The following is a 56,719-nucleotide window of genomic DNA, read 5'->3' on the forward strand; positions in this document are numbered from 1 at the left end:
TCGCCGGCCGACGACTTCATCGACCGGAGGCCGCACGAGCTCTCCGGCGGCCAGCGGCAGCGGGTCGCCATCGCGCGCGCCCTCGCTCCCGAGCCGAGCGTGCTGATCGCGGACGAGCCGGTGTCGATGCTCGACGTGTCGATCCGCCTCGGGGTGCTGAACCTGTTGGCCCGACTTCAGCGCGAGGAGAATCTCGCCGTCCTGTACATCACCCACGACCTGGCGACCGCTCGGCACTTCTCGGACGAGATCCTGGTCATGTTCCAGGGCGAGGTCGTCGAGCGTGGCCCGGCGGACGACGTGATCCTGCACCCCCGAGCCGATTTCACCAAGCTGCTGGCCAAGGCAGCTCCCGAGCCCGCTCGCAACGAGCGATTCACCTCTGTCGCCGCGAAGTACGCCGATCACGCGTCTCGGGCGACCCCACAAGGAGACGACGAAGAATGAGAAGAACCGATCTGACCGATGGCTGGACGCTCCGGCCGGTGAGCGGGCCGATCCCCGAGGGGATCCCGGGGGCCGTTCCGGCGACGGTCCCGGGCACCGTGCACACCGACCTGCTGGCGGCCGGGTTGATCCCCGATCCGTATCTCGATCGCAACGAGGCCGAGCTCGGCTGGATCGGCGAGAGCGATTTCGCCTACGACGTGCGTTTCGAGAGCGATCTCGCCGAGTTCGAGCGGATCGACCTCGTGGCCGAGGGCCTCGACACGGTCGCCACGATCGATCTCAACGGCGTTCGAGTCGGATCCACCAAGAACCAGCACCGCAGTTACCGGTTCGACGTCACCGAGGCCGTTCGCGCGACGGGCAACGAGCTGACCGTCGGGTTCCAGTCGGCTCTGGCCTTCGCGCGCGGCGCCGAGAAGCGTATCGGAGAGCGGCCCTTCGTGGGCAATGCGCTGCCGTACAACGCCATCCGCAAGATGGCGAGCAACTTCGGCTGGGACTGGGGGCCCGTGCTGGTCACGGCCGGGATCTGGAAGCCGCTCTCGCTGCAGGGCTGGTCGGTCGCCCGACTCGCCCAGGTCCTTCCCGAGGTCCGCGTGGGATCCGACGGGGTCGGCCGGGTCACCGTCCGCGTCGACCTCGAGCGCACCTCGACGACGGCCGTCGACGTCGAGGCCCGACTCACGGGCCCGGGCGGGGTGGACCTCCTCGTGTCGCAGACCGGATCCGAGTCGGGCATCGTGCTCGAACTGGAGGTTCCCGACGCCGCGCTGTGGTGGCCTCGGGGCTACGGCGAGCAGCCGCTGTACGCGCTGGAGGTGCGCGTGTCCCAAGACGGACGGGAACTGGACGCGTGGACGCGGGAGATCGGCTTCCGAACGGTCGAGCTGCGGATGGAGCCCGACGCGTTCGGGACGAGTTTCCGTTTCTTCGTCAACGGCGAGTACGTCTGGATCAAGGGGGCGAACTGGATCCCCGACGACTGCTTCCCGCACCGGGTCGGCCCGGACGACTACGCGCGCGGCGTCGCCGACGCCGTGGACGCCGACATGAACCTGCTCCGGATCTGGGGCGGAGGACTCTTCGAGAGCGACCACCTGTACGAGCGCTGCAACCGCGAGGGGATCCTCGTGTGGCAGGACTTCCTGTTCGCTTGTGCGGCCTACTCCGAGGCGGACGAACTCCGCGACGAGGTCGAGGCCGAGAGCCGCGAGAACATCGTGCGTCTTGCGCCGCACCCCTCGCTGGCGTTCTGGAACGGAAGCAACGAGAACATCGAGGGATACTACGAGTGGGGCTGGCGGGACGCCCTCGGTGAGGGTGTCTCCTGGGGGCGCGGGTACTACGACGAGCTGCTCCCCGCTCTCGTGGCCGAGCTCGATCCGGCGCGGTCGTACACGCCGTCCAGCCCGTTCTCCCCGAAGGACTACTCCGACCCGCGCGACCCCGACAACGGGAGCGTGCACAGCTGGGAGGTCTGGAACCGGAAGGACTACACGGCCTACCGCGACAGCATTCCGCGGTTCGTCGCCGAATTCGGCTTCCAGGGCCCGCCCGCGATGGCGACGATCACCGAGTCCATCCACGACGTGCCGCTCCTGCCCGACTCCCCGGGCATCCTCGCCCATCAGAAGGCGGAGGACGGCAACGGAAAACTCCAGCGGGGCTACCAGCTGCACCTTCCGGAACCCGCCCACTTCGACGACTGGCACTACGCCACGCAGCTCAACCAGGCGCGCGCCATCCAGTTCGGCATCGAGCACTTCCGCTCGCACTCACCGCGAACGGCCGGCACCATCGTCTGGCAGCTCAACGACTGCTGGCCCGTGACGAGCTGGGCGGCCGTCGACAGCCGGCGCCGGCGGAAGCCCCTGTGGTACGCCTTGCGGAACGTGAACGCGCCGCACCTCATCACGCTCCAGCCGCGGCCCGACGGGCTCTCGCTCGTCGCGAGCAACGACTCGGGCGTCGACTGGGCCGCTGAGATCCAGGTGGCTCGGCGGACCCTGGACGGTGCGGCCGTCGTGTCGAGGACGATCCATCTGACCGTCCCGGCCCGCCGCGCCGAGACGATCCTGCTCGACGCCTCCCTCGTCGTCCCCCTCGACGAACGACGCGAGTTCGTCCAGGCCACGACCGCTGAGGCGCGACCCGCGTTCTGGTACTTCGTCGAAGACGTCGAGCTCGACCTCGCCGAGCCGACGCTCTCGGCCGAGGTGCGGGCCGAGGCCGGGGGCGTCGCCGTCGAGCTCCGGGCAGCGACGCTCATCAAGGACATCGTCCTGAACGTCGATCGCCTCGATCCGCGCGCGACAGTCGACGACGCACTCGTCACGCTCCTCCCCGGCGAGAGCCACACCTTCCACATCCGGTCGGACGTCGACCTCGACGGCGAGCGTCTCGTCAGCCACCCCGTCCTCCAGTCGGTCAACGCCCTCGTGGCGAACCGGCTCGTCACCGAAGGAACGAAATGACCACCCTCTCCATCCGCGACTTCGGTGCCACGGGCGACGGCGTCACCAATGACGCTCCCGCCGTCCAGCGAGCGATCGACCAGTGTTCGGCCGACGGCGGCGGAACGGTCCTCGTCCCGTCGGGGGCACGTTCAAGATCGGCTCGATCCTGCTCAAGGCCGGCGTCGAGCTCCACCTCGAGCGCGGCGCCGTCCTCGACGGCAGCGAGGACCCGGCCGACTACACCGAGCGGTTCTCGGTCTCGGCGCTCTCGGGGGCGAGCTGAAGGACGGAACCGACGACACGTTCATCCTGATCGGCGCGAAGGATGCCAAGAACATCGCGATCACCGGCGCGGGCACCATCAAGGGCGGGGGTCGCCACTTCATCGAGTCGGACACCGGCTACATCTACCGGTGCCCCAACGCGCGCCCGTTCACGATCTTCTTCATCCACTGCGAGGACGTCACGCTGCGCGACACGACGTTCACCGACGCGGGCCTCTGGTGCATCCGACTGACCGGCGTCGACCGGGCGCTGATCCACGGGATCCGCGTCGACACCGACCTCAAGTACCCGAACGCGGACGGCATCGACCTCGACCGCTGCCGACAGGTGCGCATCAGCGACTGCGAGATATCCTCGGGCGACGACGCGATCTCCCTCAAGACCTGCGAGGAGTTCCCGGAGTACGGGCCGACCGAAGACATCGTCATCACGAACTGCACGCTGCAGTCGACGTCGAGTGCGATCGTCGTCGGAGTGGACGCGGTCGCAGACATCCGCAACGTCACGGTGTCGAACTGCGTGATCCGCTCGTCGCACCGGGGCCTGTCGGTGAACCTCGGCCAGGAGGGCGACTTCGAGAACATCCTGTTCACCGACTGCATCGTGGAGACGCGTCACTTCGCGGACGACTGGTGGGGCCACGGCGAACCGATCTACGTCACGGCGTTCCCGTGGCACGACAAGGTGGGGAAGATCCGCAACGTCCGATTCCGCAACATCCTGGCCCGCAGCGAGAACGGGGTCTACATCGCCGGTTTCGAGCCGGATCTCGTGAGCGGGGTCGTCCTCGACGGCGTCCGGGTCGAGCTCGATCGCTGGTCGTCGTGGCCCGGCGGTGAATACGATCGGCGGCCGTTCGACCGGGGCGAGGAGATCTACCAGCACGTCACCAGCGGGTTCCACATCGACACCGCGACCGACGTCACCCTGCGGAACTGCGAGGTGGTCTGGGGATCCGTCCAGGACACCTTCGGCGCAGCGCTCGAGGCCATCGACGCCGAGGGTCTCACGATCGACGGTTTCCGAGGCGAGGCGAACCACCCCGAGGTCGACTCGGCGGTCACGACCTCGACGCGCGTCGGTGCGGCAGGATGATGTCGTGACCGTCCCCAGAGAGCGCTCCACCGTCGGGCTGGTCCTCGTGCGGCCGAGCCAGCTCCTCGGATCCGAGCCCTTCTACCAGGAGCTCATCGCCGGAGCAGAGGGAGTGTTCGGGCCGCGCGGCATCACCCTGCTGCTGCAGGTCGTGACCAGCGCCGCCGACGAGGCCGCGACCTACCTGCGGTGGGCCGAAGACGAGACGGTCGCGGGTGTGCTGGTCGTCGACCTCGACCCGCACGACTCCCGCGTCGAGCTCCTCGTGTCGCTCGGTCTGCCGGCGGTCGTCGTGGGCGATCCGGCGACGGCGGGCTCCCTTCCGGCCGTGTGGACGGACGACGCGTCGGCGATGAACCACGCCGTCGGGTCGCTCGTCGAGCTCGGGCACTCGGTCATCGCCCACGTGAGCGGCCCCCAGGGACTCGCGCACAGCCAGATCCGCATCGCCGCCCTGCACGAGGCGGCCGCGGCGTCGGCGGTCGCCGTGCTCGAAGCGAGCGGCGACTACAGCGAAGAGGCCGGGCTTCTCGCGACGCGCGAGCTGCTCAGCGCTCGCACGCCTCCCACGGCCATCGTCTACGACGACGACCTCATGGCGATCGGCGGCCTCCGGGCTGCGCGCGAGAGCGGTCTCAGCGTGCCGGGAGACCTGTCCATCGTCGCGTGGGACGACTCCGCCCTCTGCCAGCTCTCCGAGCCGGCCCTGACGGTGATGGGACACGACGTCCAGGCGATCGGAGAACTGACCGCTTCGGCCCTGCTCGACGTGCTGGCCGGCCGGGCGGCCGAGCAGTACGAGGCTCCGACCGCGACCTTCCTCGCGCGCGAATCGGTGGGCCGGCCGAGCCGACGCTGACACTCGCAGGTCTCCCGGATGGGCGGGGCGGGTTGGCGGAGGTCGGTCGATTTCGAGGAGCCCAGCGGAAGCGGGCACAAGTGCCTCGCGCGAAAGGGCCGGAGACGGCCCATAATCGATCGTGGGGAACGATCACGGCGCGGGGGTGCGCGAGCCAGCGCCTGACCGACCGGCTACGGTCCGACCCCCGGCAGGCCCGCTCCGACGCACCTCGTCGCGCGACGCCGTCGACCCCTCGAACCGCACACACAACCGAAAGTGGATCCCGTGAAGTTCCGTGCTGCAACCGTCGTCCTCGTCTCCGCGGGCATCGTCCTCGCCGCCACCGCCTGCAGTTCAGGCGGGAGCACCGGCGGTTCGGCCGCCCCGGCCAAGACCAAGGCGGCCGCCGCCAAGACCTACACGGCAGCCGACCTGCCGAAGATCCTCACCTCGGCCGAGAAGACCCTCGGCGTCAAGGGCACCGTTCTCGACGACGCGCAGGTGCAGGCCAAGCTCAAGCAGGTGCAGGGCAACGGCGGCATCTCCGCTCTGCTCAACACGTCCGGCGTGACGCTCTCGCCCGCGTCGTGCGGTCAGACCATCAAGGACGCGCTCAACCAGACGCCTCCCGCGGGCAGCGTCAACTCGATCCTCACCTACGGCAGCAACACGGTGACCGTCACGGCGATCTCCGGCAAGAAGCTGCCGACCGCTCTCGCCACCGACGGCTCGACGAAGCTCGACGGCCTCCTGAAGACCTGCAGCACGATGAAGATCTCCGTGACGCAGTCCGGGCAGACCCTCACGATCCCGTTCACCATCAAGAAGTCGAACGTCACGACCGATGCCGACACCACCACCGGTCTCGTCGAGACCGTGACGGTCCCGACCTCGAACGGCGGCTCCAACAAGCCGATCACGGTCGAGGCCGTCAGCGCCGTCGCCGGCAACCTGTACATCTCGGCGCAGGCGTCGTCGACCGCGGTCGCAGCCGCAGCCGTGAAGCCCGCCGCGTCGACGCCGTCCGTGGCCGACGCGATCAACGCGGTGGTCGCGGCCGCGAAGTAGCGCGCGGGGCGGGGCCGGCCGGGCGCGGTCGGCCCCGTTCGGCCCGGCTCAGACCGGGCGGCTGCCGTCTGGCTCGGCCGGCTCCGCGGGTCGGACGACGGCGACCTCGAAGTCGCGACGCGCGACGAAGCCGAGCGACTCGTAGACCGCGCGGGCGGGGTTGCCGTGGGCGACGTGGAGGAAACCTCGAGCGCCGTCGGCGCGAATGCCCCGCAGCACGTCGAGGACGAGCTCGCGGGCGTACCCGCGACCGCGATAGCGAGGGTCGGTGCAGACCGCGCTGATCTCGGTCCAGCCGGGTGGGTTCATCCGGCGTCCGGCCATCGCGACGAGCTCGTCGCCGTCGAAGATGCCGCGATACCCGCCGAACTCGATGGTGTCGACCTCGAAGGGGCCGGGCTTCGTCGCCGCCGTCAATCGGAGCATCTCGGGGACGTCGTCGCGAGACAGCGCTCGCGACCGACCAGCCGGCGGGAGCGCTTCGAGGTCGACCTCGTCGTCGGTCAGCTGCGCCAGCCCGACTCCGCCGACGCGCCCACCCGGGGGCGTCCGGAACCCTGGGAACGGGAAGAGGGCGACCGTCCCGTCGGGGACGAGCGCGCGGAGCGCGGCCCAGGCGTCGGCAGACGGCTCGAGGCCGACGGAGGCGAACGGGGCGATCTCGGGTCGATAGCGGACGGCGGCGCCGGACGGCGACCGCAGGGAGAGCGATTCGTGGGCGCCCCGGAGGCCGCCGTCGATCGCGTCGTCGAGCACGTGAGTCACGAGAGTCACGCTTTCCATGCCCGGGCGAGCAGCTCGGACGGCCGAACGCACTGGAGGAGCACGGCTACGCGCTCAGCCGCGGGTAGTCGTTGTACCCCTCGGGCCCGTTGCCGTAGAGGCTCGCCGGGTCGAGAGGGTTCTCGGGGTGGTCGCCCTCCCAGCGTTCGACGAGGTCGGGGTTCGCGATGATCGCGCGGCCGACGGCGACGGCGTCCGCGAAGCCGTCGGCGATGAACGCGATCGCCTCGTCGCGGGTGGTGATGTGGCCGAAGCCGCTGTTGGCGATGAAGCCGCCACCGAAGCGGGCGCGCAGACCCTGGACGAACTCGCCGGCCGGCTCGGCGTGCAGGATGCTCAGGTACGACATGCCGATCGGCGCCAGGGCGTCGACCAGGATCTCGTAGGTCGCGCGCGTCTCGTCGGCGTCGGTCTCGAGTGCGTCCTGGATGTTGTGCGACGGCGACAGGCGGATGCCGACCCTGCCGGCCCCGATCGCGTCGGCGACGGCCTGCACGACCTCGACGACGAAGCGGGTGCGAGCCGCGGGTGAGCCGCCGTACCCGTCGGTGCGCTGGTTGGACGCCGGTGACAGGAACTGGTGCAGGAGGTAGCCGTTGGCCGAGTGGATCTCGACGCCGTCGAGCCCGGCGCGGACGGCCCTCACCGACGCCTCGACGAACTCGTCGCGGACGGTCGCCAGCTCGGCCGTCGTGAGCTCGTGCGGGACCGGGAACGGCTTCTTGCCGGTGGGCACGTGGACCTCGCCCTGGATGGCGATCGCGCTCGGGCCGACGATGCGGGAGGTGCCGGTGATGTCGGTGTGCGAGACCCGGCCGCCGTTCATGACCTGCAGGACGAGCTTCCCGCCCGCGGCGTGGACGCCGTCGGCCACGCGCTTCCAGCCGGCCTCCTGCTCGTCGTCGACGATGCCCGGCTGGCCCGGGTACGACCGCGACTCGCGGCTGGGGTAGGTGCCCTCCGTGATGATCAGACCCGCGCTGGCCCGCTGCGTGTAGTGCTCGACGTTGAGGTCGTTCGGTACGCCCGACTCGCCGGAGCGGGTGCGGGTGAGCGGAGCCATGACGAGGCGGTTTGCGAGGGTGATGCCGCCGAGCGTGAGCGGGGAGAAGAGATCCACGGTGTCCTTTCGAGAGGGCGCGAGTACGCCGTGACCCCCAACACCCGACGGTCGACAACCCTTCCCGACGTCGTGGAGGCGCGGTGTCGGCGGCATCAGACATACTGGTCGGCAGTCAGCGACCCCGGGAGGACACCATGCACAGCGCCGACAGCCACGATCTGATTCGAGTGCACGGCGCTCGTGTCAACAATCTCCGAGACGTCAGCGTCGTGATCCCCAAGCGCCGCCTCACCGTGTTCACCGGGGTCTCCGGGTCGGGCAAGAGCTCCCTGGTGTTCGGCACGATCGCCGCCGAGTCGCAGCGCATGATCAACGAGACCTACAGCGCTTTCGTCCAGGGCTTCATGCCCACGCTGGCGCGACCGGAGGTCGACGTGCTCGAGGGCCTGACCACTGCGATCATCGTCGATCAGCAGCGGATGGGCGCCGACACCCGCTCCACCGTCGGCACCGCCACCGACGCCAACGCCATGCTGCGCATCCTGTTCAGTCGGCTCGGCGCCCCGCACATCGGCTCTCCCAACGCCTTCTCGTTCAACGTCGCATCGGTCAGCGGCAGCGGTGCCATCACGATCGAGAAGGGTGGCAAGACCGTCGCCGAACGACGCAGCTTCAACCGCACCGGCGGCATGTGCCCACGGTGCGAGGGGCGCGGCTCGGTCTCCGACATCGACCTCACGCAGCTCTACGACGACTCGAAGTCGATCGCCGAGGGGGCCATCACGGTGCCCGGCTACACGGGCGACGGCTGGATGGTGCGGATCATCACCGGCTCGGGCTTCTTCCCGCCCGACAAGCCGATCAACACCTTCACGAAGAAGCAGCTCGACGACTTCCTCCACCACGAGCCGGTCAAGATCAAGGTCGACAGCATCAACCTCACCTACGAGGGGCTCGTCGTGCGCGTCCAGAAGTCGATCCTGTCGAAGGATCGCGACGCCATGCAGCCGCACATCAGGGCGTTCGTCGACCGCGCCGTGACGTTCGCCCCCTGCCCCGACTGCGGGGTTCCCGGCTCAGCGAGTCCGCCCGGTCGTCGAAGATCGAGGGGGTCAGCATCGCCGACGCCTGCGCCCTGCAGATCAGCGACCTCGCCGAGTGGGTCCGGGGCCTGGACGCACCGGCGGTGGCGCCGCTCCTCGCCACTCTCCAGCAGAATCTCGACTCCTTCGTCGAGATCGGCCTCGGCTACCTCTCGCTCGACCGGGCCACCGGCACGCTCTCCGGCGGCGAGGCGCAGCGAGTGAAGATGATCCGGCACCTCGGCTCGTCGCTCACCGACGTCACCTACGTGTTCGACGAGCCGACGACGGGGCTCCACCCGCACGACATCCAGCGCATGAACGACCTCCTCCTGCGCCTGCGCGACAAGGGCAACACGGTGCTCGTCGTCGAACACAAGCCCGAGACGATCCTGATCGCCGATCACGTCGTCGACCTCGGTCCGGGGGCGGGAGCCCAGGGCGGCACCGTCTGCTTCGAGGGCTCGGTCGACGAGCTCCGCACGAGCCACACGATAACGGGGCGCCACTTCGACGATCGCGCGGCGCTCAAGCCCGACGTGCGAAAGCCGACCGGCGCCCTCGAGATCCGTGGCGCGGCGACCCACAACCTCCGCGGGGTCGACGTCGACGTACCGCTCGGCGTGCTGACCGTGGTGACCGGCGTCGCGGGCTCGGGCAAGAGCTCGCTCGTCCACGGTTCGATCCCGAAAGGCGCCGACGTGGTGTCGATCGACCAGAGCGCCATCAAGGGGTCCCGCCGCAGCAATCCGGCGACCTACACCGGCCTGCTCGAACCCATCCGCAAGGCGTTCGCCAAGGCCAACGGCGTCAAGCCCGCGCTGTTCAGCGCCAACTCCGAGGGGGCCTGCCCCACCTGCAACGGCGCCGGGGTGATCTACACCGACCTCGCGATGATGGCCGGCGTCGCCACGACCTGCGAAGACTGCGAGGGCAAGCGCTTCGACGCCTCCGTGCTGGAGTACCGCTTCGGTGGTCGCGACATCAGCGAAGTCCTCGCGATGCCGGTGTCCGAGGCGCTCTCCTTCTTCGAGAGCGGCGAGAGCACGATCCCCGCCGCGCGCGTGATCCTGCAGCGACTCGCCGACGTGGGGCTCGGCTACCTCACGATCGGTCAGCCGCTGACGACGCTCTCCGGCGGGGAACGCCAGCGCCTCAAACTCGCCGTACACATGGGCGAGAAGGGCAGCGTCTACGTGCTCGACGAACCGACCACGGGCCTGCACCTGGCCGATGTCGAGCAGCTGCTCGGCCTGCTCGATCGTCTCGTCGACTCCGGGCTGTCGGTCATCGTGGTCGAGCACCACCAGGCCGTGATGGCTCACGCCGACCACATCATCGACCTCGGCCCCGGCGCCGGACACGACGGCGGGCTCGTCGTGTTCGAGGGGTCGCCCACCGAACTCGTCGCCGACCGCTCGACCCTCACCGGGCAGCACCTCGCGGCCTACGTCGGAGCCTGAGCAGTCCTGAGCCGTCCTGAACGGCGTAGCCGGCCGGGTGGGTAGCGTGCAGGCATGACCACCATCGCCATCATCGGGGCCGGTTCCGGCCTCGGCCTCTCCGTCGCCCGCCGATTCGCCCGCGAGGGTTTCTCCGTCGCCCTGCTCGCCCGAAACCGGGCGCGGGTCGACGAGCTCGCCGCCACCCTCGCGACCGAGGGCTTCACCGCAGAGGGCTTCGTCGCGAACGTCCGCGACCGGGAGTCGCTCCGTGGCGCCCTCGAAGCCGCAGCCGAGCGGCTCGGGCCCATCGAAGTCGTCCAGTACAGTCCTCTGCCCGCCAAGGAGTTCATGCGCCCCGTCCTCGAGACCGTGGCCGACGACCTGGTCGGTCCGGTCGAGTTCTCGATCTACGGTCCGGCCACCGTCGTGCACCAGGTGGTGCCCGGCATGCGCGCCCTGAAGTCGGGCAGCATCCTGTTCGTGAACGGCGCGAGCGCCGTTCGTCCGCGCGGCGCCGTGACGGGCACCTCGATCGCCTTCGCGGGCGAGAGCGCCTACGCCGAGCTGCTCCACGAGGCCCTCGCGCCCGAGAACGTGCACGTCGGCCAGCTGATCATCCCGCGCGGCATCGGCGGGGGCGAGCCGTCGCACGAGCCCGAGGTCCTGGCCGACAAGCTGTGGCGGATGCACTCCGAGCGGGGCGAGTTCCGCGTGTACGCGGCGTCGCTCGACTGAGTGCCGCGCATGGCCTAGTCAGCGGCCCGGTCGCGCCTCGGGACGACGGGGATCGACAGCAGCGGCGCGAGGGCGACGAGCGCGAACGCCAGCGGAAACCCCACCCCGGCGATCAGTGCGCCGATACCGGGCCCGACGGCGGATGCGGCCACGAACTGGCCGGTGTTCTGCACCCCGAGCGCCTTGCCCGACCAGCGGTGTCCGGCAGCCTCGGCGACCGACGTGAACGCCAGCCCGTTGTCGGCGACGCTGATGATCGTCGCGACGACGAACCCGACGGCGGCGACGGCACCCCACGGCGTCGCCGACAGCAGAGCGAGCAGGCCCATCGCCGCGGTGCCGGCCGTGCCCACCCAGCGGAGCAGGCCGACACGGCTGTCGAAACGGTCGCTGAGGGAGCCGATCGCGATTCGTCCCAGGGCGCCGAGGAACTGTGATCCTGCGATCACGAGGCCGGCGATCGCCTCCTTCCAGCCGAAGCCGCTGATCAACCAGACGAGTCCGAACGTCGAGAGCGTGAACTGGGGCAGGACCAGCAGGATCGAGACGGCGTGGATCCGCCAGAGGAACGAGCTGGCGCGGTACGGGTTCTCTGCGGCGGCGCCCGGATGCCGCGAGGCGGCCGGGCGAGGCGGATCGACGAGCAGGATCGCGCACAGCACCGCGAGAACGAGGTTGAGCCCGAGCGGCAGCGCCAGTGCGCCGGCGATCCCGTGCCCTGAGGCGAGCGTCGGGATGGCCAGTGCCGCGATCGTCACGCCGAGCGGCTGCGACATCTGTCGGATGCCCATGGCCACACCGCGCCGGCGCTTCGGGAACCACCCGACGACGACCCGCCCGCTGGCCGCGTTGGTGCTCGCGGCGGAGGCGCCGCCGAGCACGAGGAAGACGGCCAGCGAGACGTAGCCCGGGCTCAGCAGGGCGCACACGGTGAAGAGCGCGGTCAGGCCGAGCCCCGCGGCGATCACCCAGCGCTCGCCGAAGCGGTCGGCCAGCGCGCCCCAGGCCACGAGCGTCAGCACCATGCCGAACGTGGGAGCAGCCGCGAGCAGCCCGGCCTGAGCGAGCGGGAGCCCTCGTTGCACGTGGAGGAGCGGGATCAGGAACGCGGGCGTGCTGACGAGGACGGTGCCGGACGCCTGCGCGAGGACGCCGAGCACGAGCATCCGCCAGGCGAGGGCCGGTGTCGTCTCGGTGGTCGCGAGCGTCGTCATGCTGTCTCCTCTAATCGGTGTGCCGCAATGGTATACCACCACGGGCGACCGGATTTGGGGAGCCTCCTCCTCGCCGAGACGAAGACGTCGGGAGGTCCTCTCCCGCCGAGACGGAGAGACGGAGACGAAGACCTCAGAGCCGCGCGACCAGCGAGCGTCCGACGACTCGGCCGGTGAACAGGCAGCCGCCCAGGAAGGTCCCCTCCAGCGCGTTGTACCCGTGGGCGCCCCCGCCGCCGAAGCCCGCCGCCTCGCCCGCGGCGTAGAGCCCCTCGATCGCCGAGCCGTCCGCGTCGAGCGCCCGGCCGGTGAGGTCGGTCTGGATGCCGCCGAGCGACTTCCGAGTCACGATGCGGAGTCTCACCGCGATGAGGGGACCGGCGGCAGGGTCGAGGATCCGGTGCGGCTTGACGGTGCGGAACAGCCGGTCGCCGAGGAAGCGCCGCGAGTTGCGGATCCCCATCACCTGCAGATCCTTCGTGTACGGGTTCTCGATCTCGGCGTCCCGCTCGAGGACCTGCCTCTCGATGTCGTCGTAGCGCAGGATGCCGTCGCCGATCCGGTTCATCCCGTCGACCAGCGCCCGCAGGTCGTCGGCCACGACGAAGTCCTCCCCGTGCTGTTTGAACGCCTCGACGGGCGGCGGCGCGCCGTTCCCGAGGCGGCCCCGCAGGAGCAGCCCGAGGTCGCGCCCGGTCAGGTCGGGGTTCTGTTCGGAACCCGAGAGGGCGAACTCCTTCTCGATGATCCGCTGGTCGAGCACGAACCAGCTGTAGTCGAACTCGGCGATGTCGGGCGTCGTCCGCAGGTGCTGCAGCGTGCCGAGGGTGTCGTAGCCGGGCAGCGCCGGGAACGGCAGTCTGCGGCCGCGCGCGTCGAGCCACAGCGACGAGGGGCCGGGCAGGATCCGGATGGCGTGGGCCGGCCAGATCGGGTCCCAGTTCGCGATGCCCTCGGTGTAGTGCCACATGCGGTCGCGGTTCACCAGGCGCACGCCGGCGGCGTCGGCGATGTCGAGCATCCGGCCGTCGACGTGCTTCGGGACCCCGGTGATCATCGTCGCGGGCGGCGTCCCGAGGCGTTCGGGCCACCACTCGCGGATCTTCGCGTGGTTGCCGCCGATCCCTCCGGAGGCGATGACGACCGCCTGCGCCCGCAGTGCGAACTCGCCGGTGCTCTCGCGGCTGGAGGAGACACCCCGCGGCGCATCGTCCGGCGCCAGGACGGTGCCGCTCACCCCGACGACGGCGCCGCCCTCGACCAGGAGGTCGTCGACGCGATGGCGGAAGTGGAGGGTGACCAGCCCGTCGGCGGCGGCCGCTCGCACGCGGTCGGCGAAGGGTTCGGAGATGCCGGTGCCGGTGCCCCAGGGGAGGTGGAAGCGCGGCACGCTGTTGCCGTGGCCTCCGGCCCGGCCGTCGCCGCGCTCCGCCCAGCCGACGAGGGGAGTGAACTTCACGCCCTGCTGCTCGAGCCAGCTCCGCTTCTCGGTCGCGGCGAACTCGACGTAGGCGCGGCCCCACAGCGCGGCCCACTCGTCTTCCGGATGCTCCCCTCGAGCCGATCCCACTGGGCGGAGCCCTGCCAGTCCTGCCAGGCGAGGGCGAACGAGTCCTTCACCCCGAGGCGCCGCTGCATCGGGCTGTCGACCAGGAAGATGCCGCCGAACGACCAGAACGCCTGCCCGCCGAGATTCGCCGCGTTCTCCTGCTCGACGATCGCGACACGTTTGCCGGCGGCGACGAGCTCGCAGCAGGCGACCAGGCCGGCCAGCCCGCCGCCGACGATGATGACGTCGGTGTCCATGTCGACCTCGCTCCCGGCCCGCTCCGTCGCGTGCCGCTCTCAGCCTACGATCCCGGGCGAGGTCGTCCCGGCAGCGGGGACCGAGACGGAGCCCAGGAGTCCGAGCAGGCCGGCCGACTCGCTGCCCGCGGCGGCGTGGTAGATCACGAGCAACAGGCCGTCGCCCACCCCGAGCTTCTCGCGACGCAGCGACAGGTCGCCCAGCTGCGGGTGACGCAGGAGGACCGGGGCGCCCTCCCGCGGCCGGACGTCGTGCCTGGCCCAGAGCCGCCGGAAGGTCTCGCTCTCGAGAGACAGCGCGCCGACCAGCTGGACGAAGCGCGGATCCTTGGTGTCGGTGCCGACCGACGCGCGGAAACTGGCGACGAGGCCCGCCGCTGCGCCGTCCCACTCGGGGTACAGGGCCCGCTCGCCGCGGTCGAGGAAGAACGCCCGCATCCGGTTCTGGCCCGGGGCCAGCGCCGGAGACAGGGCCTCCGCGAGCGGGTTCGAGGCGAGCACGTCGAAGTACCGGCCCTCGACGAAGGCCGGCAGACCGATGGTCTCGAGAAGCTGCAGGATCCCGGGAGGCACGACTTCCCGACGCGGCCGGACGACCTTCCGCGGTGCGCTCTGCGCCAGGTCGACCAGGTAGTCGGTTGCGGCGACATCGAGTTGGAGCACCTGCGCGACCGCCTCGAGGACCTGCACGGACGGGTTGCGGTCGCGCCCCTGCTCGAGCCTCAGGTAGTAGTCGGCCGAGATCCCGGCGAGCATCGCGACCTCTTCCCGGCGGAGCCCGGCCACGCGCCGAAGGCCGCCGACCCGGATGCCGACGTCCTGGGGCTGCACCAGCTCGCGCCGGGCCTTCAGGTAGTCGCCCAGCTCGTTCGCGTCGTCCATGCGGCAACGGTAACCCGCCGTCGTCCGATCCGACTGTTCCCCGTGCTCCCAGGAACACGCGGGCACTGGTTCCGCACCGGTTCGCGGGAGCACAGTGGAGCCATGACCACGACCACTCTTCCCGGCGGTACCTTCACGGCCGCCGGCGCCCCCGACCTCACTCTCACTCGCACCGGGTACGGCGCCATGCAGCTCGCCGGCCCCGGCGTCTTCGGACCGCCCGCCGACCGCGCCTCGGCCGTCGCCGTCCTGCGGGAGGTGATCGACCTCGGGATCACCCACATCGACACCTCCGACTTCTACGGCCCGCACGTCACCAACGAGATCATCCGCGAGGCGCTCCACCCCTACCCGCAGGATCTTCACCTGGTCACCAAGGTGGGCGCCGTCCGCGACGAGAAGGGCGGCTGGCCGCACGCGCGCTCGCCGCAGCAGCTTCGCGATGCGGTGCACTCCAACCTGAAGACCCTCGGCCTCGACGCGCTCGACGTCGTGAACCTCCGCTGGGGCGGGCAGGATCGGCCAGAGGCAGGCTCGATCGAGGAGCCCTTCACGACACTGGTCGAGCTGCAGCAGCAGGGGCTGATCAAGCATCTCGGACTCAGCACGGTGAGCGCCGAGCAGATCGCCGAGGCGCAGAAGATCGCGCCGATCGTGACGGTGCAGAACTTCTACAACATCGCGAACCGGGAGGACGACGCTCTGATCGCCTCGCTGGCCGACCAGGGCATCTCGTACGCGCCGTACTTCCCGCTCGGCGGCTTCAACCCGCTGCAGTCGGGTGAACTCGACGCCGTCGCCGCCCGCCTCGGAGCCCGGCCCATGGCGGTGGCCCTGGCCTGGCTGCTCCAGCGGTCGCCGAACATCCTGCTGATCCCGGGGACGTCGTCGGTCGAGCACCTGCGTGACAACGTCGCCGGAGCGGGGCTCGAACTCCCCGCCGACGCGATCGCCGAACTGGACGGCATCGCCGGCTGATTCACCGAATCACGAAACCGCCGCCTCCCGATGGGGAGGCGGCGGTTTCTCATCGCAGGAGAGCGCTACTCCTCGTAGTCGCTGCCCATCAGCGCGATCTGGCTCGTGGCGAGGGCGGTGATGCCGAACGCCAGGCCGTAGCAGAAGTCGAGGGAGAAGTCGGCGAGGTTCGACGAGAAGATGTTTCCGCCGAAGTCGCTGTTGCCGAACAGGATGTCGTACAGCCAGAGCGTCATGAACAGCCCGGCCATACCGGCCATGTAGAGGGTCGCGCCGAGTCGGACGCGCGGGGCGCCGAGCCCGATCAGACCGAACAGGATCCACACGGCGTTGCGCAACACCGACGTCTGGAAGATGTTGAAGATGTGGGCGCCCGAGTACGGCCCGGCGAAGGTGATGTCGCCGAGGTGCGTGGTGACGCCGGGAATGAAGCCCAGGATGCCGGTGAGGAGGAGCAGGAGCGCGACCACGAGCGCTGCGACCTGGGCCGGGCCTTTCGCGTAGCCGTAGCGGACCTTGCTGCCGGGTGCGTAGGTGGTGACGGTGCTCATTGTTCTCCCTCGGATGCTCTGCGCACCCTATTCTTCACCCAACGGGGCACTGCCTGTGACCTCCCGGGCCGGTGGCCCGCGTCAGGGCAGCGGTTCGATCAGCTGCGGGCCGTTGTTGCGGACGCTGTTCGCGTCTTTCGACACCTCGTAGTGGCTCAGCGAGTGCGCCACCTCGACGCTCTCGGCGTCGAGCAGGGCGAGGGCGTCGTCGGGCACCAGGTCGGCGTCGAGCCAGGCGTCGTACGCGTCGGGGGTGAGGCACGCCGGCATGCGGTCGTGGACCTCGCCGGGCGCCACGTGCGAATCGCGAGTGATGATCGCCGTCGAGAGCACCCAGCGATCCGGATCGTCGTCGGCCTTGGACCTGTCGCGCCAGGCGGTGACGATACCGGCCATCGCGAGAGCCGCGTCGGGCTCGAAGATGTAGTGCGGCTGCTTGCCGTTCTCGGTGATGACCCACTCGTAGTAGCCCTGCGCCGGGATGATGCAGCGACCGGAGGCGAAGGCCTTGCGGAACATGCCGCTCGTCGCCACCGTCTCGATGCGGGCGTTGATCGGCTGCGGGCGCTTCTTCAGGTCGGGGTACCAGCCGGGCACGAAGCCCCAGCGGGGAGTGGCGAGCTCGCGTTCGCCCCCGCGCTCGCGCACGGCCGCGATCGGGTCGGTCGGCGCCGTGTTGTAGTTCTCGGCCAGCTCCGGGAAACCCTCGAGCAGGCTCGGGAGAAGATCGGAGGTTGCCCTGGCCACCACAAATCGCCCGCACATATCTCTATTGTCGCTCGGGCCGGGTCGCTCCGCGCCGAGGGGCGCGTCCCGACCCGGCCCGCCCGCACATATCCCTATTGTCGCTCGGAGCAGCCGACAGGAGCAGAATCGCATCATGGCAACCGCAGAAAAGCTCCACGGCCCGGAACACGTCGCCCGCTACCTCGAGACCGACGGGGAGGACGGCTACGAGTGGCGAGAAGGCACGACGATCCTCCTGCTCACCACGACCGGAAGGAAGTCGGGCGAAGACCGCACGAACGCCCTCATCTTCCGCCCCTGGAACGACGCCTATCTGGTCGTCGCCTCCAAGGGCGGTGACGACGCCCCTCCGGCCTGGTTCCTCAACATCGAGTCCGACCCGGCCGTGACGGTGCAGGTGAAGGCGGACCGCTTCGAGGCGAACGCCCGCGTCGCGACGGCGGAGGAGAAGCCCGCGCTCTGGAAGATCATGGCCGAAGCGTGGCCCGCCTACGACGACTACCAGCGGAAGACCGACCGCGAGATCCCCGTCGTCGTTCTCGAGCGCACCGCGGGAGCGGACGCGTGAGCCCGCGCCCGGTCCGGATCGGCGTGCAGATCGCCCCGCAGCACTCGTCCTACGCCACCATCCGCGACACGCTCCGCGAGATCGAAGACCTCGGCGTCGACATCGCCTTCAACTGGGACCACTTCTACCCGCTCTCGGGCGACCCCGACGGCACGCACTTCGAGGGCTGGTCGATGCTGGCGGCCTGGGCCGAGCAGACGAGCAGGATCGAGTTCGGCCCGCTGGTCACCTGCAACAGCTATCGCAACCCCGACCTCCTCGCCGACATGGCCAGGACCGTCGACCACATCAGCGCCAAGGACGGCACGGGCCGCCTCGTGTTCGGCATCGGTTCCGGCTGGTTCGAGCGCGACTACCAGGAGTACGGCTACGAGTTCGGCACCGCCGGTCAGCGGCTCGACGCGCTCAGCGAAGACCTGCCGCGGATCGAGGCCCGCCTCGCCTCGGTCAACCCGGCGCCGACCCGCCACATCCCGGTGCTCATCGGCGGCGGGGGCGAGAAGAAGACGCTCCGGATCGTGGCGCAGCACGCCGACATCTGGCACACGTTCTCCGACGCGGCGACGCTCGAGCACAAGCTGGGCGTGCTCCACGAGTGGTGTGAAAAGGTCGGCCGCGATCCTGCTGCCATCGAGATCTCGACCGGCGTGGACGTCGCCGGTGCCGCCCTCACGGCAGAAGAGGGGGCGAACCTCGACGCGAGTCGGGCACTGGGCGCCAGCCTGTTCACGCTCGGCATCTCGGGGCCCGACATCGACCTCGGTGGGGTGCGCGCGCTCGTGAAGTGGCGCGACGAGCAGAACGGCTAGGGCGAGTCTCTCACTTCGCCGCGAGCCGCAGGGCCTCGCGCACCATCTCGGCGGTGGCCGCGTCGTCCGTCATCCACAGCGGCACGGCCTTCGTCGGGAGCCCCTCCGCGCTGAGCTCTGCGGCGTCTGCGGCGTCTGTGGTGTCGACGAGCCAGGAATCCAGGATCCCGCCGGCAGCCCGCACGCCGTAGTGTCGGGCCACCGCGGCCGCGCTCGCCTCGACCCCCACGGTCGCCAGGCAGGTCTCGGCCATGCCGCGAACCGCCGAGCCGCCGATGATCGGCGAGAGCCCGACGACCGGGGCCGCGGTCTCGGCGAGGGCTTCGCGCAAGCCCGGCAGCGTGAGCATGGTGCCGATCGACACCACCGGATTCGACGGCGCGACGAGCACCACGTCCGCCTCGCCGACGGCCCGGATCGCCGCCGGGCTCGCCGAAGACCCCTCCAGCCCGCGCTGCACGAAACGACGGGTGGGAACCTTCGCGCGGTGCTTCACCCACCACTCCTCGAAGTGGATCGTGTCGATCTCGCCGCCGGGCGTCTCGACCTCGACGAAGGTCTCGACCTCGTCGTCCGTCGCGGGCAGGAGCGTCACGCCGAGGTTCCAGCGAGTGGCGAGGCGCGCGGTGACCTCGGTGAGGGTCAGACCCTCGCGCAGCAGCGAGGTGCGGGCGATGTGGGTCCCGAGGTCGAGATCCCCGAGCGTGAACCACGGCCAGCCGACGCCGTACGCGGTGAGTTCGGCGCTGACGCGCTCCGACTCCTCGGCGCGGCCCCAGCCGCGGACCGGATCGTTCGCACCCCCGAGCGCGTACATGATCGAGTCGAGGTCGGGACAGACCCGGAGCCCGGTGAGCCAGAGGTCGTCGCCGTTGTTGGCGACGACCGTGATGTCGAGGTCGAGCTCCGCGGCGAGCGAGCGCACTCCGGAGGTGAACTTCGCGCCTCCGACGCCGCCGGCCAGGATCGTGATGCGAGTCATCCCCCGATCCTGACAGACGCCGCCGAGGGGGAGCCGCCGTAAGATGGGCGACAGTCATCGTTCGGGCCTGGATTTGGGCTCGGGGAGTTCCGTCGAACTTCCGTCCCGTCACCAATCCGAAGGTCAGCCATGACATCACCCGAGTCCCCCGCCGCTCCGGCGGCAAGCGACCTCGCCGCGGCGCTCACCCGGCTCGAAGCCGGCGCGGACGTCGACCTGAGCGACGCCGAGCTGCTCTTCTCGGCGCGCGGGCCGGCACTCGACCGCCTGCTCGCCGTCGCGTCGCGCCTCCGCGACGAGGGCCTCGCGCGGTCGGGCCGAGCGGGCGTGATCACCTACAGCAAGAAGGTGTTCCTGCCCGTGACGCAGCTCTGCCAGGATCGCTGCCACTACTGCGTCTTCGTCGACACCCCTGGCGGGCTGCTGGCCAGGGGATCCCCACCTACCTGCCGCCCGAGGAGATCCTGCGCATCGCCCGCGAGGGCGCCGCCCTCGGCTGCAAAGAGGCCCTCTTCACCCTCGGCGACCGGCCCGAGAACCGCTGGCCCGCCGCGCGCCGCTGGCTCGACGAGCACGGCTACGCCTCCACGCTCGACTACATCGCCGCCATGGCGAAGCTCGTGCTCGAAGAGACCGGCCTGCTGCCGCACCTCAACCCGGGCGTGATGTCGTTCGCCGAACTCCAGCGGCTGCGGCCGTTCGGCCCGTCCATGGGCATGATGCTCGAGACGACTGCGACGCGCCTCTGGTCGGAGAAGGGCGGCGTGCACTTCGGGTCGCCCGACAAAGATCCGGAGCTACGGATGCGCGTCATCGACGACGCCGGTCGATCCAGGATCCCCTTCACCACCGGTGTCCTGCTCGGCATCGGCGAGAACGACGCCGAGCGAGCCGACGCCCTGTTCGCGATCCGCCGCTCGCACGAGCGCTTCGGACACGTGCAGGAGACCATCGTCCAGAACTTCCGTGCCAAACCCCGCACGGCCATGCAGAACGAGGACGACCTCGCGCTGCAGGAGTACGTGGCGGCCGTGGCCGTCGCGCGCGTCGTGATGGGGCCGGACGCCACGATCCAGGCTCCGCCGAACCTCACCGACCTGACCGAGCTCAGCCTCCTGATCCGCGCGGGCATCGACGACTGGGGTGGCGTGAGCCCGCTCACCGCCGACCACGTCAATCCCGAGCGGCCCTGGCCCGAGCTCGACACGCTGGCGCGACTCACCGCCGAGTCGGGCTTCACGCTGCGCGAGCGGCTCACGGCGCACCCGCAGTACCTCCGCGATGCCGGCACCTGGCTCGACACAGGCCTCCTCGGGCACGTCGACGCGCTGATCGACCCGGCCACGGCGCTCGCCGACGAGGAGGCTCCCGTGCTCGGGCGACCGCTCGCCAGCGGTCCGGCGGCGAGGGCGCAGGATCACGGTCGGTCCGGCGATCGAGACGTCACGTCCGCGCTCGCCCTGGCGTCCGCGGATCCTGCGGGCCTTCCCGACTCGGCGTACGCCGCCCTCCTCCGCGCGGACGGCAGCCAGCTCGACGACCTGGCGGCGCTCGCCGACGACGTCCGGAGGAGCGTCGGGGCCGCCGACCTCACCTATGTCGTCAATCGCAACCTCGACTCGTCCCTGTACGTGCCCGACGACGACGCCCCCGGGCTGTCGCCGGAGCTGATCGGGAGGCTGGTGGCCGAGGCCGTCGCGGAGGGGGCGACCGAGGTGTGCGTGCAGGGCACCCCTGATCCTGCGCTCCCCGGAGAGGCCTATCTCGACATCGTTCGCGCCATCCGCAGGGCCGGCCCCGAGCTGTCGATCCACGCGTTCCGCCCCGCCGAGGCCGCCGATGCGGCTCGACGGCTGCGGGTCCCCCTCGACGAGTTCCTCGCGGCGCTGCGCGACGCGGGCGCGACGAGTGTGCCCGGCACCGCGGCGCGGGTGCTCGACGACGACGTGAGGGCCGTGCTCAGCGGGCGCACCGACCCACCCGCGGCCGAGTGGATCCGCGGCATCGAGGCGGCGCACCGAGCGGGCCTGCCGTCGACCGCCACCCTCGTCTACGGCCACGTCGAGACGCCCGAGCAGACGGTGGCGCACCTGCGACAGCTCGCCGCGATCCAGGACCGCACCGGCGGATTCAGCGAGTTCATCGCGATGCCGCACGTGCCGTGGGACTCCGCCGACGCCGTGCGCGCCGCGGCCGGCGAGGGGCCCGACCGGCGGACGACGCGAGCAGTCCACGCCGTTGCGCGCCTCCTCCTGAGCGGCAGGATCGACCACGTGCAGGCGGCCTGGACCAAGCTCGGTTTCGCGGGAGCGCGCGAGGTGCTCGCGGGCGGGGCCGACGACTTCGGAGGTCTGCTGCTCGACGGGTCGATCTGGCCGAAGGCCGGCGCCGAGGCCCACCGCAGTGCGACCCGCGGCGACGTCGCTCGCATCGCGGCGGCACTCGGCCGACCGGCGCGGGAGCGCTCGACCGGCTACGGGTCACCGTCGCCGGCGCCGTCGCGGGCGGTCGCAGGATGACGCTCGCTTCCCCGCGGGTCGCACCCCTGCGCCTTCTCGAGACGGGGGTGCGTCGCCTCGCCGGATCGGAGGAGGCGCCCGTCGTCGTACTCCCCGACCTGCCGGTCGACGTGCTCGACGCCCTCGCGCCGCTGCTGGCGCGGCGCCGGGACGTGTACGTGCTCGACGAGCAGGCGGCCGGACCGGTGGCCGTTCTCACGGACGCCGTGTCGGTGTGGGCGGGCTCCTCCGCGGTCGTGCTCGTCGGCGGCCCTCTGGCCGCCGAGATCGCGGCGTTGCTGCCGGTCGAGGCGCTGGTGGTCGTGGGGCCCGGGTCGGTCGACGCGGGCGCGACCCGGCCGGTGCTGCTGATCCGCACCGGCGTCGACCCGGGCGACGAGCGCGTCGCAGCGTCGGGTCACCCGGTCGAGACCGCCCACCTCGTCGACGCCTTCCTGCGCGATCCGCACCGGCGTCCCGCACCGGGTCGACCCGGGCGCGCGTGCCCGTGAGCGGGTCGCCGGCTCCGGTCGAGGTCGACACGCTCATCGTCGGTGCCGGGTTCGCCGGCCTCGGGCTCGCGATCCGCCTGCAGCGCGAGAGACGGGGCTCCTACCTGGTGCTGGAGCGCGCGAACGATGTCGGCGGCACCTGGCGGGACAACGTGTATCCGGGGGTCGCCTGCGACATCCCGTCGCACCTGTACTCCTTCTCGTTCCGCCCGAACCCCGACTGGTCGCAGTTCTACTCGCCGGGCGGCGAGATCCTGCGCTATCTCCAGGACGCTGCCCGCGATGAGGGGATCCTGCCCCGGCTCCGGTTCGGAGCCGAGCTCACGGAGGCCCGGTGGGATGCCGACGGCGAGTGCTGGGAGGTCTCGACCACCGCGGGTGCTTTCCGCGGCCGCACACTCGTGGTCGCCACCGGGCGCCTGTCGGAGAAACGCGTGCCCGACATCGAGGGGCTCGGCACCTTCGGCGGGGGCGTGCTCCACTCGTCGGAGTGGCCGGACGAGCTCGAGCTGGCCGGGCGCCGGGTCGGTCTCGTCGGCACAGGAGCCTCGGCGGTGCAGCTCCTGCCGGCGCTCGCCGAACGGGCAGCGGGAGTCGTCGTGTTCCAGCGCAGCGCCCCCTACGTGGTCCCGCGTCGGAACACGATGTTCTCGAGCGCCGATCGAGCGGCCCTCGCCGCCGATCCCGAGGCCGCCCAGGCGCTGCGCCGCACCCTGTTCTGGGAAGCCGAGGCCGGCTTCACCGCCCGGATCCGGGCGACCTCCCCGCTGTCACGCCTCGGCGCCACAGCCGCCGACCACCTGCGCGCCCAGGTGCCCGACGCCCGACTCCGAGAAGCGCTGACGCCCGACTACGAGATCGGCTGCAAGCGGGTTCTGCTCTCGGACGACTACTACCCCTCGCTGTCGCGACCGGGTGTCGAGCTCGAACCGTCCGCGGTCGTCCGGGTCGATCGATCCGGCGTGATCGCGGCCTCGGGGCACCGGCACGAGCTCGACCTGCTGATCCTGGCCACGGGATTCACCTCGACGGAGCCACCGATCGCCGGTCGGGTGCGCGGCCGCGACGAGCTGCTCCTGGCCGACGCCTGGGCCGGAGGCATGGTGGCGTACAACTCGACAGCGGTCGCCGGCTTCCCCAACCTCTTCGTGATCGACGGCCCGAACGCGAGCCTCGGTCACAACTCGGCGGTGCACATGATCGAGACGCAGATCGGCTTCGTCCTCGAGGCTCTCGACCACCTGTCGGCGACGGGGGCGAGCACCCTCGAGCCGACGCGCACGGCCCAGGACGCCTACGTCCGGGAGCTCGATCGCCGCGCGGCGACCACCGTCTGGACCAGCGGCGGCTGCCGCAGCTGGTACGTCGACGAGAGGAGCGGGCGCCTCACCCTGCTCTGGCCGGACACCGCGTCTGCGTTTCGGGAGGAGGCGGGCCGCTTCGAGCCGGGCGACTTCGTCCGGCGCCTTGCGGGTGGCGGCGTCGCCGGCTGACGTCGGCAGCCCGCTGAGTCGGCTCGGCCTGCTCGGCCTGCTCAGCCCGCTCAGCCCGCTCAGCCGGTTCGGCCTGCTCGGCCTGCTCGGCCGGTACCCGCGGAACCCGCGGCACGCGCCGCGCGACCGGCGAGAACAGCCCGGGTCGCGCGTCCGAGACGCGGAGCGAGCGCGGCGAGGTCGTCCGGGGTGTCGACGTCGCGGCGGAGGCCGGACGAGGCCGGGACGGCGAGCTCGACGTAGCCCGCGGCGAGGTGCAGCTCCCGGGAGCCGGGGCCGAAGTGCGGGACGTGGAGCGCGGCGGACGCTGCGGTGATGAGGGTGCTGCCGGTGCCGTCGGCGTCGGCGACGAGGGCGCGCGGATACGCCTCCGCCGCAGCGAGTGCCGCGCCGAGGTCGGCCGGCAGGAGCGCGGGCAGGTCGCCGAGCAGGACGGCGGTGGGCCCGGATCCTGCGCTCTCGATCCCCGCGGTGACCGCCCCGGCGAGGCCGGACCCCGGGTCGTCGACGACGGTCACGTCGATCCCCGCGAAGACGCGGGACGACGAAGGCGTGACGACGATCACGCGGACCCCGGCCGAGACGGCGGCGACGACCGTGTCGACCGCGATCGCATCGGCCAGATCGCGGTCGGCGCCGAGGCGCGACTTCGCGTTCGCGGTGCCCTTGACGGGGACGATCACCGTCCAGGTCGGGTCAGTCACGCGCGGCGAGTCCGGCCTGGTACCCCTCGTGGCGCGCCTCGTCGGTGCCGAGCCGGAACCAGTCTTTCGCAGGATCCCGCAGCAGCACCCGGGCCCCGGGAACATCGGCGCGCACCAGATCGCCGAGCCCCCGCACCACGGCCACCGGTCGCCCGGAGCTCTTGCGCTTCACGAGGTCGGCCGCCGACGCGATCTCGTCTCCGACGGCCGGAGCCGTCACGCCGAGGAGTCGGCCGTTCGCGTCGGCGGTGCCCGCGAGGTCGTCGAGCAGCAGCACTCCGCTGCCCCCGATCGCGACGTCGGTCTGGCCCTCCCGCCAGGCGCGGCCGAGCGTGTCGGTGATCACGACGCCGAGCCTGACGCCGAATCGCTCCTCGAGCCGAGCGCGCAGGGCGGCCGCCGAGGCGTCGGGGTCGAGGGGAGCAGCAGGATCGTGCCGTCGGCCGTGTTGGAGGCGTCGACCCCGGCGGCCGCACCCACGATGCCGAGGCGATTCTCGACGATCCGGGTGACCCCGCCCGGGAAGGCGCGGGTTGCGACGACGCGCACCGTCTCGTCGGTGATCGCCTGCTCGCGTTCCGCCTCGGGCCGCGTGCGCCCCTCCGCCTTCGACACCACCTTGCTCGTCACCGCGAGGACGTCGCCGTCGCGCAGGGCGGTGTCGTCGCTCGCGGCAGCCGCGTCGCCGATGAGGGCCGCCAGGTCGTCGCCGTCGCCGACCTCGGGGATGCCTTCGAGGGCGAAGACGGTGAGCATGGAGCCTCCGGGTCGGCGGGGAGAGAAGAGGTCGGTGGAGCGGCGGTCAGCGCTTGAGCTTCGGGAGGACGTGCTCGGAGAAGACGTCGATCCATTCTCGTTGGTTGCGGCCGACGTTGTGGAGGTAGATGCGGTCGAAGCCGAGGTCGACGAACTTCTGGATGTACTCGCGGTGGACCTCGGGGTCGGCGTCGATGATCATGCGACCCTCGAAGTCTTCGGCGCGGACCATCTTCGCCATCTGCTCGAGCTCGAACGGCGAACGGATGTCGCCCTTGGGGAACTTCATGCCGCCGTTGGGCCACTCGACGAGCGCGTTGCGGAGCGCTTCGTCGTAGGTCGGCGCCCAGGACAGGTGGAGCTGGAGGACACGCGGCATGGTCGAGGGATCCTTGCCCACCTCGCGGGCACCCTCCTCGAACTTCGCGAAGAGCCCCTCGATCTTCTCGAGCGGGGCGCCCACGGTGATGAGGCCGTCGACGGTCTTGCCGGCGCGCTTCGCGGTGACGGGGCCGGCGGTGGCGACCAGGATCTCGGGTGCGACCTCGGGCATCGTCCAGAGCCTCGTCGACTCGAGCTTGTAGAAGGTGCCCGAGTGCTTCACGTCGCGTCCGGCGAGCGAGGCCGCGAACAGCTTCTTGATGATGTCGATGGCCTCGAACATGCGGTTGATGCGCTCGGGGCCTCCGGCCAGTAGCCGCCGACGACGTGCTCGTTGAGGGCCTCGCCCGAGCCGAGGCCGAGCCAGTGCCGGCCCGGGTACATGGCGGCCAGGGTGGCGGACGCCTGGGCGATCATGGCCGGGTGCCAGCGGAAGGTGGGGGCCGTCACGCCGGGGCCCATGTCGCCCGTCGTGCGCTCGCCGAGGGCCGACAGGACGTTCCAGACGAAGGCGGACTGCCCCTGCTGGGGGATCCACGGCTGGAAGTGGTCGGCGGCCATGACGCCGGAGAACCCCTTCGACTCGGCGTACTCGGAGAGGGCGATGGCCTCGGTGGGGTGGAATTGCTCCAGCATCGCCGCATAGCCGACGGAAAGTTCGCTCACGATGGATCCTCATTCTCTCGGCGTCGCACACGTCTCGCGCGAGTCACTCGAAGGCTATAACCCGATCCTGCGCCCGTTCGATACCGCCTGCGCTCCGATGCGTTCGCGTACGCTCGACGAGAGCAGAGACGAGGACTCGATGAGCACCGAGGACGACACCCGGGCCCGGTCCGCCGAGCGGGGCGACGCCGGCGCCCCTGATGCCGCCGCCTTTGATGCCGGCGCCCCTGATGCCGCCGCTCTCGACGCCGCCGACCCGCTCGCCGGGCACGTCTCCGCGTTCCTGCCCAGCGACGAGGTCGTCTCCTACCTCGACGGCAATTCGCTGGGTCGCCCGCTCGCCGCGACCGCCGACCGCTTCGCCTCGTTCACTCGCGGAGCGTGGGGCGGTCGCCTCATCCGCGCCTGGGACGAAGAGTGGTTCGAGCTCCCGCTCGTGGTGGGCGACCGGATCGGGGCGATCGCGCTCGGCGCCGCGCCCGGGCAGACGGTCGTGGCCGACTCGACCACCGTCCTGCTCTACAAGATGATCCGGGCCGCCGTCGACGCTCGACCCGGGCGAACCGAGATCGTGCTCGAAGGCGACAGCTTCCCGACCGACCGCTACGTGATCGAGGGCATCGCGCGCGAATGCGGTCTCACGGTTCGGCAGATCGCCGTCGACACGGCGGCCGGCGCGACGCTCGACCAGGTCCGCGACGCCATCGGCGACTCGACCGCCGTCGTGGTCCTGAGCCACGTCTCCTACCGCTCGGGATACCTGGCCGATCTGCCTGGGATCACGGCCGCGGTGCATGACGCGGGCGCGCTGGTGGTCTGGGATCTCTGCCACTCGGTGGGCGTCGTGCCGATCGAGCTCGATGCCTGCGACGTCGACATCGCGGTCGGCTGCACCTACAAATACCTCAACGGCGGTCCGGGTGCTCCGGCCTTCGCCTACGTCGCCAGGCGGCTCCAAGGGCAGCTCGCGCAACCCATCCAGGGCTGGATGGGCGCCGGGGACGTCTTCGCGATGGCCGCCGACTACCGTCCCGCGACCGGCATGCGGAGGTTCATCAGCGGAACCCTCCGATCGTCGGCATGCTGCCGATGCAGGACATGCTCGACCTGATCGAGACGGTCGGCATCGACGCCATCCGCGAGAAGTCGCTGGCTCTCACCGACTACGCCCTCGACCTCGTCGACCGCGTCCTCGTCCCCCTCGGGGTCGTCGTGGCGACGCCGCGCGACCACGCCGTCCGCGGCAGCCACGTGACCATCCGCCACTCCGACTTCAGGGCGGTGAACGACGCCCTCTGGGCGAAGGACGTCGTTCCCGACTTCCGCAATCCGGACGGTCTCCGGCTCGGCCTGTCACCGCTCAGCACCACGTTCGAGGAGGTGCGGTTCGGCATCGAGGCGATCCGCGACGCCCTCGAAGCTCAGCCGAGCTGACGCGCCCGACCTATGCCGGGAGGCGCATCGGTGGTTGGCTGGAGACCATGAGCGACCAGCAGCACCAGCCCCGCATCGCCGTGACGGGCGCCAGCGGCCACATCGGCGGGCTCGTCGCCGCTGAGCTGGCCGGCGCGGGCATCCCGCAGCGACTGATCGTCCGTGATGCCGCGCGGGCTCCCCAGCTCGACGGCGCCGAGGTCGCGGTGGCGTCGTACGGTGATCGCGAGGCGAGCGTCCGCGCCCTCGCGGGCGCCGAGATCCTGCTCATGGTGTCGGCTGCGGAGGCGCCCGACCGCCTGCAGCAGCACCTCGACTTCGTCGAGGCGGCCGCCGAGGCGGGCGTCAAACACATCGTCTACACCTCGTTCGTGGGCGCGGCCGAAGACGCCCTCTTCACCCTGGCGCGTGATCACTGGGCCACCGAGGAGAAGATCCGGGCATCAGGATCGGCGTTCACCATCCTGCGCGACAGTTTCTACCTCGATTTCGTCTCCGAGCTCGTCGGCGAGGACGGCGTGATCCGGGGCCCCGCGGGCGATGGGGCGATGGCAGCGGTCGCGCGCGCCGACGTGGCCGCCGTCGCCGCAGCCGTTCTGCGGGATCCTGCGGGCCATGTCGGAGCCTCGTACGACCTCACCGGGCCCGAGGCCTTCACCCTGACGGCCGCCGCCGATCTGCTGACCAAGGCGACCGGTCGCGTCGTCACCTACCGGGACGAGACCCTCGAGGAGGCCTACGCCTCGCGCGAGAAGTGGAACCCCGAGAAGTGGCAGGCCGACGCGTGGGTGTCGACGTATACGTCGATCGCCTCGGGCGAGCTCGCGCAGGTCTCCGGCGACGTCGAGCGCGTGACCGGCCGGGCGCCGCTCTCGCTGGAGCAGCTGCTGGCCTAAGCCCTCCGCCGCCGCTGTGGTGCTGGTGCTGGCGTCGCGGCGCTCGCCATCGCTGTACTCAGCGCACCCGCCGGGCGGACAGCACTCCGCTGACGCCGAGGGTGAGGACCGAGACCAGCACGACGATCATCGGCACCGTCCAGCTTCCGCTCGCGTCGTGGACCGCGCCGACGACCAGCGGCCCGAGCGACGCCAGGGCGTACCCGCCGCCCTGCACCAGGGCCGACAGCCGTCGCGCCTCGAGATCGCTCGTCACCATGCGGACGATCACGATGAAGATGATGGTGATCCCGCCGCCCTGGGCCGCCCCGCCGAAGATCGACCAGACGAGCCAGAGGTGCGGTGCGAAGAGCAGGCCGAGCGGCATGAAGAGCCAACAGGCTCCGACGAGGCCGACGATCACGACGGGCCTCAGGCGGAGCGCGAGAAAGGGGACGCCCAGGGCCCCCACCACGGCGAGGATCTGGAACACCGACGAACTGGCGCCCGCGGCGGCGCGGCCGAGCCCGACCTCGTCGTGCAGGAGGGTCGGGATCCATGCGGTCAGGCCGTAGTAGCCGAAGGCCTGGCCGGCGAACGCCAGCGTGAGTCCCCAGGTCGAGAGACGTCGGAACAGCGAGCGATCTTCGCGCTCGTCGACGTCGTCGCCCACCGACACGACGGGGATGCTGGCCGTGATGACCTCGACCGGCCCGGTGACGAGATCAGGATCAGCGGGCGCGCCCGTTCCGAGCACCGCCGGGCGGACTCCGACGGCGAAGCACCACACCAATCCGGCGATGATCGCGAAGGCGCCCCAGATCACGAGCGCGATCGGCCAGCCGGTGGCCTGCGCGATCGGCGCCGTGCCGAGGAGGTGATCATCGACCCGACGTTGAGCGCCGACGTGTAGATGCCGGTGATGAAGCCGGCGCGCTCCGGAGAGAAGTCGCGGCGGATGACGACGGGCAGCACGACGTTGCCGACGGTGATGGAGACGCCGAGCAGGATCGTCCCGGCGATGAGCCACGCCTGGCCGCCTGCCGAGCGCACCAGGGTTCCGGCGACGACACCGAGGAGGCTGATGGTGACGGCGCGCTCGGGGCCCAGCCGGCCGATGATGCCCGACGCCAGAGGGCTGGCGAGAGCGAAGCAGAGCACCGGGATGCTCGTGAGCAGGCCGGCCACGAAAGCGCCGAGCGCGAGGTCGCCCTTGATCTCGTCGAGGACGGGTGCCGTGGCGACGATCGGGCCCCGGAGGTTGAGGGCGATCAGCACGATCGCCAGGGTGAGGAGCCAGGCGACCGGCGAGCGGACGACGGTACTCGCGGCGGGTCGCCGGGTCGTCATGCCGTCTGCGCGGCGGCCGCGGACCCTTCGGAGGCTTCCGAGCCCAGGCCGAGGAGCTCGAGCAGTTCGTCGGTGTCGGCCGCCACGGCGATCGAGCCGGCCTGCTCGGCCGGACTGCCGTAGCCCCACTCGACGAAGATCGTCGGGACGTCGTGCACGGCCGCGCCCTCGACGTCGTGGTGGCGATCGCCGATCAGGACGGGCCGGGAGAGGTCGAAACCGCGGTCGCGGAGTCGGACGAGGGCCTCTTCGACGACGTCGGCCTTGGCGCTGCGCACCTCGTCGTCGCTCGCACCGGTGATGACGTCGAGGTAGCGGCTGAGACCGTAGTGGTCGAGCATCAGCGTCGCCGGCCGCTCGGGCTTGGAGGTGGCGAGCGAGGACGGGATCCCGGCCTCGTGCGCGCGGCGGAGCACTTCCTCCATGCCGGGGAAGATCGTGCTGTCGAGCGCGCCGTGGGCGAGATACTGCTTGCGGTAGATCTGCATGGCCTCCTCGAGGGCATCGCCGGTCAGGCCGACCTTCGCGGTGAAGCTGTCGGGCAGCGGAGGGCCGACCCACTCGAGGAGCTGCGCGGGCGCCGGCACGGGAAGTCCGAGCTGCTCGAGAGTGCTCGCCAGCGTCGACGTGATGCCGGGGGCCGAGTCGGCGATGGTGCCGTCGAGGTCGAACAGCACGACCGAGTAGGGGAAGGAGGAAGTCATCCCTCCCAGCCTAGGGTGTGCCTTCCACGTGGCCCGAGGCCGGGTGTGCCGTCGGGTGGGCGGCGCGACGTCCCCTCGCGGCGCAGGCTGGGCGCGCCTGCTCGGCGGTGCCGACCCGGCGGTGCCTACTTCACGGCGTGGAAGGGCCAGCGCCGCGTCTTCGTGGTGTCGTCGTCGAGCATCCGGAGGATGAGTCGCGCCACGGTGCCGCCCATCTCGGCGACCAGCTCGCGCTCGTCGGCGGTGAGGTCGTGGACGGTGACGGGCGGGGTGGTCTGCGGCTGGGCGCCGAGCGGCTGCGCGCCCCGGGCGGTCGGCGAAGCGCTCTCGGAGATCGAGGCGAAGACGGGGGTGCTGGATCGGTCGACGGGGCGGAAGGTCGAACGACGGCGGTTGGTGAGCTGGTCGAAGATCGGGCTGATTGTCACGGGCGTGCCTTTCGGTCGGATATATCTCATATCCTGACCGTCTCTCACCCGAAAGTCAATATGTATTTCAGATGAAACTCGTGATCCTGCCGGTCTCAGAACAGACGGGAATCGCTGTCGTCGAGCCCTCGCATGGCGTCGTAGTCGAGCAGCAGGCAGCGGATCCCACGGTCTTCGGCGAGCGTGCGCGCCTGCGGCTTGATCTCCTGGGCGGCGAATACTCCGGCGACCGGTTTGAGGTGCGGGTCGCGGTTCATCAGCTCGAGATAGCGCGTGAGCTGCTCGACGCCGTCGATGTCGCCGCGCCGCTTGATCTCGACGGCGACGGCCCCGCCCTGAGCATCGCGCGCGAGGATGTCGACCGGGCCGATCGCCGTCATGTACTCGCGCCGAACGAGCGTGTGCCCCTCGCCCAGCACGTCGATCTGCTCGGCCATCAGTTTCTGCAGGTGCGCTTCGACGCCGTCCTTCTGCAGGCCCGGGTCGATTCCGAGGTCGTGAGCGGAGTCGTGCAGGATCTCGTAGATCGAGACCACGAGGACGTCGTCGGTCTTCTTCTGAGTCACCTTCCAAACCTCCGCGATGCCGGCCTCGGCCTGCTCGTCGGACGGGTCGCCCATCGTGATCGTGCACGGCGGGCTCATCCAGTTCAGGGGCTTGTAGCTGCCGCCGTCGGAGTGGACGAGCAGGCTCCCGTCGCTCTTGACCATCAGCAGACGGGTGGCGAGCGGGAGGTGGGCGGACAGCCGCCCGGCATAGTCGACCGAGCAGCGGGCAATGACGAGACGCACGGCACCGAGCCTACGGCGTCGCTCGCCTCGCTCCGGCACCGGCGGCTCGGCACCAGCCGGTCAGCCTCGGCGGCGAGACGGCTCGCGGGCGGCGCTCGACGCGAAGCCGGCGATCACGATCAGGATCAGGACGACGAACAGCGCGTGCAGCAGCCCGAAGTGCTCGCCGAGGAAGCCGATCACCGGCGGCAGCACGAGGAACGCCACGTAGCCGATGGTGGCGACGGCGCTGACCCGGGCGGCGGCATTCCTCGAGTCGTCGGCCGCGGCGGAGAGCCCCACCGGGAAGCCGAGGGCGGCCCCGAACCCCCACAGGACGACGCCGACGACGGCGAGCGGGACGACGGGGGACAGGATCACCAGCAGGAGGCCGATGATGGCCGAAACGGCGGAGATCCGCAGCATGAAGACGCGGCCGAAGCGGTCGATCAGCGGTGTTCCGGCGATCCTGGCCACGGTCATCGCGGTGAGGAAGATGAACAGGATCGTGGTGCCTGCCGCGTTCGTGACGCCGTGACCGTCGACCATTGCGAGGGCGAGCCAGTCGTTGGCCGAGCCTTCGGCCGTCGCCATGCCGAGCACGATGAGGCCGATCAGGATCGTGCCGGGCATCGTCCAGACGGCAAGGCGCGACCGCCATCCGGTCTCGGGCGGAGCCGACTCGGTGGACTCCACGGCGTGGCCGAGGTCTTCGGACTGGAACCAGCGCGTCACGACGAGTGCGATGGCCGCGATGACGAGCGCCAGGATGCCGACGTGAGCGGCGACGGGGAGGTTCACGAGCTCTGCGCCGGCGCTGAGGAGCGCGCCGATCATGGTGCCGAGACTGAAGGACGCGTGGAACAGGGGCATGATCGTGCGGCCGAGGACACGCTCGTTGGCGGCGGCCGAGACGTTCATGGCGACGTCGAGCGTGCCGTTCGCGAAGCCGAAGACGGCCATGCCGACGAGGATCGCCCAGAAACCGGCCCCGAGGAGGCGCTGAGCCCGGCGGCGATGAGACCGACCGCGACGAGCATGAGGGCGCCGACAGCCGTGCGCTGTGCCCCGAAGCGCGCGATGACGTGGCTCGAGAGCGTCACGCCGATGATCGAACCGATACTGATGCCGCCGGCGAGGAACCCCATTTCGAGCGTCGAGGCGTGTAGCAGGTCGCGGATCGAGGGTACGCGGCCGAGCCACGTGGCGATCGCGAGGCCGGAGAGGGCGAACACGATGAACAGGGCGTTGCGCCACTTGACGACGTCGCGGCGCGTGAGCCCGCCGTCGTAGGTGCGGGTGTCGAGAGAGGAGGTCGCCATGGGTCTTCCGGGGTTGGAGCGGTGGTTCGAGTCGCGGATCGAATCGATTCGACAACGCTAGCAACCGTCTGCAAACGATCACAAGAGGCAAACTCGAATCGATTCGACTACGCTTCGAATTCATGCCCGTCGACCACACAGGACCAGTTCGCCCCACGCTCGCGGCCGTCGCCCGACGAGCCGGTGTGTCGTCGTCGACGGCGTCGCTCGCGTTCAACGACTCCGGCCCGGTGGCCCAGGAGACACGCGACCGCATCCTGGCCGCCGCCCGCGAGCTCGGCTACGACGGCCCCGACCCCCGCGCCCGCTCGCTGAGGCGCGGTCGATCCGGCATCATCGGGGTCGTCCTCGAGGAGTCCCTGCGCGACGCCTTCCGCGACCCGATGAACGTCGTCATGCTCGACGGCATCGCCGACGTGACGGGTCCCTCCGGCAACTCCCTGCTGCTCCTCACCGAGACGGCCGCCAGCGGGTCGAGTCTCGTCGAGGCTCCCGTCGACGCGGTGGTCCTGTTCGGCTGCAGCCCCAGTGTCGACAGCAAGGTCGAGATCGTCCAGCGCCGCGGGATCCCCGTCGTGGCCATCGAAGGGCGGCCCCTCCCCGGCGTGCTCGACGTCGGCCTCGACAACCGCGAGGCGACGCGCGCCCTGGCGGAGCACCTGCGCGGTCTGGGGCACACCCGCGTCGCGCTCGTCACGCTCGAGCTCGATCGCGACCGGCGCCGTGGCATCCTGACCCCCTCGCGAATCGACTCGGCGACCTCGTTCACCGCACTCCAGCGGGTGCGCGGCGCTGAGGAGGTCTACCCCGACATCGGCGGCTACGCGACACTCGGCAGCACCATCGACGAGGGCAGGATCGCGGGCCGGGCCCTCCTGGCGGATCCGGCGACCCGTCCGACGGCCGTCATCGCCCAGAGCGATCTCCTCGCCGCCGGCGTGATCCGTGCGGCCGGCGAGCTCGGCCTCGACGTGCCCGGCGATCTCAGCGTCGTCGGCTTCGACGGCGTCCGGATCGACGACCCGGCCGCGGCGGGCCTGACGACCATGGTGCAGCCGGCGCTCGACAAGGGCCGGGCCGCCGGGCGCGGGGTGCTCGAGCTGCTCGCCGGCGGGTCGCCGTCGTCGGTGTCGTTCACGAGCGCCTTCCGCCGGGGTTCGACGACGGCCCCTCCGCCGGCCGTCTGACGCGGGTCCGCCTCGCCGCCGCCTGCGGTCCTGCCGCCCTCTCCGCCCCTGCGGTCCTGCCGCCCTCTCCGCCCCTGCGGTCCTGCCGCCCTCGCCTGCCCCTGCCAGCACTGCCCGCCCTGCACTGCCCGCCCTGCACTGTCCGCCCTGCACTGTCCGGCCTGCACTGCCCGAAATCGAAGGGGATTTTCGCCCGACACCCCTCGGATCCCAGCTCAACGCGTCCGCCGGCGAGAATCCCCTTCGATTTCCGGAGGGCCGGAGGGCCGGAGGGCCGGACGGCAGGACGGCAGGACGGCCGGAGGGCAGGACGGCAGGAGGGCAGGACGGCGGGAGGGCAGGAGGGCAGGCAGGCAGCTCAGCGGAGCACGATCCACCGCGAGCCGAACGCTCGCAGACCCAGGGTGACGGCGCGGGCCCCGATGTACCCGAGCCCGAACGCCGCCCAAAGGCCGATCGGACCGTGGGCGAGTAGCAGCAGCGGCAGGTAGACCGCGACGTCGACGACGCCCGTCCAGGCGAGGTACCGCGCGTCGCCCGCTCCGAGCAGGATGCCGTCGAGCACGAACACGAACCCGGCCAGCGGTACCCCGGCGGCCATCACGAGCAGCACTCCCGGGAGCAGGGTGGCGACTCCCGCATCGGACGTGAACACCGGCGCGACCACCCGGGTGAGAAGGGCGAGCAGGATCCCGAGACCCGCACCTCCGGTCACGCCCCAGACCAGGAGGCGGCGCGTGATCGCGCGCACCCGGGCGGCGTCGCCGGCACCCAGCGCGTGCCCGATCATGGCCTGGGCGGCAATGGCGAGAGCGTCCAGGGCGAATGCGAGCGTCGAGAAGATCGTCAGGGCCACCTGGATCCCGGCCAGCCCCGTCACCCCGAGCCCCGCGGCGACCGAGACCGTCGCGAGCATCGCGAGGCGCAGGCAGGCGCTCCGGATCAGCAGCCACCCACCCGCCGACGCCGTTCGGCCGACTCCGGCGAGCCCCGGGCGCAGGGAGGCGCCCACCCGGCGGGCGGCTCGAACCGCGATCACCGCGTACACCGCGGCCATGCCCCATTGCGCTGCCACGGTGCCCCATGCCGATCCTGCGATTCCCCAGCCGAATCCGTAGATGAACAGCGCGTTCAGGCCCGCGTTCACCGCGAAGCCGGTCGTCGCCACGAGGAGGGGGTGCGGGTGTCCTGGAGCCCCCGGAGCAGCCCGGCCGCGGCGATCACCAGCAGCATCGCCGGCAGGCCGAGAATCGAGACGGTGAGGTAGGTGGTCGCCTCGGAGGCGACTGCGGAAGCCGTGCCGAACGCAGTGACGAGGGGCCGCGCGGTCGGGAGCCCCGCGGCGACGAGCACGAGCCCGATGCCGAGCGCGAACCACATGCCGTCGACGCCTGCTCGCACGGCTCCGGTGGCGTCGCCGGCACCGAGGCGTCGGGCCACCGCCGGCGTCGTCGCGTAGGCGAGGAAGATCAGGAGCCCGAGGGCGGTCTGCAGGATCACGCCGGCCACGCCCAGCCCGGCCAGAGGGGCGGCTCCGAGGTGCCCGACGAGCGCGGTGTCGGTCAGCAGGAAGAGCGGCTCGGCGATCAGCGCCCCGAGGGCCGGGACTGCCAGCCGGGCGATCTCCCTGTCCAGCGCGCGGGCCGTCACAAATCGAAGGGGATTCGCGCGTTTTCGACCCTGCCCAGTGCGATCGGAGGGCCGTCGGGCAAAAATCCCCTTCGATTTCGGGAGGGAAGGCAGGGGGAGGGAGGGCAGCGGGAGGGAGGGCAGCGGGCGGGAGGGCAGACCGGCAGCATCAGTCGGTGCCGCGCGCGCGACCGATCGAGTTCATCAGGTGGTACACGACGACCGCCGCGACCGTGCCCACGATGATGCCGCCGAAGGTCGCCCCGCCGAACGTGAACGTGAAGTTCGCGATGCCCATGATGAGCGCGATCCCGGCCGTGAGCTGGTTCTTCGGCTTCGAGAAGTCGACCTTGTTCTCGACCCAGATGCGGATGCCGATGATCCCGATCAGGCCGTAGAGGGCCGTCGTCACACCGCCGAGGACGCCCGGCGGAACCGTGTTGATCACGGCGCCGATCTTGGGCGAGAGTCCGAGCAGGATCGCGATGATGCCGGCCACCCAGTAGGCGGCGGTGGAGAAGACCCGCGTCGCGCTCATCACGCCGATGTTCTCGCCGTAGGTGGTGGTCGCCGAGCCGCCGCCGACGCCCGCGATGACGGTCGAGATGCCGTCGGCGAAGAGGGCGCGGCCGGTGAGCTTGTCGAGGTTGCGGTTCGTCAGCTGCCCGACGCCCTTCACGTGCCCGACGTTCTCGGCCACGAGGGCGAGCACGACGGGCAGGAACCCGACGTAGACGGCCAGGTGCGACGCCTCGAACGACGGGGCCGTGAAGGTCGGGAGCCCTATCCACTTCGCCTCGCCGACGTCGGTGAAGTCGATCAGTCCGCCGATGACGGCGCAGACGTACCCGACGACGACGCCGATCACGATCGAGAGGCGGCCCAGGATGCCCCGGAAGAGAACGGCCGAGAGGATCACCGCCAGCAGGGTGATCACGGCGATGAGCGGCGACTCCACGAAGTTGCCCTCGGCCGTCGGCGCCAGGTTGAAGCCGATGAGGGCCACGATCGAGCCGGATACGACCGGGGGCAGCAGGACGTCGATCCAGCGGGTGCCGAGGACGTGGACGACGATGCCGACGATCGCCAGGAGGCCGCCGACGACGATGATGCCGCTCAGCGCCAGCGGGATCCCGCCGATCTTCGTCGCGGCCCCGATCGGAGCCAGGAAGGCGAACGACGAGCCGAGGTAGCTGGGGAGCCTGTTGCGTGTGATCAGCAGGAACAGGAGCGTGCCGATGCCGGAGAAGAGCAGCGTGGTCGACGGCGGGAAGTGCGTGATCAGCGGGACCAGGAACGTCGCACCGAACATGGCGACGACGTGCTGGGCGCCGAGCCCGATCGTGCGCGGCCAGGTCAGCCGCTCCTCGGGAAGGACGATCGCCTTCTGATCGACCGTCTTGCCGTCACCGTGCAGCGTCCAGGGAAGGGCCATGCAGGAACTGTACTGGGAGCTCTCTGCTTCGTCCTTCCCCACACGCCTAGGCTTGGGCCATGACTGACGTTGCCGCGGCTTCCGGAATCCTGACCGACGACCTCGATCCTGACACCAGGGCGCAAGACGATCTCTTCCGCCACGTCAACGGGCGCTGGATCGCGAGAACCGAGATCCCCGAAGACAAGGCCCGCTGGGGTTCGTTCTACGTTCTGGCGGAGGCGGCCGAGAAGGCCGTCCGCGAGATCATCGACGAGTCGCAGTCGGCCGAGCCGGGCACCGAGGCCCGCAAGGTCGGCGACCTGTTCGCGAGCTTCCTCGACGAAGAGCGAGTGGAGGCCCTCGGCGCGACGCCGATCGAGCCGCTGCTGGCCACGGTCGACGACGTCACCAGCGTCGGGTCGCTTCTCGAGACAGTCGGCCGCTTCGAGCTCCAGGGCGTGAGCGGATTCGTGCAGCTCTTCGTCGACAACGACCCGGGCAATCCCGAGCGCTACATCGTGTTCGTCGAGCAGGCCGGTCTGAGCCTGCCCGACGAGTCGTACTATCGCGAGGAGAAGTTCGAGGCGATCCGCACGGCGTACCGCGGCTACCTCGAGACCATGTTCGACCTGGCCGGATTCGACGGCGCGGGCGAGCGAGCCGGCCGCGTCCTCGCGCTCGAGACCGCTATCGCCTCCCACCACTGGGACAACGTCGCGACCCGTGAGAGCGAGAAGACCTACAACCTCCTGTCGTGGAGCGACACCGCGGCGCTCGCCGAGACGAGCGGAGTCGACCTCGGCACCTGGCGCGACGCCGTGGGCGCGCCCGCCGGCGTGTTCGACGAGGTCGTCGTGCGCCAGCCGTCGTTCGTCACGGGGCTCGCGACCCTCCTCGTCGATGACCAGCTCGAGGCGTGGCGCGACTGGCTGCGCTTCCAGATCATCCGCTCCTTCGCGGCGTATCTGTCGAGCGGCTTCGTGAAGGCCAACTTCGAGTTCTACGGCAAGACCCTCACCGGCACTCCCGTGCAGCGGGCCCGCTGGAAGCGCGGCGTCTCGCTCGTCGAGGGGGCCATGGGCGAGGCCGTGGGGCGCATCTACGTCGAGCGCCACTTCGCCAGCGAGGCGAAGGAGACGATGGACGTCCTCGTCGCGAACCTGGTCGAGGCCTATCGCCAGAGCATCACGGGCCTGGCCTGGATGACCGACGAGACGCGCGTCCGAGCCCTCGAGAAGCTCGACAAGTTCACTCCGAAGATCGGTTTCCCGGCGAAGTGGCGCGACTACGGAGCGCTCGAGATCGACGCCACCGACCTGGTCGGGAACGTCCGCGCGACCGCCGTGTTCGGGTTCGACCGCGAACTCGGCAAGATCGGCAAGCCGCTCGACCGCGACGAGTGGTTCATGACTCCGCAGACCATCAACGCCTACTACAACCCGGGGTTCAACGAGATCGTCTTCCCCGCGGCGATCCTGCAGTTCCCGTTCTTCGACGCCGCGCGAGACGCCGCGGCGAACTACGGTGCGATCGGCGCCGTCATCGGTCACGAGATCGGCCACGGCTTCGACGACCAGGGGTCGAAGTACGACGGCGACGGCCGTCTCACCGACTGGTGGACTCCGGCCGACCGCGAGGCGTTCGAGGTGCTCACCAAATCGCTGATCGCTCAGTACGACGCCCTCGAGCCGGCGCAGACGCCCGGCCACCACGTCAACGGCGCCCTCACGATCGGCGAGAACATCGGCGACCTCGGCGGCCTGTCGATCGCGTGGAAGGCCTACCTGATCTCGCTCGACGGCCAGGAGCCGCCGGTGATCGATGGTCTCACCGGCGCTCAGCGGTTCTTCCTCAGCTGGGCCCAAGCCTGGCAGATGAAGATTCGCGACGAGGAGGCGATCCGACTCATGTCGATCGATCCCCATTCCCCGAACGAGTTCCGGTGCAACCAGATCGTCCGCAACATCGACGAGTTCTACTCGGCGTTCGACGTCGCCGAGTCGGACGCCCTGTGGCTGCCCGCCTCGGAGCGCGTCACGATCTGGTAGGAGCCACCCGGTGGAGTCGAGCCTGGACGGAAGGCGAAGTCGCAGGATCCGCGACCACGGCCGCCATCTCGGCGAACGAGCCGCCGAGCCCTTCGAGCGCAGCTTCCAGGCGCTCGGATCCCTCGCCTACTCGCACGCGCGCGTCTCGGCCTCGGCCTCCGACCTCGACAGTGGCGAGGTGGTCCTGGCGATCGACGAGAACGTGGCGCTCCCGACCGCCGAAGTGGGCAGTCTGCTGCTCCTGATCGAGGTGGCGGCGCGGCTGGCCGACGGCCGCCTGGCGCCGCTCGACGAGGTGTCGCGAGACGCTCCCGCGGGAGACGGCACGCGCGTCGACGACCCTCGAACCGGCGGGCTCTGGTCATCGCTGCTGCTGCCGACGCTCGGGGTGCGGGACGCGGCCACCCTCGTCGGCGCCGTCCGCGATCCCGTCGCCACGAACGCGCTCGCGCGCCTCGTCGGGCTCGACGCGATCCACGGCCGCGGCGAATCGCTGGGGCTCAAGCGGACGGCGCTGCTCGACTTCGCGCGCGCCACGCGCGGGCCGGACGACGCCCCGCAGTTCTCCGTGGGCTCGGCGTACGAACTGCAGAGCCTCTTCGGCGACCTGGTCGCGGGGCGCTGCGTCGACACCGCCGTGAGCAACCGCGTGCTCGGCTGGCTCTCGACCGGTTCGGATCTGTCGATGGTCGCCGCGGCGTTCGGGCTCGACCCCGTGGCCCACCGCGATCGCGATCACGGCATCCAGCTGGTCAACCTCACGGGGGCCGACCTCGGCGTCCGCTCGGAGGCGGGCGCTCTGCGCGGAAGGCGAAGGGGCCTCGCGTACGCCGTGACCGTGGCGTTCGACGACACCGACCTGGCGGCCCGGCTGCGCGTGCTCGAGGTGCTGCGCACGGTGGGGCTCGACCTGCTCGAGCACGTCAGCTGACGCTCTCGGGCGGAACCCCTGACACCGGGCGAGGCCCGACACGGGACGAGACCCGACACCGGGTGGGGCCCGACGCCGGGCGAACGCTGACGCCGAGTTACTTCAGGCCGGACACCGTCAGCAGCGAGACCGACTTCGACGCGCACGCGGTGAGACCCGACTTGCTCGCGAAGATCGACGCCTTCTGCCCGGGCGGGTAGACGCGGAAGCCGTCGGCCTTGGTCGGCTTGCAGTCGGCGCTCGAGTAGTTGCCGGCCTGGACGATGCGAAGCGTGGACGTGGCCGTGCCCGCGGGGGCGACGGTGACGGTCGCGTGCGGCGTGCTGCGGTCGAAGGCTGCGGCCTGCCCGATCTGGGTGCCGTTGCCGTCACCGACGAAGGAGACGCCCGGCCACCCCTGAAGGGTGCAGGACGCCGAGCCCTTGTTGGTCAGGACCAGGCTCACGTAGGTACTGCCCGCTGCCCCGCCACCGGCGTTGTTCGCGATGGCGGCGGACAGGTTCGCCGAGGTGCATGCTGCGATCCCGGTGCCTGATCCGGTGCCTGTTCCGGTACCCGTGCCGGGGGTCGACGACGCGCTCGGGGACGTCGTCGTGCTGTCGCTGGGCGTCGGAGCCGGGGCGGCCGTCACGGTCTTCGTCGCGGTGGGAGTGCTCGCGGTGTCGCTCTTGGCGGAGCAGCCGGCCAGCCCCGCGGCGGTGAGACAGGCGACTGCGATGATCGTGATCCTCGTGGTGGTGCGCATTGCCCCAGCCTGGCACGGGAACGCGACATCAGTCGATCAGTCCCAGGAGTGACATCCGCCGAAGCGTCTCTACGCCCGCAGGAGGACAGCGGTCGGCGTCGGCCGTCGTCACCCAGCTGATGGCTCCCACTTCGGCAGCCGGGTGCGGATCGTCGGAGGTCTCGGCGGCGAACAGGGTCATCTCGACGAGCCGGCCGTCGGGTTCGCCGTGAGCTTGTTCCACGACGGTGAAAAGCACGGTGACCGTCGCGGGATCCAGCTCGAGGGAGACCTCCTCGAGCGCTTCGCGGACGACGGCGTCGGCCCCCGTCTCGCCCGGCTCGACTTTTCCGCCGGGGAGGTAGAGGACGTCTCTGCCGCGAGCCGTGACCATCAGGAGCCGGCGGTCGCGGACGAGGGCCAGCGCGCTGACGACGATCGAGTGCATGGGACAAGTCTGGTGGGAGCGAGGGCCCGCCGGTCGCACCGACGCCGGAGAAAAGACCTTGACAGTGGAATACGATTGTGAAATATTCAATTCAAGATGCGAAGCAACCCGCTCCCGCTCCGACTCCCGAGGATGAACCCATGACCGCAGGCACCGCCACTCAGCTTCTCCCCGCCCTCATCATCGACCCCGTCGACTACCTTCTCGTCGACCTCGCCACCGGGCGCCACCTGCCGGGTGACGTGGTGCACGCGGGTCAACTCGCGCACGAGCACGGTCTCTCCGACGCCGACGCGCTCGACGCGCTCGACGCGGCCGCGTGCCTCGGGGTGGTCTCGTGCCGCGCGGGCCGGGCGAGCGCCATCGTGAGCTGGACCCCGGCCGTGTCGCAGGCGCAGCTGCACCGACTCGCCCGGGCCATGGTCGCGGCCGTCGGCGCCGTCACGTCGCGCGATCCCTACGGTGTCGACGTCATCGACGGCGAAGAGGCTCGTCACGGCGCGGTCGAGCTGTTCGGCCTGACCGTCCCCGGCGACGTCGACCTCTTCCTCGAGCTCGCTCGCGCCCTGCTCGGCCGGCGCTCGATCTCCGTCGTCGACGAGCTCGTGGTGCCGATCGCCGTCCTGTTCTCCGAGACGGCGCAGCAGGTCCACGGCCTCGAGCTCGCGGCCGATGCCGCCACCCGGCAAGAGCTCGTGTGCGACCTCGTGCGCAGCCTGCTCGACGGTCGCGGCGACGACTTCGCGGCCCTGGTGGCCGACTACGCCCTGGCGCTCTCCGTCGACTGAGCATCCCGGCGGGCACGCCACTCGGTGGCCAGGGTCGCGTACACGCAGGTGTCGCCCCACTCGCCCTTGAAGAAGGCATCCTGGACGAAGTGCGCCTCCTTGCGCATTCCGAGTCGCTCGCAGACCCCGATCGAGGCGAGGTTGCGCGGATCGAGGGTCGCGTGCACCCGGTGGCTGCCGACGGTGTCGACGCAGAGATCGACGAGCGCGGCGGCGGCCTCGGTCGCGTAGCCCCTGCCCTGGTACGCGGGGTTCAGGACCCAGCCGACTTCGGCTTGACGGTCGCTCACGCTGGTGAGACGGACGTTGACCTCGCCGATCACCCGCCCCGGTGCGTCGAGGGTCTCGACGCCGAGGGAGAGCGGGTCGGCGTCTTTCGCGAGCCGCGTCATCCTGGTTCGGCGGTCGAGGTGCTCTGCCGCGCCTGCTCGGTCGCGGACCGGCCAGAGCATGTACCGCAGCACCTCGGCGTCGGACTGGTAGACGAAGACGTCGTCGAGGTCGTCGGCGGTCAGCGGCCGCAGCAGCAGGCGGGCCGTGCGGAGCGGACGGGCCTCGAACGACATCAGACGGCGGCGGCCTCGCCGAACGCACCCGGGTCGTCGCGATCGACGCGGTGCAGGGCCGTCGGCGCCGCAGCGGCACGCGTGTCGGTCAGGCCGAACAGGGCTTCGAGGCCGTCGCGGAAGTCTTCGCCGCGGCCCTCGCGCGCGAGCTCGCGGGCGCGCACCGACGGCGTGTGGAGCAGGACGCCGGCGAGGTGACGGAGCGCCTGCTCGGTGCGTTCGCTCGAATCGCCCCGGGTGCGGGCGCGATCGATCTCGGCGTCGAGAAGGTCGAAGACGTGCTTGCGGAGGGCGACGACGGCGGGGGAGAGGGATTGCTCGGCGGCGACGGCCTGGAACTCGGCGGCGGCGCTGGAGACGAGGGCGCGGGCATCGTCGGCGGCGCTGAGTTCGGCGAGCGGGGCGTGCAGGCTGATGGTCTCGAGGTCGAGCAGCTCGACGCCCTCGACCAGAGCCACGAGGGGGTCGACGTTGCGGGGGAGGCCCAGGTCGATGACGAGGCGGCGGGGGCCCGCGGCGACGACGGACGGCACGACGAGCGGCTCGGTCGTCGACGTGCAGGTGATGAGGACGTCGCTCCAGGCGATGGCGTCGGCGAGGTCGCCGTGCGCGACGAGCTCGTGCTTGGCGGCGAACCAGGGCGCGCGACCCGAGGCCGAGTAGACGCCGATCTGCTGGGCGCCGCGGTCGCGGAGGGCGGTGACGGTGGTCGCCGCGTACATCCCCGTTCCCACGAGGAGGATCTTCGCCTGCGCCCAGTCGGTGACCCGGCTCTGCGCGAGGTCGAGCGCCAGCCGGACGAGGGAGCGCCCGGCGCCGCCGACGTTGGTGCGGTTCTTGACGCCGCGGGAGGTGTGCGAGGCCTGCTGGAAGAGGCGCTCGAGGTCGCGGGAGGTGGTGCCGTCGTGACGGGCGCGCTCGAGGGCGCGGCGGACCTGGCCCGAGATCTCGTCTTCGCCGACGACGACCGACTCGAGGCCCGAGCTGACGGCGAAGAGGTGCTCGACGACGCCGTCGCCGGTGATGACGCTCACGCTGTCGCGGAGGTCGGCAGGCACGACGCCGCTGGCGGCGCTCATCGTCTCGATCGTCGCCTCGACGGCGACGGCCGACGCGGCCGTGAGGGGTTCGTCGACGTCGAGATAGGCCTCGAAGCGGTTGCACGTCGCGAGCACGACGGCCCCCGAGACGAAATCGCTCGACTCGACCAGGGTGGTGGCTGCCGTGGGTGCACCGACGCTCAACTTCTCGAGGAGATCGAAGCTGGCGTTCTGATGGGACGCCGTGAGGCAGATGAGCACGACAGACATCGTAACTCTCGGCCCGGTGGCGCGCATCGGCGGCGCTCGGCGTCGAGAGACCGCTGCTCGGATGAGGGTGTGTCTCCCACTTCACCGCGGGCCGTGTCTGGCCTGGCTCGCGCGATCTGCGGCGGCGGGTTCCTCGGAGGCCGCGGGCGGCCTTCCGCGTCGCCCGCCGTGCAGCTCACGAGACCAGACCCCACACGACCTCCGGCCAAGTAGGAGACACACCCTAGAGTCGTTGCCGTGCTCCTCTTCCGCCCCGCCACCCTCGCCGACTCCGACGCGATCGTCGAGCTCGTCACCTCGGCCTACCGCGGCGACGACAGCCGCGTCGGCTGGACCACCGAGGCCGAACTGATCGACGGTCCGCGGATCGACGCCGAGCTGCTGGCCGACGACCTGGCCGACCCGAACGGGGTCGTGCTCGTGGGAGTCGACGGCGACGCGATCCTGGCCTGCTGCCACCTGGCGCGGCGCAGCGACACGGCCGGCTACTTCGGCATGTTCGCGGTGTCGCCGGTTCGCCAGGGCGCGGGCCTGGGCAAGCAGGTCATGGCCGAGGCCGAACGGATCGTCCGCGACGACTGGGGGCTCACGGCTCTCGAGATGACGGTCCTCGAACCACGCGAAGAGCTCATCGCCTTCTACGAGCGCCGCGGCTTCGAGCGCACGGGCACCTTCGAGCCCTTTCCCTACGGCCAGGAGCGCTTCGGCACTCCGCGCCGCGACGATCTCCGCTTCGTCGTCCTGCGCAAGCCGCTCTGACCGACGAGGCGGCAGTCCAGCGCAGGATGCGAGAATGCAGCACGTGATCACGACCGCGCTGCCCGACTCCCACCCGCTCGTCACCGGGGCGACGACGGTGTCACCGCTCGTGCGCGCCCTTCGCGGCGACCGGCCGGAGCGACTTCCGGTGTGGTTCATGCGGCAGGCCGGCCGCTCGCTGCCGGAGTACCGGGCACTGCGCGTCAGCACCAAGATGCTCGACGCCTGCCTCGATCCCGAGCTCTCCAGCGAGATCACCCTCCAGCCGGTCCGGCGCCACGGGGTCGACGCCGGGATCTTCTTCAGCGACATCGTCGTGCCGATCAAGCTGGCCGGGGTCGCCGTCGAGATCGTGCCGGGTCGGGGCCCGGTGCTCGAGTCGCCCATTCGCACGGCCGACGACGTCGCCCGGCTCGAGCCGCTGGATCCTGCGGCCCTCGCCCCGATCGCCGAAGGCGTCGCGCGCACCGTCGCCGAACTCGGTGAAACCCCTCTGATCGGTTTCGCCGGCGCCCCCTTCACACTCGCGGCCTACCTGGTCGAGGGCGGTCCGTCGAAAGACCACGTCCGGGCCCGCGCGATGATGCACTCCGACCCCGAGACCTGGAACGCGCTGCTCACCTGGGCGGCCGACGTCACCGGCGCCTTCCTCCGCGCGCAGGTCCTCGCCGGAGCGAGCGCCGGCCAGCTCTTCGACTCGTGGGTGGGATCGCTCTCGCTCCGCGACTACACCGAGCGGGTCGCGCCGTTCTCCGCCCGAGCGCTCAGCCATGTCGACGACCTGGGCGTGCCCCGGATCCACTTCGGCGTCGGCAGCGGAGAGCTGCTCCGGGCGATGCTCGACGTGGGCGCTGACGCGGTGGGAGTCGACTGGCGCATCCCGCTCGACGAGGCGTCGCGGCGGCTCGGCGGTTCGACGCCCGTCCAGGGCAACATCGACCCCGCGCTCCTCCAGGCTCCGTGGCCGGTTCTCGAAGCGCACGTGCGCGAGGTCGTCGAGCGCGGCAAGGCGGCCCCGGCCCACGTCCTCAACCTCGGCCACGGCGTCAGCCCCGACACCGACCCGACGGTCCTGACCAGGATCGTCGAGCTGGCGCACAGCCTGTGAGCACCGACGCGATCGTCATCGGCGGCGGGGTCGCCGGGCTCGTGGTCGCCCGCGACCTGGGCAAGGCAGGCCGTCGCGTGATCCTGCTCGAGGCCTCCGACCGGCTCGGCGGCGAGGTGCAGCGGCACACCGTCGCGGGAATCGACCTCGACGCCGGCGCGGAGAGCTTCGCGACCCGCGGCGACACCGTGTCGACCCTCGCGACCCAGCTCGGCCTCGGCAGCGAGATCGTCCTGCCCGATCCTCGCGGCGCCTGGGTGATCGAACCCGACGGGCACGCGTTCCCGCTGCCGAAGACCGGACTCCTCGGCATCCCCGGCACGGCCATGTCGCGCGACGTGATCGACGTCATCGGCACGGCGGCGGCGCTGCGGGCAGAGCTCGACTCGCTCATCCCCGGGCCGGTCGGCTCGAAAGAAGAGAAGCTCGGGCCGCTGGTCCGCCGCCGGATGGGGCGCGCCGTGCTGGACAAACTCGTCACGCCCGTGGTGATGGGGGTGCACTCGGCGCACCCCGACGACCTCGACGTCGATCGCGTCGCGCCGGGGTTGCGCCAGGCGCTGCTGCATCAGAACTCGCTCGCCCGCGCCGTGAGCTCGCTCCGCGAACAGGCAGCGGCAGGATCCGCCGTGGCCGGCATCCGAGGCGGCATCGTCCGGCTCGTCGACGAACTCGTGGCAGATCTCGAGACCTACGGGGTCGAGGTCCGCCTCGGCTCCCGCGCCGAAGAGTACGACGCCGCGTCGGTGACTCTCCGCGGCGGGGAGCGCCTGACCGCCGATCACGTCGTCGTCGCGCTCGGCGGCGGCGACGCGGCTCGCCTCGACGGAGAGTCCGCCGTCGTCCCCGGCAGGGCCGGCCTGATCACGCTCGTCACCCTGGTCGTCCGCGAACCGGCGCTCGACGCTGCGCCCCGCGGCACGGGCGTGCTGGTCAGCCCGGGCGCCGTCGGCATCCGCGCCAAGGCGCTCACCCACGCCAGCGTCAAGTGGGCGTGGGTCGCCGAACGAGCCGAGGGGCGCCACGTCCTCCGGCTCAGTTACACCTCCCCGGCCGTGGATCGAAGCACCGACGACGCCGAGTTGCGTGCCATTGCGTCCACCGACGCCGCGAACATCCTGGAGGTTCCGATCTCCCCGACCCGGCTCGACGGCTTCGCTCGCGTCGAGTGGGCGGCACCGTTCCGCGGTGCAGGATCAGCCGGGCGAAGCGACATCCCGGGTGTCCTGCGGGTGGGCGGTGCCGTCGCCGGCCGCGGTCTCGCCGGCGTGATCGCCGGTGCCCGAGCGGCGGCCGCGGGCATCGTGTCGCCACCGGAGGCCTGACCCGTGCGGAAAAGCCCCGGCCAAGCGGTCTAACCTAAGAGAGTGCTGCGGTAACCCGCCGGTACGACTACACGTCTGGAGGCTTCATGCGAGGCAAGCTGATCTTCGTCGCCGGTGCGGCCATCGGGTACGTCCTCGGTTCGAGGGCGGGTCACCAGCGCTACGACCAGATCGCTGCCGGGGCATCGAAGCTCTGGAACAGCCGTCCCGTCCAGAAGCAGGTCGTCAAGGCCGAGGCCGCTGCGGGCGCTGCCCTCCCCAAGATCGTGACCGGTCTCTTCCACGCCGCCCTGTGGGCCGTGAAGAAGCTCCTCGGCATCCAATCGAAGCCGAGGCCCGTCAGCGGTCGCTGACCCCGTCCCGTCCTGTCCGCCACCACCCCCGCCCTGAGAGGGAGCCCATGACCGAGTCGACTCGAGCCGACAGCATCCACCACGCGAAGAAGTCGCGTTCGCTCTTCGGCCTGCTCAGCGACATCCCGACCCTCGTCACCGACCTGGTGAAGGGCGAGATCGCGCTGCTGAAGCAGGAGTTGATCGCCAAGGCGAAGGTCTTCGGCATCGGCGCGGGCCTGATCGTCGGTGCTCTCCTGTTCCTCTTCCTGATGGTGCTCTGCCTCATCGGCGCCGGCATCGCCGCCCTCTCCCTCGTGATGCCGCTGTGGCTCGCCGCACTGCTGGTCGCGGCGCTCTTCCTGGTGATCGCCGCCGGCCTCGGGTTCCTGGGCTACACCCAGATCAAGAAGGGTCTGCCCCCGCTGCCGAAGAAGACCATCGACAGCGTGAAGGCCGACATCAAGGCAGTGAAGGGCGTGGGCAGGATCCCGCGCTCCGACGTGGGAGGACGATTCTGATGAGCAGCGCCGAAGAGATCCAGGCTGCGGTCGACCGCACCCGCGCCGACCTGGCCGCCACGCTCAACGAGCTCGAAGACAAGCTCAACCTGCCCAAGCAGCTGGGCGTCAAGGCCCACGAGGCCAAGGTCTCGTTCTCCCGTGAGCCCAAGCCGTGGCTCATCGGTGCCGCGGCCGTCGCCGCGGCCATCGGCGGCATCGCGCTGCTGGCGCTCCGCCGCCGCTGACGCCGACGTGGCGTCCGCCCTCCCCTCTCCCTGCTCGGCAACGCCCTCCGCTGGCGGCGTGCCGGCGCGCGGTGGAGCGTTGCGAACGCCAGACAGCTCCAGGCACCCGACACCATCACGGTGACCAGCACGTCCTTCGCCGACGGCGGCGCGATCCCGAGCGTCCACGCCGGCGAGGGGGTCGGTGACAACGCCTCGCCCGCGATCGCGTGGGAGAACCTCCCGGCCGGCACCGCGCAGCTCCTGCTCGTCATCGAAGACGTCGACGTGCCTCTGCCGCGGCCCGTCCTGCACACGATCGCTCTGGTCGACGCGAGCGTGCCGGCGCTCAAAGAGGGCGACCTCGACCCGGAGAACCCGACGGTGCGCTTCGTGTCGGCGGCGTTCGGCCGGAGCGGCTACCAGGGGCCTCGTGCGCTGCCGGGGCACGGCACGCACCGGTACGGCTTCCACGTCTACGCGCTCGATCGGGCGGTGCCGAAGGACGCCTCGCTGGTCGACTTCGCCGAGCTGCTTCCGTGGGTCGACGGGCAGGTCCTCGCCCGCGGCTCTCTCGTCGGCACACAGCGTCGCTGACGAGGGTCAGGGCGGCTCTCTCGAAGCTGAGAGGGCGGGTTCGATCCTTGCAGCCGGACGGGGGATGATGGTGGTCATGAATTCGAGCGCCGACGCGCACACGCAGACCACCCCCGAAACCACGGCTCCCGAAGCCTCTGCCGAGACCCTCGGCTACACCCTCTGGGCCGTCCTGCGTCGCGATCCCACGAACCCGTACTCCCCTCGTCCGACCACGTCGCCGAGCTCGACGCCGCCGTGGCCCGCCTCGCCGCGCGCGACGTCACGGTGCGCGGCTTCTACGACGTCAGCGCGCTGAAGGCCGACAGCGACCTCATGATCTGGCTGCACGGCAGCATCCCCGAAGACCTCCAGTGGGGCTACCGCGAGCTGCTGCGCACCGCTGCGCTCCGGTCGCTCCTGCCGACGTGGAACGCCATGGGCATGCACCGCGAAGCCGAGTTCTCCAAAGACCACAGTCCAGCGTTCATGCGCGGAAAAGACCCCGCGGCCTGGCTCACCGTCTACCCCTTCGTGCGGAGCTACGAGTGGTATCTCCTGCCCGACGACGAGCGGCGCGCGATGCTGCGCGACCACGGCATGAAGGGCGCCGTCCACCGCCAGGTGCTGACCAACACCGTGGCGAGTTTCAGCCTGGGAGACTACGAATGGATCCTGGCGCTCGAGGCCCCCGAGCTGGTTCAGCTCGTCGATCTCATGCGCGACCTCCGGTACACCGAGGCCAGGCGCCACGTCCGCGAAGAGGTTCCCTTCTACACGGGGCGACGTATCCCCACATCCGAGATCGGCGAGGTCATTCGTTGAGCAACATCACCAATGGGCAGCTCGTCCCGGCTGCCACCGCGGCAGCGGCCGACGGGCCCGAGTGGGTGTCCGAGCCGACGGCGTACGACGCGATCCTGCTGGCCGGCTTCGGTGGCCCCGAGGGCCAGGACGACGTCATCCCGTTCCTGCGCAACGTCACGCGGGGCCGCGGCATCCCCGAGGAGCGCCTCGAAGAGGTCGCCCACCACTACCGCCACTTCGGCGGCGTCTCGCCGATCAACCAGCACAACCGCGAGCTGAAGGTCGCCCTCGAAGAGGAGCTCGCCCGCCGCGAGATCGACCTCCCCGTGCTCTGGGGCAATCGCAACTGGGATCCCTATCTGAGCGACGTCGTTCGTGACGCGGCCGACCAGGGGTACACGAAGCTCATCGCGATCGCGACGAGCGCCTACAGCTCCTACTCGTCCTGCCGCCAGTATCGCGAAGACTTCGCGATGGCCCTCGACGACACCGGTCTCGCCGAGACCGTCCAGATCGACAAGGTGCGCCAGTTCTTCGACCACCCCGGTTTCGTGCAGCCGTTCATCGACGGCGTGCGCGACGCCCTCCTCGCCGCGCGAGCGGCCAACGACGGGCTCGACCTCGGCAGCGAGGTGCAGGTGCTCTTCTCGACGCACTCGATTCCGTCCAGCGACGCCGCCAAGAGCGGGCCCGCGTCGCGCGGCTTCGACGACGACGGCGCCTATGCGGCGCAGCACCGAGCGGTCGCCGAGGTCGTCATGGCCGCCGCATCCGCCGCCCTCGAGCTCGACTCCTCGACGACGGTGCCGTGGCAGCTCGTCTTCCAGTCGCGCTCGGGTCCGCCGTCGATGCCGTGGCTGGAGCCCGACATCAACGACGCCATCCACGCCCTGAAAGGCGGACCCACCCGGGCCGTCGTGATCGTGCCGCTGGGGTTCGTGAGCGACCACATGGAGGTCATGTGGGATCTCGACAACGAGGCTCTCGAATCCTGCGACGAAGAGGGCTTCTGGGCGACTCGCACGCCGACCCCGGGCATCGACCCCGTCTACGTGACCGGCCTGGTCGATCTCGTACTCGAGCGTCGCGACGGCGTTCCGGCCGTTGATCGCCCGCACCTCACCGATCTCGGCCCCTGGTACGACGTGTGCCGCCCCGGCTGCTGCGAGAATGTCCGTCTGGGCTTCAAACCCGCCGTTTCCGGACTCATTCCCTAAGGATCCCGTGTCAGCTCTTCGCATCGGTACCCGCGGTTCCGCCCTGGCGGTCGCTCAATCGACCCTGATCCTCGATCGTCTCGCGGCGGCCACGGGTCGCGACGTCGAACTCGTCACCGTGACGAGCGAGGGCGACACGTCGAAGGCGTCACTCGCGACCCTGGGTGGCACCGGTGTCTTCGCCAGCGCCCTCCGTGCGGCGCTGCTCGCCGACGAGTGCGACCTGCTCGTCCACTCGCTCAAAGACCTGCCCACGGCAGTCCACCCCGGGCTCACGCTGGGGGCGATCCCCGCTCGCGCCGACGCCCGCGACGCCCTGTGCGCGCGCGACGGGCTCACCCTCGACCAGCTTCCCGAGGGGGCCCGCGTCGGCACGGGGTCACCTCGCCGCGTCGCCCAGCTCAGGGCGAGACGGCAGGATCTCGAGGTGATCGACATCCGGGGCAACGTCGATTCGCGACTGGCGCGCGTCGGCGACGACCTCGACGCCGTCCTGCTCTCGGCCGCGGGGCTCACCCGCCTCGGCCGCCTCGACGCAGCGACCGAGCTCCTCGGCCTCGGCTTCTGGCCGAGCGCTCCCGGGCAGGGCGCGCTCGCCATCGAGGTGCGCGAGGGCGATCAGCCCGCCGACCTCGAGAAGGGGTTGCGGGCTCTCGACCACCGCGAGTCCCGGCTCCTGGTCACGGCCGAGCGCGAGGTCCTGGCCGGCCTCGAGGCCGGCTGCGCCGCCCCGATCGGGGCGACCGCCGTCGTCGATGCCGGTCTCCTGCTGCTCAGCGCGACCGTCTATCGCCCGGACGGCACGGAGCGCCTGACGGCCTCGCACGGCGTGACGCTCGAGCCCGGGTCGCTGCAGAGCCAGCTGGCCGAGGTCGACGATGTCGCCGGCCGTGTCGTCGACGAGTTGCTCGAGAACGGTGCCGCGGCCCTCGCGCCCGTCGGGGGCGGCACCGCATGACCCGCAGGAGCGGCAGCGCGACCCCGATACCCGAGAAGCCGCTCCGAGGCGTCCGGGTGCTGGTGCCCCGCGGCGGCAAGTGGGGCGATTCGGTGTCGGCGGCGCTGCGCTCCTACGGCGCCCAGCCCGTCATCGCGCCGCTGATCAACTTCGCTCCGACCGAGAACCCCCACGACCTCATGGTCGCGCTGCTGCGGCTCGAGGCCGGCGACTACGACTGGCTCGTCGTCACGAGCGCCACCACCGTCGACGTCCTGATCGGAAACAGCATCCGACCCGCCCCGACCACGCGGGTCGCCGCGGTCGGCGAGACCAGCGCGGCGGCGCTGAGTCTGGCCGGCATCCGGGTCGACTTCGTGCCCGAGAACGACAACTCGGCGCGCGGCCTGGTCAAAGAGTGGCCGGCCGATCAGATCGTCGGCCGGGTGCTCGTGCCCCAGTCGGAGATCGCCGAACCGACCCTGGTGGCCGGCCTCGCCGAGCGCGGCCTCGACGCCGAGTTCGTCGCCGCATACCGCACCGTCGGCGTTCCCGTCGATCCCGTCATCCGCGCGTCGGTCGCCGACGGCGGCATCTCGGTCGTCCTCATCACGTCCGGCAGCGTCGCCCGGCAGATCCAGGCGCAGCTCGCGCCTCTACCCGAGGGCACCATCGTCGCCTGCATCGGCCCGCGGACGGCGTTCGACGCGCGCGCGGCCGGTCTGCCGGTGCACCTGATCGCCGAGACCCGCTCGGCGGCAGCCCTCGTCGAGGCCGTCGTCGAACACGCCACCGCAGATCGAGATCTCGCCTCGCAGCCGTCCCACGACGACGGCTCGTCCAACACCGAAAGTCACTGATGTCCGTCTTCCCCCAGGTCCGAGGCCGTCGCCTCCGGGCCACCCCCGCGCTCCGTCGCCTCGTCGCCGAGACGCGGCTGCACCCCGCCGATCTGATCCTGCCGATGTTCGTCCGCGAGGGCATCACCGACGCGCAGCCGATCGCGTCGATGCCCGGTGTCGTCCACCACTCCCTCGAGAGCCTGAAGCCGGCTCTGGCCGAGGCGGCCGAGGCCGGGATCGGTGGGGTCATGCTCTTCGGCGTCCCCCTGGACGAGAAGAAAGACGCCGTCGGGTCGGGCGCCACCGATCCCGACGGCATCCTGAACGTCGCAACCCGGGTCGCCGCGAGCGAGGCCGGCGACGCCCTCGTCGTGCAGACCGACCTCTGCCTCGACGAGTTCACCGACCACGGCCACTGCGGCGTCCTCGACGCCAACGGCACCGTCGACAACGACGCGACGCTCGAGCGCTATCGCGACATGGCGGTGCTGCACGCCGAGGCCGGCTCGCAGATCATCGCGCCGAGCGGAATGATGGACGGCCAGGTGGCAGCCATCCGCGATGCGCTCGACACGAACGGTTACCAGGATCGCTCGATCCTGGCCTACGCGGCGAAGTACGCGAGCGCGTTCTACGGCCCGTTCCGCGAGGCCGTGCAGTCGTCGCTCGTCGGCGATCGGCGCACCTACCAGATGGACAACGGCAACCGGCGCGAGGGCCGGCGCGAGGTCGCCCTCGACCTCGAGGAGGGGCGGACATCGTCATGGTCAAGCCCGCGATGAGCTACCTCGACGTGCTCGCCGACACGGCCGCCACCAGCGACGTGCCGGTCTGGGCGTACCAGATCTCGGGCGAGTACTCGATGATGCAGGCCGCCGCACAGAACGGCTGGATCGACCTCGACGCCGCCAGCTACGAGAGCGTGCTCGGCATCAAGCGGGCCGGTGCCGACGCGATCCTGACCTACTGGGCCGTCGATCTCGCCCAGCGCCTCACGGGCCGCAGTGACGCGGCGCGGGTGATCCGATGAGCGCCCCGCAGTCGGCCAACGACCAGGCCTTCGCCCGCGCGAAGGCGTCCATCCCCGGTGGCGTCAACTCGCCCGTGCGCGCCTACGGCTCCGTCGGGGGTACCCCGCGGTTCCTCGTGAAGGCTCTCGGCTCGTCGGTCTGGGACACCGAAGGGCGCGAGTACGTCGACCTGGTGGCGTCCTGGGGCCCGGCGATCCTGGGGCACGCGCATCCTGCCGTCGTCGAGGCCGTGCAGAAGGCCGCCGCCGAGGGGCTGTCGTTCGGCGCGTCGACGCCGGGCGAGACCGAGCTGGCCGAGATCGTGCGCGAGCGCGTGAGCTTCGGTGACCAGCGGCCGATCGGCAAGCTCCGGCTCGTGTCGACCGGCACGGAGGCGACCATGACCGCGATTCGCCTCGCCCGCGGCTACACCGGCCGTGACCTGCTCGTGAAGTTCGCCGGCCACTACCACGGTCACTCCGACTCCCTCCTGGCCGAAGCGGGATCGGGAGTGGCCACACTGGCTCTCCCGGGTTCCGCCGGGATCACGGCCGAGACCGCGGCGCAGACGCTCGTGCTGCCCTACAACGACCTCGACGCCGTGCGGCGGGCCTTCGACGAGCACTCCGAGCGCATCGCGGGCGTCATCGTCGAGGCGGCCGCGGCCAACATGGGCGTGCTCGCCCCCGACCGCGGCTTCAATCGCGCTCTGGCGTCGATCACGAAGCAGAACGGCGCGCTGCTCATCGTCGACGAGGTGCTCACCGGGTTCCGGGTCGGGCGCGCCGGTTGGTGGGGGCTCGAGGCGTCGCGCGTCGTCCCCGACGGGGCCGGCTGGGAACCCGACCTCATCACGTTCGGCAAGGTCATCGGCGGCGGAATGCCGCTCGCCGCTCTTGGCGGCCGGGCCGAGATCATGGACTTCCTGGCGCCGCTCGGGCCGGTCTACCAGGCGGGCACGCTCAGCGGGAACCCCGTCGCCGTGGCCGCCGGGATCGCCACGTTGCGGCTCGCCGATCCTGCCGTCTACAGCCGTCTCGACGAGGTCGCCGACCTCATCGCGCGCGAGACCTCGTCGGCTCTCACCGCCGAGGGTGTCGCGCACACGGTGCAGCGCGCGGGCAACCTGTTCTCGTTCGCCTTCTCCGAGTCGGCGCCGCGCAACTACGACGACGTCCGCTCGCAACAGACGTGGCGCTATCCGGCCTTCTTCCACGCGATGCTCGACGCGGGGGTCAACCTGCCCCCGTCGGTGTTCGAGGCCTGGTTCGTCACGGCCGCCCACGACGACCGCGCGATCTCGCGCATCGTCGACGCCCTCCCCGCTGCGGCTCGGGCCGCCGCCACGGCAGAACCGCCTCGCTGAGCCCGGCCGGCGCGCGCGGCCTCGACCCACGCGCCCGGGTCAGCGGGAGGCGGCGGTGGCGCGCCTCGCCTGCCAGCGACCGGCGTCGCGCGAGATGTGCAGCGGGAAGTCGAAGGCACCCGAGACCAGCTCACTGGTCAGGACGTCGTCGGCCAGGCCGGTGGCGAAGATCCTGCCGTCGCGGAGCAGCATGGCGTGCGTGGTCGAGGCCGGCAGGTCTTCGAGGTGGTGCGTCACCGTCACGGAGGCGATCGCCGGATGCGAGACGCGCAGGGCGTCGACCGTCTCGAGCAGGTGCTCGCGCGCAGCGACGTCGAGGCCCGTCGCGGGTTCGTCCAGGAGCAGGAGCGCAGGATCCGAGATGAGCGCGCGGGCGATCAGGGCTCGGCCGCGCTCGCCCTGGGAGAGGGTGCTCCAGTGTGCTGCGAGCCTGGCCGAGAGCCCGACGGAAGCCGCCAGATCGTGCGCCGTCGTCACTTCGCCGGTGGAGGCCTCCCAGCGAGGGACCGGGTCGCTGGTTCCGGTGATGCCGGTCAGGATCACCTCGAGCACCGTGTTGTCGCCGAGCATTCGGTGGCGCGGGTCGACGTGCCCGATATGGGTGCGCAGTTCGCGGAGCTCGACGCGGCCCAGGCGCTTGCCGAGGACGGCGACCGTGCCCGAGGTCGGGTGCCCGAGCGCGCCGCACATCGTCAGCATGGTCGTCTTGCCCGCACCGTTGGGCCCGATCAGGGCCCAGTGCTCACCGGCCTCCACGCGAAGGTCGATGTGGCGCAGGAGGTCGCGACCCTGACGGGTGACGCGGACGTCGTCGAGATCGAGAACGGTCACGGGCGAGTGGTACCGGCCGCGCCGAACCCCGCCCGCATCAGTGGCGCACGGGGTTGGTCGGGAACAGACCGTTGGCGCGCACCTCGTCGAAGTAGTCGCCG

General features: G+C 70.9%; 51 protein-coding genes and 9 pseudogenes (2 of these 60 cut by a window edge). 34 read left to right on the forward strand and 26 right to left on the reverse strand.

What is annotated here, in order from left to right; genetic code table 11:
- The 6 genes and pseudogenes from QUE79_RS04745 to QUE79_RS04765 all read left to right on the forward strand — a co-directional run.
- A pseudogene (locus tag QUE79_RS04745) lies at window positions 1-447 on the forward strand (ABC transporter ATP-binding protein); it begins 416 nt to the left of the window's first position.
- The gene (locus tag QUE79_RS04750; RefSeq protein ID WP_286345666.1) at window positions 444-2,924 is read left to right on the forward strand and encodes a glycoside hydrolase family 2 protein; all 2,481 of its coding nucleotides are present in this window, start codon (window positions 444-446) and stop codon (window positions 2,922-2,924) included. The pseudogene QUE79_RS04745 and the gene QUE79_RS04750 overlap by 4 nt, the downstream one beginning before the upstream one ends.
- Window positions 2,921-2,995: pseudogene (locus QUE79_RS25245) on the forward strand (hypothetical protein); the annotation flags it as partial. The gene QUE79_RS04750 and the pseudogene QUE79_RS25245, both read left to right, overlap by 4 nt.
- Entirely contained in the window at window positions 2,973-4,286 is a 1,314-nt protein-coding gene (locus QUE79_RS04755) for a glycoside hydrolase family 28 protein (RefSeq protein ID WP_286345667.1), read from the forward strand. The pseudogene QUE79_RS25245 and the gene QUE79_RS04755, both read left to right, overlap by 23 nt.
- 4 nt (window positions 4,287-4,290) lie before the next feature.
- The gene (locus QUE79_RS04760; RefSeq protein ID WP_286345668.1) at window positions 4,291-5,145 is read left to right on the forward strand and encodes a LacI family DNA-binding transcriptional regulator; all 855 of its coding nucleotides are present in this window, start codon (window positions 4,291-4,293) and stop codon (window positions 5,143-5,145) included.
- A 267-nt stretch (window positions 5,146-5,412) separates the two neighbouring features.
- The gene (locus QUE79_RS04765; protein WP_286345669.1) at window positions 5,413-6,195 is read left to right on the forward strand and encodes a hypothetical protein; all 783 of its coding nucleotides are present in this window, start codon (window positions 5,413-5,415) and stop codon (window positions 6,193-6,195) included.
- A 48-nt stretch (window positions 6,196-6,243) separates the two neighbouring features.
- Here the strand turns inward: QUE79_RS04765 and QUE79_RS04770 are convergent, their stop codons facing one another.
- Complete coding sequence (locus QUE79_RS04770) at window positions 6,244-6,960, reverse strand: GNAT family N-acetyltransferase (RefSeq protein ID WP_286345670.1); 717 nt, start codon at window positions 6,958-6,960, stop codon at window positions 6,244-6,246.
- Between the two features lie 64 nt (window positions 6,961-7,024).
- Entirely contained in the window at window positions 7,025-8,098 is a 1,074-nt protein-coding gene (locus tag QUE79_RS04775; protein ID WP_286345671.1) for an alkene reductase, read from the reverse strand.
- A gap of 137 nt (window positions 8,099-8,235) precedes the next feature.
- Here QUE79_RS04775 and QUE79_RS04780 point away from each other — a divergent pair.
- Window positions 8,236-10,586, forward strand: a pseudogene (locus tag QUE79_RS04780) (ATP-binding cassette domain-containing protein).
- 54 nt (window positions 10,587-10,640) lie between these two features.
- Window positions 10,641-11,303, forward strand: a complete 663-nt coding sequence (locus QUE79_RS04785) for an SDR family NAD(P)-dependent oxidoreductase (protein WP_286345672.1) — start codon at window positions 10,641-10,643, stop codon at window positions 11,301-11,303.
- A 14-nt stretch (window positions 11,304-11,317) separates the two neighbouring features.
- Here QUE79_RS04785 and QUE79_RS04790 read toward each other — a convergent pair whose 3' ends face one another.
- The 3 genes and pseudogenes from QUE79_RS04790 to QUE79_RS04800 form a co-directional block, all read right to left on the reverse strand.
- A complete protein-coding gene (locus QUE79_RS04790) occupies window positions 11,318-12,517 on the reverse strand; it encodes an MFS transporter (protein ID WP_286345673.1) in 1,200 nt (399 codons plus the stop codon).
- Between the two features lie 133 nt (window positions 12,518-12,650).
- A pseudogene (locus QUE79_RS04795) lies at window positions 12,651-14,323 on the reverse strand (FAD-binding dehydrogenase).
- 39 nt (window positions 14,324-14,362) lie between these two features.
- A complete protein-coding gene (locus tag QUE79_RS04800; protein ID WP_286345674.1) occupies window positions 14,363-15,205 on the reverse strand; it encodes a helix-turn-helix domain-containing protein in 843 nt (280 codons plus the stop codon).
- A 102-nt stretch (window positions 15,206-15,307) separates the two neighbouring features.
- Here QUE79_RS04800 and QUE79_RS04805 point away from each other — a divergent pair, with 102 nt between their 5' ends.
- Window positions 15,308-16,183 (forward strand): aldo/keto reductase family oxidoreductase, encoded by an 876-nt coding sequence (locus QUE79_RS04805; RefSeq protein ID WP_286345675.1) that lies wholly within the window; start codon window positions 15,308-15,310, stop codon window positions 16,181-16,183.
- A gap of 65 nt (window positions 16,184-16,248) precedes the next feature.
- Here QUE79_RS04805 and QUE79_RS04810 read toward each other — a convergent pair whose 3' ends face one another.
- Window positions 16,249-16,734, reverse strand: a complete 486-nt coding sequence (locus QUE79_RS04810; RefSeq protein ID WP_286345676.1) for a DUF4383 domain-containing protein — start codon at window positions 16,732-16,734, stop codon at window positions 16,249-16,251.
- 81 nt (window positions 16,735-16,815) lie between these two features.
- On the reverse strand, window positions 16,816-17,499 hold the full coding sequence (locus QUE79_RS04815) for an SOS response-associated peptidase (protein ID WP_286345677.1): 684 nt from the start codon (window positions 17,497-17,499) through the stop codon (window positions 16,816-16,818).
- Between the two features lie 115 nt (window positions 17,500-17,614).
- On the opposite strand from QUE79_RS04815, the gene QUE79_RS04820 reads away from it, so the two are divergent.
- A complete protein-coding gene (locus tag QUE79_RS04820) occupies window positions 17,615-18,049 on the forward strand; it encodes a nitroreductase family deazaflavin-dependent oxidoreductase (RefSeq protein ID WP_286345678.1) in 435 nt (144 codons plus the stop codon).
- Window positions 18,046-18,858 carry an LLM class F420-dependent oxidoreductase gene (locus tag QUE79_RS04825; RefSeq protein WP_286345679.1) on the forward strand — a complete coding sequence of 271 codons (813 nt, stop codon included), beginning with the start codon at window positions 18,046-18,048 and terminating at the stop codon, window positions 18,856-18,858. The genes QUE79_RS04820 and QUE79_RS04825 overlap by 4 nt, the downstream gene beginning before the upstream one ends.
- 10 nt (window positions 18,859-18,868) lie before the next feature.
- Here the strand turns inward: QUE79_RS04825 and cofD are convergent, their stop codons facing one another.
- Window positions 18,869-19,840 (reverse strand): 2-phospho-L-lactate transferase, encoded by a 972-nt coding sequence (gene cofD, locus QUE79_RS04830; RefSeq protein WP_286345680.1) that lies wholly within the window; start codon window positions 19,838-19,840, stop codon window positions 18,869-18,871.
- Between the two features lie 470 nt (window positions 19,841-20,310).
- On the opposite strand from cofD, the gene cofG reads away from it, so the two are divergent.
- The 3 genes from cofG to QUE79_RS04845 are packed head-to-tail and all read left to right on the forward strand — an operon-like array spanning window position 20,311 to window position 24,343.
- Window positions 20,311-22,359: a 7,8-didemethyl-8-hydroxy-5-deazariboflavin synthase CofG gene (gene cofG / locus QUE79_RS04835; protein WP_286346843.1), complete on the forward strand. Its 2,049-nt coding sequence runs from the start codon at window positions 20,311-20,313 to the stop codon at window positions 22,357-22,359.
- Window positions 22,356-22,850 carry a hypothetical protein gene (locus QUE79_RS04840; RefSeq protein WP_286345681.1) on the forward strand — a complete coding sequence of 165 codons (495 nt, stop codon included), beginning with the start codon at window positions 22,356-22,358 and terminating at the stop codon, window positions 22,848-22,850. The genes cofG and QUE79_RS04840 overlap by 4 nt, the downstream gene beginning before the upstream one ends.
- Window positions 22,841-24,343 (forward strand): flavin-containing monooxygenase, encoded by a 1,503-nt coding sequence (locus QUE79_RS04845; RefSeq protein ID WP_286345682.1) that lies wholly within the window; start codon window positions 22,841-22,843, stop codon window positions 24,341-24,343. The genes QUE79_RS04840 and QUE79_RS04845 overlap by 10 nt, the downstream gene beginning before the upstream one ends.
- Window positions 24,344-24,402: 59 nt before the next feature.
- Here the strand turns inward: QUE79_RS04845 and cofC are convergent, their stop codons facing one another.
- The 3 genes and pseudogenes from cofC to QUE79_RS04860 form a co-directional block, all read right to left on the reverse strand.
- Entirely contained in the window at window positions 24,403-25,047 is a 645-nt protein-coding gene (gene cofC / locus QUE79_RS04850; protein ID WP_286345683.1) for a 2-phospho-L-lactate guanylyltransferase, read from the reverse strand.
- Window positions 25,040-25,803, reverse strand: a pseudogene (gene cofE / locus QUE79_RS04855) (coenzyme F420-0:L-glutamate ligase). The gene cofC and the pseudogene cofE overlap by 8 nt, the downstream one beginning before the upstream one ends.
- A 46-nt stretch (window positions 25,804-25,849) precedes the next feature.
- Window positions 25,850-26,820, reverse strand: a pseudogene (locus tag QUE79_RS04860) (TIGR03557 family F420-dependent LLM class oxidoreductase).
- Between the two features lie 169 nt (window positions 26,821-26,989).
- On the opposite strand from QUE79_RS04860, the pseudogene QUE79_RS04865 reads away from it, so the two are divergent.
- Window positions 26,990-28,284 (forward strand): annotated as a pseudogene (locus QUE79_RS04865) (kynureninase).
- A 47-nt stretch (window positions 28,285-28,331) separates the two neighbouring features.
- The gene (locus QUE79_RS04870) at window positions 28,332-29,180 is read left to right on the forward strand and encodes an SDR family oxidoreductase (RefSeq protein WP_286345684.1); all 849 of its coding nucleotides are present in this window, start codon (window positions 28,332-28,334) and stop codon (window positions 29,178-29,180) included.
- A 58-nt stretch (window positions 29,181-29,238) separates the two neighbouring features.
- Here QUE79_RS04870 and QUE79_RS25250 read toward each other — a convergent pair whose 3' ends face one another.
- From QUE79_RS25250 to QUE79_RS04900, 7 genes are all read right to left on the reverse strand, one after another.
- Window positions 29,239-29,985, reverse strand: coding sequence for an MFS transporter (locus tag QUE79_RS25250; protein WP_350271636.1), 747 nt, complete (start codon window positions 29,983-29,985; stop codon window positions 29,239-29,241).
- Window positions 29,982-30,509, reverse strand: a complete 528-nt coding sequence (locus tag QUE79_RS25255) for an MFS transporter (protein ID WP_350271637.1) — start codon at window positions 30,507-30,509, stop codon at window positions 29,982-29,984. The genes QUE79_RS25250 and QUE79_RS25255 overlap by 4 nt, the downstream gene beginning before the upstream one ends.
- Window positions 30,506-31,213, reverse strand: a complete 708-nt coding sequence (locus QUE79_RS04880) for an HAD hydrolase-like protein (RefSeq protein ID WP_286345685.1) — start codon at window positions 31,211-31,213, stop codon at window positions 30,506-30,508. The genes QUE79_RS25255 and QUE79_RS04880 overlap by 4 nt, the downstream gene beginning before the upstream one ends.
- Window positions 31,214-31,338: 125 nt before the next feature.
- On the reverse strand, window positions 31,339-31,641 hold the full coding sequence (locus QUE79_RS04885) for a hypothetical protein (protein WP_286345686.1): 303 nt from the start codon (window positions 31,639-31,641) through the stop codon (window positions 31,339-31,341).
- Window positions 31,642-31,736: 95 nt separating this feature from the next.
- Window positions 31,737-32,432, reverse strand: a complete 696-nt coding sequence (gene nucS, locus QUE79_RS04890; protein WP_286345687.1) for an endonuclease NucS — start codon at window positions 32,430-32,432, stop codon at window positions 31,737-31,739.
- A 60-nt stretch (window positions 32,433-32,492) separates the two neighbouring features.
- On the reverse strand, window positions 32,493-33,374 hold the full coding sequence (locus QUE79_RS04895; protein ID WP_286345688.1) for an MFS transporter: 882 nt from the start codon (window positions 33,372-33,374) through the stop codon (window positions 32,493-32,495).
- The gene (locus QUE79_RS04900; RefSeq protein WP_286345689.1) at window positions 33,329-33,733 is read right to left on the reverse strand and encodes a hypothetical protein; all 405 of its coding nucleotides are present in this window, start codon (window positions 33,731-33,733) and stop codon (window positions 33,329-33,331) included. The genes QUE79_RS04895 and QUE79_RS04900 overlap by 46 nt, the downstream gene beginning before the upstream one ends.
- Before the next feature lie 122 nt (window positions 33,734-33,855).
- On the opposite strand from QUE79_RS04900, the gene QUE79_RS04905 reads away from it, so the two are divergent.
- On the forward strand, window positions 33,856-34,920 hold the full coding sequence (locus QUE79_RS04905) for a LacI family DNA-binding transcriptional regulator (protein ID WP_286345690.1): 1,065 nt from the start codon (window positions 33,856-33,858) through the stop codon (window positions 34,918-34,920).
- 358 nt (window positions 34,921-35,278) lie between these two features.
- On the opposite strand, the pseudogene QUE79_RS04910 reads toward QUE79_RS04905, so the two are convergent.
- Window positions 35,279-36,570: pseudogene (locus tag QUE79_RS04910) on the reverse strand (MATE family efflux transporter).
- 148 nt (window positions 36,571-36,718) lie between these two features.
- Complete coding sequence (locus tag QUE79_RS04915; RefSeq protein ID WP_286345691.1) at window positions 36,719-37,984, reverse strand: uracil-xanthine permease family protein; 1,266 nt, start codon at window positions 37,982-37,984, stop codon at window positions 36,719-36,721.
- A gap of 59 nt (window positions 37,985-38,043) precedes the next feature.
- On the opposite strand from QUE79_RS04915, the gene QUE79_RS04920 reads away from it, so the two are divergent.
- Window positions 38,044-40,014: a M13 family metallopeptidase gene (locus QUE79_RS04920; protein ID WP_286345692.1), complete on the forward strand. Its 1,971-nt coding sequence runs from the start codon at window positions 38,044-38,046 to the stop codon at window positions 40,012-40,014.
- Between the two features lie 10 nt (window positions 40,015-40,024).
- Window positions 40,025-40,945: a serine hydrolase gene (locus QUE79_RS04925; RefSeq protein WP_286345693.1), complete on the forward strand. Its 921-nt coding sequence runs from the start codon at window positions 40,025-40,027 to the stop codon at window positions 40,943-40,945.
- Between the two features lie 97 nt (window positions 40,946-41,042).
- Here the strand turns inward: QUE79_RS04925 and QUE79_RS04930 are convergent, their stop codons facing one another.
- Both QUE79_RS04930 and QUE79_RS04935 read right to left on the reverse strand, forming a co-directional pair.
- A complete protein-coding gene (locus QUE79_RS04930; protein ID WP_286345694.1) occupies window positions 41,043-41,690 on the reverse strand; it encodes a DUF4232 domain-containing protein in 648 nt (215 codons plus the stop codon).
- A 28-nt stretch (window positions 41,691-41,718) separates the two neighbouring features.
- Complete coding sequence (locus QUE79_RS04935; protein ID WP_286345695.1) at window positions 41,719-42,117, reverse strand: NUDIX hydrolase; 399 nt, start codon at window positions 42,115-42,117, stop codon at window positions 41,719-41,721.
- 140 nt (window positions 42,118-42,257) lie between these two features.
- Between QUE79_RS04935 and QUE79_RS04940 the strand changes: the two genes are divergently transcribed.
- A complete protein-coding gene (locus QUE79_RS04940) occupies window positions 42,258-42,905 on the forward strand; it encodes a hypothetical protein (protein ID WP_286345696.1) in 648 nt (215 codons plus the stop codon).
- Here the strand turns inward: QUE79_RS04940 and QUE79_RS04945 are convergent.
- Both QUE79_RS04945 and QUE79_RS04950 read right to left on the reverse strand, forming a co-directional pair.
- Window positions 42,878-43,471, reverse strand: coding sequence for a GNAT family N-acetyltransferase (locus tag QUE79_RS04945; RefSeq protein WP_286345697.1), 594 nt, complete (start codon window positions 43,469-43,471; stop codon window positions 42,878-42,880). The genes QUE79_RS04940 and QUE79_RS04945 overlap by 28 nt on opposite strands.
- Complete coding sequence (locus QUE79_RS04950; RefSeq protein ID WP_286345698.1) at window positions 43,471-44,772, reverse strand: glutamyl-tRNA reductase; 1,302 nt, start codon at window positions 44,770-44,772, stop codon at window positions 43,471-43,473. The genes QUE79_RS04945 and QUE79_RS04950 overlap by 1 nt, the downstream gene beginning before the upstream one ends.
- Window positions 44,773-45,018: 246 nt before the next feature.
- Between QUE79_RS04950 and QUE79_RS04955 the strand changes: the two genes are divergently transcribed.
- The 14 genes and pseudogenes from QUE79_RS04955 (at window position 45,019) to hemL (ending at window position 55,787) form a co-directional block, all read left to right on the forward strand.
- Window positions 45,019-45,540 (forward strand): GNAT family N-acetyltransferase, encoded by a 522-nt coding sequence (locus QUE79_RS04955; RefSeq protein ID WP_286345699.1) that lies wholly within the window; start codon window positions 45,019-45,021, stop codon window positions 45,538-45,540.
- A gap of 34 nt (window positions 45,541-45,574) precedes the next feature.
- Window positions 45,575-46,648, forward strand: a complete 1,074-nt coding sequence (gene hemE / locus QUE79_RS04960; RefSeq protein ID WP_286345700.1) for a uroporphyrinogen decarboxylase — start codon at window positions 45,575-45,577, stop codon at window positions 46,646-46,648.
- A complete protein-coding gene (locus QUE79_RS04965) occupies window positions 46,645-47,973 on the forward strand; it encodes a protoporphyrinogen/coproporphyrinogen oxidase (protein ID WP_286345701.1) in 1,329 nt (442 codons plus the stop codon). The genes hemE and QUE79_RS04965 overlap by 4 nt, the downstream gene beginning before the upstream one ends.
- A gap of 86 nt (window positions 47,974-48,059) precedes the next feature.
- Window positions 48,060-48,326: a hypothetical protein gene (locus QUE79_RS04970; RefSeq protein WP_286345702.1), complete on the forward strand. Its 267-nt coding sequence runs from the start codon at window positions 48,060-48,062 to the stop codon at window positions 48,324-48,326.
- Between the two features lie 47 nt (window positions 48,327-48,373).
- Window positions 48,374-48,826, forward strand: a complete 453-nt coding sequence (locus QUE79_RS04975) for a phage holin family protein (protein WP_286345703.1) — start codon at window positions 48,374-48,376, stop codon at window positions 48,824-48,826.
- A complete protein-coding gene (locus tag QUE79_RS04980; RefSeq protein ID WP_286345704.1) occupies window positions 48,826-49,053 on the forward strand; it encodes a DUF3618 domain-containing protein in 228 nt (75 codons plus the stop codon). Before QUE79_RS04975 ends, QUE79_RS04980 begins: the two co-directional genes overlap by 1 nt.
- 120 nt (window positions 49,054-49,173) lie before the next feature.
- Entirely contained in the window at window positions 49,174-49,629 is a 456-nt protein-coding gene (locus QUE79_RS04985; RefSeq protein WP_286345705.1) for a YbhB/YbcL family Raf kinase inhibitor-like protein, read from the forward strand.
- 76 nt (window positions 49,630-49,705) lie between these two features.
- Window positions 49,706-49,927 (forward strand): hypothetical protein, encoded by a 222-nt coding sequence (locus QUE79_RS25260; RefSeq protein WP_350271638.1) that lies wholly within the window; start codon window positions 49,706-49,708, stop codon window positions 49,925-49,927.
- Window positions 49,867-50,433, forward strand: coding sequence for a hydrogen peroxide-dependent heme synthase (hemQ, locus tag QUE79_RS04990; protein ID WP_350271639.1), 567 nt, complete (start codon window positions 49,867-49,869; stop codon window positions 50,431-50,433). Before QUE79_RS25260 ends, hemQ begins: the two co-directional genes overlap by 61 nt.
- Window positions 50,430-51,632, forward strand: a complete 1,203-nt coding sequence (locus QUE79_RS04995) for a ferrochelatase (protein WP_286345706.1) — start codon at window positions 50,430-50,432, stop codon at window positions 51,630-51,632. Before hemQ ends, QUE79_RS04995 begins: the two co-directional genes overlap by 4 nt.
- Before the next feature lie 7 nt (window positions 51,633-51,639).
- Window positions 51,640-52,590, forward strand: coding sequence for a hydroxymethylbilane synthase (hemC, locus tag QUE79_RS05000; RefSeq protein WP_286345707.1), 951 nt, complete (start codon window positions 51,640-51,642; stop codon window positions 52,588-52,590).
- A complete protein-coding gene (locus QUE79_RS05005) occupies window positions 52,587-53,429 on the forward strand; it encodes a uroporphyrinogen-III synthase (protein WP_286345708.1) in 843 nt (280 codons plus the stop codon). Before hemC ends, QUE79_RS05005 begins: the two co-directional genes overlap by 4 nt.
- Window positions 53,429-54,441: pseudogene (gene hemB / locus QUE79_RS05010) on the forward strand (porphobilinogen synthase). Before QUE79_RS05005 ends, hemB begins: the two are co-directional and overlap by 1 nt.
- Window positions 54,438-55,787, forward strand: coding sequence for a glutamate-1-semialdehyde 2,1-aminomutase (gene hemL, locus QUE79_RS05015; protein WP_286345709.1), 1,350 nt, complete (start codon window positions 54,438-54,440; stop codon window positions 55,785-55,787). The pseudogene hemB and the gene hemL overlap by 4 nt, the downstream one beginning before the upstream one ends.
- Window positions 55,788-55,826: 39 nt before the next feature.
- Here the strand turns inward: hemL and QUE79_RS05020 are convergent, their stop codons facing one another.
- Both QUE79_RS05020 and QUE79_RS05025 read right to left on the reverse strand, forming a co-directional pair.
- On the reverse strand, window positions 55,827-56,618 hold the full coding sequence (locus QUE79_RS05020; RefSeq protein ID WP_286345710.1) for an ABC transporter ATP-binding protein: 792 nt from the start codon (window positions 56,616-56,618) through the stop codon (window positions 55,827-55,829).
- Between the two features lie 37 nt (window positions 56,619-56,655).
- Window positions 56,656-56,719, reverse strand: partial view of a GntR family transcriptional regulator gene (locus tag QUE79_RS05025; RefSeq protein WP_286345711.1) — the 3' end only. The gene runs 641 nt beyond the window's last position; 64 of the gene's 705 nt are visible here — the last part of the coding sequence; the start codon falls outside the window, past its right edge; its stop codon occupies window positions 56,656-56,658.

The organism is Frondihabitans sucicola (assembly GCF_030296615.1).
GTDB lineage: Bacteria > Actinomycetota > Actinomycetes > Actinomycetales > Microbacteriaceae > Frondihabitans > Frondihabitans sucicola.

Excerpts from the sequence above, each read along its gene's own strand:
- QUE79_RS04870 (WP_286345684.1), top strand. The coding sequence starts at position 28,332 with ATGAGCGACCAGCAGCACCAGCCCCGCATCGCCGTGACGGGCGCCAGC.
- QUE79_RS04980 (WP_286345704.1), top strand. The coding sequence starts at position 48,826 with ATGAGCAGCGCCGAAGAGATCCAGGCTGCGGTCGACCGCACCCGCGCC.
- QUE79_RS04915 (WP_286345691.1), bottom strand. The coding sequence starts at position 37,984 with ATGGCCCTTCCCTGGACGCTGCACGGTGACGGCAAGACGGTCGATCAG.
- QUE79_RS04785 (WP_286345672.1), top strand. The coding sequence starts at position 10,641 with ATGACCACCATCGCCATCATCGGGGCCGGTTCCGGCCTCGGCCTCTCC.
- QUE79_RS25255 (WP_350271637.1), bottom strand. The coding sequence starts at position 30,509 with ATGACGACCCGGCGACCCGCCGCGAGTACCGTCGTCCGCTCGCCGGTC.
- hemE (WP_286345700.1), top strand. The coding sequence starts at position 45,575 with ATGCAGCACGTGATCACGACCGCGCTGCCCGACTCCCACCCGCTCGTC.
- QUE79_RS04905 (WP_286345690.1), top strand. The coding sequence starts at position 33,856 with ATGCCCGTCGACCACACAGGACCAGTTCGCCCCACGCTCGCGGCCGTC.
- QUE79_RS04755 (WP_286345667.1), top strand. The coding sequence starts at position 2,973 with ATGACGCTCCCGCCGTCCAGCGAGCGATCGACCAGTGTTCGGCCGACG.
- QUE79_RS04815 (WP_286345677.1), bottom strand. The coding sequence starts at position 17,499 with ATGTGCGGGCGATTTGTGGTGGCCAGGGCAACCTCCGATCTTCTCCCG.
- QUE79_RS04970 (WP_286345702.1), top strand. The coding sequence starts at position 48,060 with ATGCGAGGCAAGCTGATCTTCGTCGCCGGTGCGGCCATCGGGTACGTC.
- QUE79_RS04800 (WP_286345674.1), bottom strand. The coding sequence starts at position 15,205 with ATGGACGACGCGAACGAGCTGGGCGACTACCTGAAGGCCCGGCGCGAG.
- QUE79_RS04975 (WP_286345703.1), top strand. The coding sequence starts at position 48,374 with ATGACCGAGTCGACTCGAGCCGACAGCATCCACCACGCGAAGAAGTCG.
- QUE79_RS04920 (WP_286345692.1), top strand. The coding sequence starts at position 38,044 with ATGACTGACGTTGCCGCGGCTTCCGGAATCCTGACCGACGACCTCGAT.
- QUE79_RS04805 (WP_286345675.1), top strand. The coding sequence starts at position 15,308 with ATGACCACGACCACTCTTCCCGGCGGTACCTTCACGGCCGCCGGCGCC.
- QUE79_RS04820 (WP_286345678.1), top strand. The coding sequence starts at position 17,615 with ATGGCAACCGCAGAAAAGCTCCACGGCCCGGAACACGTCGCCCGCTAC.
- hemL (WP_286345709.1), top strand. The coding sequence starts at position 54,438 with ATGAGCGCCCCGCAGTCGGCCAACGACCAGGCCTTCGCCCGCGCGAAG.
- QUE79_RS04940 (WP_286345696.1), top strand. The coding sequence starts at position 42,258 with ATGACCGCAGGCACCGCCACTCAGCTTCTCCCCGCCCTCATCATCGAC.
- QUE79_RS04750 (WP_286345666.1), top strand. The coding sequence starts at position 444 with ATGAGAAGAACCGATCTGACCGATGGCTGGACGCTCCGGCCGGTGAGC.
- QUE79_RS04810 (WP_286345676.1), bottom strand. The coding sequence starts at position 16,734 with ATGAGCACCGTCACCACCTACGCACCCGGCAGCAAGGTCCGCTACGGC.
- QUE79_RS04935 (WP_286345695.1), bottom strand. The coding sequence starts at position 42,117 with ATGCACTCGATCGTCGTCAGCGCGCTGGCCCTCGTCCGCGACCGCCGG.
- cofD (WP_286345680.1), bottom strand. The coding sequence starts at position 19,840 with ATGACTCGCATCACGATCCTGGCCGGCGGCGTCGGAGGCGCGAAGTTC.
- QUE79_RS04840 (WP_286345681.1), top strand. The coding sequence starts at position 22,356 with ATGACGCTCGCTTCCCCGCGGGTCGCACCCCTGCGCCTTCTCGAGACG.
- QUE79_RS04945 (WP_286345697.1), bottom strand. The coding sequence starts at position 43,471 with ATGTCGTTCGAGGCCCGTCCGCTCCGCACGGCCCGCCTGCTGCTGCGG.
- QUE79_RS04900 (WP_286345689.1), bottom strand. The coding sequence starts at position 33,733 with ATGGCGACCTCCTCTCTCGACACCCGCACCTACGACGGCGGGCTCACG.
- QUE79_RS04880 (WP_286345685.1), bottom strand. The coding sequence starts at position 31,213 with ATGACTTCCTCCTTCCCCTACTCGGTCGTGCTGTTCGACCTCGACGGC.
- QUE79_RS25260 (WP_350271638.1), top strand. The coding sequence starts at position 49,706 with ATGAATTCGAGCGCCGACGCGCACACGCAGACCACCCCCGAAACCACG.
- QUE79_RS04790 (WP_286345673.1), bottom strand. The coding sequence starts at position 12,517 with ATGACGACGCTCGCGACCACCGAGACGACACCGGCCCTCGCCTGGCGG.
- QUE79_RS04930 (WP_286345694.1), bottom strand. The coding sequence starts at position 41,690 with ATGCGCACCACCACGAGGATCACGATCATCGCAGTCGCCTGTCTCACC.
- QUE79_RS04895 (WP_286345688.1), bottom strand. The coding sequence starts at position 33,374 with ATGGCCGTCTTCGGCTTCGCGAACGGCACGCTCGACGTCGCCATGAAC.
- QUE79_RS05005 (WP_286345708.1), top strand. The coding sequence starts at position 52,587 with ATGACCCGCAGGAGCGGCAGCGCGACCCCGATACCCGAGAAGCCGCTC.